Origin of the sequence: Rhodobacter sp. SY28-1, from assembly GCF_005222785.1 — a bacterium.
Taxonomy (GTDB): Bacteria; Pseudomonadota; Alphaproteobacteria; order Rhodobacterales; family Rhodobacteraceae; genus Tabrizicola.
The window spans coordinates 54153-101411 of the sequence record NZ_STGH01000005.1 but is presented as its reverse complement, the minus strand read 5'-3'; the positions used below and the strand labels follow the sequence as shown (position 1 = coordinate 101411).

49 protein-coding genes and 1 pseudogene are annotated in these 47259 nt (G+C 65.0%); 18 read left to right on the top strand and 32 right to left on the bottom strand.

Annotated elements, in window-relative coordinates; translation table 11 throughout:
• Both E8M84_RS20540 and E8M84_RS20535 read right to left on the bottom strand, forming a co-directional pair.
• Positions 1 to 341: pseudogene (locus tag E8M84_RS20540) on the bottom strand (sugar phosphate isomerase/epimerase); the annotation flags it as partial.
• Between the two features lie 31 nt (positions 342 to 372).
• A complete protein-coding gene (locus E8M84_RS20535) occupies positions 373 to 1230 on the bottom strand; it encodes a sugar phosphate isomerase/epimerase (protein ID WP_137113120.1) in 858 nt (285 codons plus the stop codon).
• Between the two features lie 245 nt (positions 1231 to 1475).
• Here E8M84_RS20535 and E8M84_RS20530 point away from each other — a divergent pair, with 245 nt between their 5' ends.
• The 4 genes from E8M84_RS20530 to E8M84_RS20515 are packed head-to-tail and all read left to right on the top strand — an operon-like array spanning position 1476 to position 5259.
• Complete coding sequence (locus tag E8M84_RS20530) at positions 1476 to 2363, top strand: sugar phosphate isomerase/epimerase (protein ID WP_137113119.1); 888 nt, start codon at positions 1476 to 1478, stop codon at positions 2361 to 2363.
• Positions 2364 to 2416: 53 nt separating this feature from the next.
• On the top strand, positions 2417 to 3583 hold the full coding sequence (locus E8M84_RS20525; protein WP_137113118.1) for a mandelate racemase/muconate lactonizing enzyme family protein: 1167 nt from the start codon (positions 2417 to 2419) through the stop codon (positions 3581 to 3583).
• Positions 3584 to 3600: 17 nt separating this feature from the next.
• Positions 3601 to 4290 carry a FadR/GntR family transcriptional regulator gene (locus E8M84_RS20520; protein WP_137113117.1) on the top strand — a complete coding sequence of 230 codons (690 nt, stop codon included), beginning with the start codon at positions 3601 to 3603 and terminating at the stop codon, positions 4288 to 4290.
• Positions 4291 to 4293: 3 nt separating this feature from the next.
• On the top strand, positions 4294 to 5259 hold the full coding sequence (locus E8M84_RS20515; RefSeq protein ID WP_137113116.1) for a hydroxyacid dehydrogenase: 966 nt from the start codon (positions 4294 to 4296) through the stop codon (positions 5257 to 5259).
• Between the two features lie 70 nt (positions 5260 to 5329).
• On the opposite strand, the gene E8M84_RS20510 is transcribed toward E8M84_RS20515, so the two are convergent.
• The 7 genes from E8M84_RS20510 to E8M84_RS20480 all read right to left on the bottom strand — a co-directional run bounded on the left by E8M84_RS20510 (position 5330) and on the right by E8M84_RS20480 (position 11873).
• A complete protein-coding gene (locus E8M84_RS20510; protein WP_137113115.1) occupies positions 5330 to 6391 on the bottom strand; it encodes an ABC transporter ATP-binding protein in 1062 nt (353 codons plus the stop codon).
• Positions 6391 to 7482, bottom strand: coding sequence for an ABC transporter ATP-binding protein (locus E8M84_RS20505; protein WP_137113114.1), 1092 nt, complete (start codon positions 7480 to 7482; stop codon positions 6391 to 6393). The genes E8M84_RS20510 and E8M84_RS20505 overlap by 1 nt, the downstream gene beginning before the upstream one ends.
• Positions 7482 to 7694 (bottom strand): hypothetical protein, encoded by a 213-nt coding sequence (locus E8M84_RS20500; RefSeq protein WP_137113113.1) that lies wholly within the window; start codon positions 7692 to 7694, stop codon positions 7482 to 7484. The genes E8M84_RS20505 and E8M84_RS20500 overlap by 1 nt, the downstream gene beginning before the upstream one ends.
• Positions 7691 to 8653, bottom strand: coding sequence for a carbohydrate ABC transporter permease (locus tag E8M84_RS20495; protein WP_137113112.1), 963 nt, complete (start codon positions 8651 to 8653; stop codon positions 7691 to 7693). The genes E8M84_RS20500 and E8M84_RS20495 overlap by 4 nt, the downstream gene beginning before the upstream one ends.
• A 1-nt stretch (position 8654) precedes the next feature.
• Positions 8655 to 9557 carry a carbohydrate ABC transporter permease gene (locus tag E8M84_RS20490; protein ID WP_205914647.1) on the bottom strand — a complete coding sequence of 301 codons (903 nt, stop codon included), beginning with the start codon at positions 9555 to 9557 and terminating at the stop codon, positions 8655 to 8657.
• Positions 9558 to 9631: 74 nt separating this feature from the next.
• Entirely contained in the window at positions 9632 to 10942 is a 1311-nt protein-coding gene (locus tag E8M84_RS20485) for an ABC transporter substrate-binding protein (protein WP_137113111.1), read from the bottom strand.
• Positions 10943 to 11243: 301 nt separating this feature from the next.
• Positions 11244 to 11873 (bottom strand): TetR/AcrR family transcriptional regulator, encoded by a 630-nt coding sequence (locus E8M84_RS20480; RefSeq protein ID WP_137113110.1) that lies wholly within the window; start codon positions 11871 to 11873, stop codon positions 11244 to 11246.
• 85 nt (positions 11874 to 11958) lie between these two features.
• On the opposite strand from E8M84_RS20480, the gene E8M84_RS20475 reads away from it, so the two are divergent.
• From E8M84_RS20475 to E8M84_RS20460, 4 genes are read left to right on the top strand one after another with little or no spacing between them, the layout of a single operon-like run.
• Entirely contained in the window at positions 11959 to 13155 is a 1197-nt protein-coding gene (locus E8M84_RS20475) for a Tm-1-like ATP-binding domain-containing protein (RefSeq protein WP_137113109.1), read from the top strand.
• Positions 13155 to 13991: a phosphoenolpyruvate hydrolase family protein gene (locus tag E8M84_RS20470; protein ID WP_137113108.1), complete on the top strand. Its 837-nt coding sequence runs from the start codon at positions 13155 to 13157 to the stop codon at positions 13989 to 13991. The genes E8M84_RS20475 and E8M84_RS20470 overlap by 1 nt, the downstream gene beginning before the upstream one ends.
• A gap of 4 nt (positions 13992 to 13995) precedes the next feature.
• Positions 13996 to 14412 (top strand): cupin domain-containing protein, encoded by a 417-nt coding sequence (locus E8M84_RS20465; protein WP_137113107.1) that lies wholly within the window; start codon positions 13996 to 13998, stop codon positions 14410 to 14412.
• Between the two features lie 3 nt (positions 14413 to 14415).
• Positions 14416 to 15594: a Xaa-Pro peptidase family protein gene (locus E8M84_RS20460; RefSeq protein WP_137113106.1), complete on the top strand. Its 1179-nt coding sequence runs from the start codon at positions 14416 to 14418 to the stop codon at positions 15592 to 15594.
• Between the two features lie 9 nt (positions 15595 to 15603).
• On the opposite strand, the gene E8M84_RS20455 is transcribed toward E8M84_RS20460, so the two are convergent.
• The 12 genes from E8M84_RS20455 to E8M84_RS20400 form a co-directional block, all read right to left on the bottom strand.
• The gene (locus E8M84_RS20455; protein WP_137113105.1) at positions 15604 to 16446 is read right to left on the bottom strand and encodes a carbohydrate ABC transporter permease; all 843 of its coding nucleotides are present in this window, start codon (positions 16444 to 16446) and stop codon (positions 15604 to 15606) included.
• The gene (locus tag E8M84_RS20450; protein WP_137113104.1) at positions 16443 to 17324 is read right to left on the bottom strand and encodes a carbohydrate ABC transporter permease; all 882 of its coding nucleotides are present in this window, start codon (positions 17322 to 17324) and stop codon (positions 16443 to 16445) included. Before E8M84_RS20450 ends, E8M84_RS20455 begins: the two co-directional genes overlap by 4 nt.
• Positions 17325 to 17386: 62 nt before the next feature.
• Positions 17387 to 18658 (bottom strand): extracellular solute-binding protein, encoded by a 1272-nt coding sequence (locus E8M84_RS20445; RefSeq protein WP_137113103.1) that lies wholly within the window; start codon positions 18656 to 18658, stop codon positions 17387 to 17389.
• A 109-nt stretch (positions 18659 to 18767) separates the two neighbouring features.
• Positions 18768 to 20273: an alpha-N-arabinofuranosidase gene (locus E8M84_RS20440; protein WP_137113102.1), complete on the bottom strand. Its 1506-nt coding sequence runs from the start codon at positions 20271 to 20273 to the stop codon at positions 18768 to 18770.
• 96 nt (positions 20274 to 20369) lie between these two features.
• Positions 20370 to 21296, bottom strand: coding sequence for a transcriptional regulator (locus tag E8M84_RS20435; RefSeq protein WP_137113101.1), 927 nt, complete (start codon positions 21294 to 21296; stop codon positions 20370 to 20372).
• A gap of 95 nt (positions 21297 to 21391) precedes the next feature.
• Complete coding sequence (locus E8M84_RS20430; RefSeq protein ID WP_137113100.1) at positions 21392 to 22459, bottom strand: ABC transporter ATP-binding protein; 1068 nt, start codon at positions 22457 to 22459, stop codon at positions 21392 to 21394.
• 201 nt (positions 22460 to 22660) lie between these two features.
• Positions 22661 to 24103: a serine/threonine-protein kinase gene (locus E8M84_RS20425; RefSeq protein ID WP_137113099.1), complete on the bottom strand. Its 1443-nt coding sequence runs from the start codon at positions 24101 to 24103 to the stop codon at positions 22661 to 22663.
• A gap of 208 nt (positions 24104 to 24311) precedes the next feature.
• A complete protein-coding gene (locus tag E8M84_RS20420; protein ID WP_137113098.1) occupies positions 24312 to 27329 on the bottom strand; it encodes a DNA translocase FtsK in 3018 nt (1005 codons plus the stop codon).
• 11 nt (positions 27330 to 27340) lie between these two features.
• Complete coding sequence (locus E8M84_RS20415) at positions 27341 to 28519, bottom strand: aminotransferase class I/II-fold pyridoxal phosphate-dependent enzyme (protein WP_137113097.1); 1179 nt, start codon at positions 28517 to 28519, stop codon at positions 27341 to 27343.
• Between the two features lie 161 nt (positions 28520 to 28680).
• Positions 28681 to 29106, bottom strand: a complete 426-nt coding sequence (locus tag E8M84_RS20410) for a bifunctional 2-polyprenyl-6-hydroxyphenol methylase/3-demethylubiquinol 3-O-methyltransferase UbiG (protein ID WP_137113096.1) — start codon at positions 29104 to 29106, stop codon at positions 28681 to 28683.
• A gap of 1 nt (position 29107) precedes the next feature.
• Complete coding sequence (locus tag E8M84_RS20405; RefSeq protein ID WP_137113095.1) at positions 29108 to 29431, bottom strand: DUF1244 domain-containing protein; 324 nt, start codon at positions 29429 to 29431, stop codon at positions 29108 to 29110.
• On the bottom strand, positions 29431 to 30159 hold the full coding sequence (locus E8M84_RS20400; RefSeq protein WP_137113094.1) for an N-formylglutamate amidohydrolase: 729 nt from the start codon (positions 30157 to 30159) through the stop codon (positions 29431 to 29433). The genes E8M84_RS20405 and E8M84_RS20400 overlap by 1 nt, the downstream gene beginning before the upstream one ends.
• 201 nt (positions 30160 to 30360) lie before the next feature.
• On the opposite strand from E8M84_RS20400, the gene pyk reads away from it, so the two are divergent.
• The 6 genes from pyk to E8M84_RS20370 all read left to right on the top strand — a co-directional run bounded on the left by pyk (position 30361) and on the right by E8M84_RS20370 (position 34402).
• On the top strand, positions 30361 to 31806 hold the full coding sequence (pyk, locus tag E8M84_RS20395; RefSeq protein ID WP_137113093.1) for a pyruvate kinase: 1446 nt from the start codon (positions 30361 to 30363) through the stop codon (positions 31804 to 31806).
• Between the two features lie 34 nt (positions 31807 to 31840).
• Positions 31841 to 32071 carry a hypothetical protein gene (locus E8M84_RS20390; RefSeq protein WP_137113092.1) on the top strand — a complete coding sequence of 77 codons (231 nt, stop codon included), beginning with the start codon at positions 31841 to 31843 and terminating at the stop codon, positions 32069 to 32071.
• Positions 32072 to 32190: 119 nt separating this feature from the next.
• A complete protein-coding gene (gene rpmI, locus E8M84_RS20385; RefSeq protein ID WP_137113091.1) occupies positions 32191 to 32391 on the top strand; it encodes a 50S ribosomal protein L35 in 201 nt (66 codons plus the stop codon).
• A 12-nt stretch (positions 32392 to 32403) separates the two neighbouring features.
• A complete protein-coding gene (rplT, locus tag E8M84_RS20380; RefSeq protein ID WP_137113090.1) occupies positions 32404 to 32766 on the top strand; it encodes a 50S ribosomal protein L20 in 363 nt (120 codons plus the stop codon).
• Between the two features lie 205 nt (positions 32767 to 32971).
• Entirely contained in the window at positions 32972 to 33694 is a 723-nt protein-coding gene (locus tag E8M84_RS20375) for a DUF1194 domain-containing protein (RefSeq protein ID WP_137113089.1), read from the top strand.
• A 282-nt stretch (positions 33695 to 33976) separates the two neighbouring features.
• Entirely contained in the window at positions 33977 to 34402 is a 426-nt protein-coding gene (locus tag E8M84_RS20370; protein ID WP_137113088.1) for a VOC family protein, read from the top strand.
• An 83-nt stretch (positions 34403 to 34485) separates the two neighbouring features.
• Here the strand turns inward: E8M84_RS20370 and truB are convergent, their stop codons facing one another.
• The 3 genes from truB to rbfA are packed head-to-tail and all read right to left on the bottom strand — an operon-like array spanning position 34486 to position 36520.
• Positions 34486 to 35388: a tRNA pseudouridine(55) synthase TruB gene (gene truB, locus E8M84_RS20365; protein ID WP_137113087.1), complete on the bottom strand. Its 903-nt coding sequence runs from the start codon at positions 35386 to 35388 to the stop codon at positions 34486 to 34488.
• Positions 35388 to 36110 carry a phosphodiester glycosidase family protein gene (locus E8M84_RS20360; protein ID WP_137113086.1) on the bottom strand — a complete coding sequence of 241 codons (723 nt, stop codon included), beginning with the start codon at positions 36108 to 36110 and terminating at the stop codon, positions 35388 to 35390. The genes truB and E8M84_RS20360 overlap by 1 nt, the downstream gene beginning before the upstream one ends.
• Positions 36107 to 36520, bottom strand: a complete 414-nt coding sequence (gene rbfA / locus E8M84_RS20355) for a 30S ribosome-binding factor RbfA (protein ID WP_137113085.1) — start codon at positions 36518 to 36520, stop codon at positions 36107 to 36109. Before rbfA ends, E8M84_RS20360 begins: the two co-directional genes overlap by 4 nt.
• A 95-nt stretch (positions 36521 to 36615) precedes the next feature.
• Between rbfA and dapB the strand changes: the two genes are divergently transcribed.
• From dapB to E8M84_RS20340, 3 genes are all read left to right on the top strand, one after another.
• Positions 36616 to 37422: a 4-hydroxy-tetrahydrodipicolinate reductase gene (gene dapB / locus E8M84_RS20350; protein WP_137113084.1), complete on the top strand. Its 807-nt coding sequence runs from the start codon at positions 36616 to 36618 to the stop codon at positions 37420 to 37422.
• 60 nt (positions 37423 to 37482) lie between these two features.
• On the top strand, positions 37483 to 37851 hold the full coding sequence (locus E8M84_RS20345; protein ID WP_137113083.1) for a dihydrodipicolinate reductase: 369 nt from the start codon (positions 37483 to 37485) through the stop codon (positions 37849 to 37851).
• 232 nt (positions 37852 to 38083) lie between these two features.
• Positions 38084 to 38491: a cupin domain-containing protein gene (locus tag E8M84_RS20340; protein WP_137113082.1), complete on the top strand. Its 408-nt coding sequence runs from the start codon at positions 38084 to 38086 to the stop codon at positions 38489 to 38491.
• Positions 38492 to 38762: 271 nt separating this feature from the next.
• On the opposite strand, the gene E8M84_RS20335 is transcribed toward E8M84_RS20340, so the two are convergent.
• Positions 38763 to 38933 carry a DUF1674 domain-containing protein gene (locus E8M84_RS20335; protein WP_137113081.1) on the bottom strand — a complete coding sequence of 57 codons (171 nt, stop codon included), beginning with the start codon at positions 38931 to 38933 and terminating at the stop codon, positions 38763 to 38765.
• 71 nt (positions 38934 to 39004) lie between these two features.
• On the opposite strand from E8M84_RS20335, the gene E8M84_RS20330 reads away from it, so the two are divergent.
• Entirely contained in the window at positions 39005 to 40237 is a 1233-nt protein-coding gene (locus E8M84_RS20330; RefSeq protein WP_137113080.1) for an RsmB/NOP family class I SAM-dependent RNA methyltransferase, read from the top strand.
• Between the two features lie 141 nt (positions 40238 to 40378).
• On the opposite strand, the gene E8M84_RS20325 is transcribed toward E8M84_RS20330, so the two are convergent.
• The 7 genes from E8M84_RS20325 to dapD all read right to left on the bottom strand — a co-directional run bounded on the left by E8M84_RS20325 (position 40379) and on the right by dapD (position 47208).
• The gene (locus E8M84_RS20325; protein WP_346763700.1) at positions 40379 to 41587 is read right to left on the bottom strand and encodes a lytic murein transglycosylase; all 1209 of its coding nucleotides are present in this window, start codon (positions 41585 to 41587) and stop codon (positions 40379 to 40381) included.
• A 50-nt stretch (positions 41588 to 41637) separates the two neighbouring features.
• Positions 41638 to 43869, bottom strand: coding sequence for a ribonuclease R (rnr, locus tag E8M84_RS20320; RefSeq protein WP_137113078.1), 2232 nt, complete (start codon positions 43867 to 43869; stop codon positions 41638 to 41640).
• 156 nt (positions 43870 to 44025) lie between these two features.
• On the bottom strand, positions 44026 to 44442 hold the full coding sequence (locus E8M84_RS20315; protein WP_137113127.1) for a GNAT family N-acetyltransferase: 417 nt from the start codon (positions 44440 to 44442) through the stop codon (positions 44026 to 44028).
• Between the two features lie 14 nt (positions 44443 to 44456).
• Positions 44457 to 45611: a succinyl-diaminopimelate desuccinylase gene (gene dapE / locus E8M84_RS20310; protein ID WP_394347441.1), complete on the bottom strand. Its 1155-nt coding sequence runs from the start codon at positions 45609 to 45611 to the stop codon at positions 44457 to 44459.
• A gap of 81 nt (positions 45612 to 45692) precedes the next feature.
• Positions 45693 to 46037 carry a hypothetical protein gene (locus E8M84_RS20305; protein ID WP_137113077.1) on the bottom strand — a complete coding sequence of 115 codons (345 nt, stop codon included), beginning with the start codon at positions 46035 to 46037 and terminating at the stop codon, positions 45693 to 45695.
• Entirely contained in the window at positions 46034 to 46381 is a 348-nt protein-coding gene (locus tag E8M84_RS20300; RefSeq protein WP_137113076.1) for a hypothetical protein, read from the bottom strand. The genes E8M84_RS20305 and E8M84_RS20300 overlap by 4 nt, the downstream gene beginning before the upstream one ends.
• Before the next feature lie 2 nt (positions 46382 to 46383).
• Complete coding sequence (gene dapD, locus E8M84_RS20295) at positions 46384 to 47208, bottom strand: 2,3,4,5-tetrahydropyridine-2,6-dicarboxylate N-succinyltransferase (RefSeq protein WP_137113075.1); 825 nt, start codon at positions 47206 to 47208, stop codon at positions 46384 to 46386.
• Between the last annotated feature and the right edge of the window lie 51 nt (positions 47209 to 47259).

Genomic DNA, 47259 nt, shown 5'->3' with positions numbered 1-47259 from the left:
TCGGCGCGGGCCTTCGGATTGCCGCGCACGGCAGGGGCCGCGAAGCCGTCAAACGCCGTGTCATAGGCCGGATGGACCGCGACCAACTGGCCCTGCAGGTGGGTCGACAGCTCCGTCACTTCCAGCCCCGCGTCCCTGGCGATGCCCTTCACCTCGTCGCAATAGGCCTTGCTGCTGGCCGCCTTGTCCAGGTCAAACAGCCGCCCGTCCCAAGATGGCACCTGCACCCCCACATAGCCGCAATCTGCCGCCCATTTGGTGATCGACCCCCACGAGTTGAACGGCGCCGCATCCCCCGCAAACTGCGCCAGAAAAAGCGCAGGACCCTTCATCGTCTTCATCTCAATCCCTCCCATGGTTCCGCCCGCCGCCTCAGCGCAGGCCAATATCTCTCAGATGCTGGGCAATATGCGCGAAACCGTCGCGATAGACCGCTTCCGGGCTTTCGGCAAAGTCGCGCCAGACCTTTGTCGCCGCCGCCAGATCGAGCAGGCCGCGCCCGAACGCCTCGATTGTCAGCCAGTCATCATAGCCGATGGACTTGATCGCCGCGAAGGTCTCGGCCCAGGGGATGTTGCCGCGCCCCGGCACGCCCCGATCATTCTCGGACAGGTGGATATGAACCACCTCGGCCCGGTTCCGGGTCAGCGCGCCGATCGGATCGGCCTCCTCGATATTCGCGTGGAACGTGTCATACATCGCCTTGATGTTCGGATGCCCGACCCGGCGCACGAAGGCCGCCAGATCGGCCATCGTGTTCAGAAGGTAGCATTCGAACCGGTTCAGCGCCTCCAACCCCACCGTCACACCAACACTCGCCGCATGTTCGCCGATCTGCTGCTGGCTGTCCGTCGCGCGGGCAAGTTCGTCCGCCGTTGGACCCTGTCCCGAAAACTGCCCAAGCACAGAATGCAGCGGTCCCGACACCCTGTCAGCCCCCAGCGCCGCGGTGCAGTCGAGCACCCAGCGCATCCGGTCCACGCCGGCCTGCCGGACCGCCGGATCGGGCGAGATCAGGTCAAGGCCCGGGTCCCCGATTGCCGACACTGCCGTGCGTGCCAGACCGAGCGCATCGAGCTCGCGACCGAGGGCGGCGTAGTCCGCCGGTTGCCCTTCAAAGACCGGAATTTCGACCCCGTCGAACCCGGTCTTTCGGATGTCCGCCAACAGCGCCTCATGCTCGGGACCGACCCTTGTCGTCCACAGGAACATGCACATACCGATCTTCATCGTGGCCCCCGAAACTGGTCTGATCTGGTCTTACCAAAGCCGACGCCCTCTTGCCAGCCTGTTCTTGCACTTCGCGAAAGGGATCGCCAATACGCTTCAGAATGGCTGCCGCATCGGCATCGCGCGCCGAAACCGCACTGCGACTCGCTTGACCGCCAGCGCAAAGCGGCGCAATCTGGTCGAACCAGAATAGGATAAGGGCGCCCTGGAACCCCTCTCCAGGCAACGACCTTCAGGGAGGAAAGATGCATCTTTCGACACACAACTGGATGCGGGCCGAACCGCTGGAAACCACGGTTCGCCGGATCAAGCAATACGGCTATTCGTCCATCGAAATCTCGGGCGAGCCGACGCAGTACAACACCAAGGATACCCTGAAGCTGCTCAAGGACAACGGCATGCGCTGCTGGGGTGCGGTGACGCTGACCTTAGGCGAACGCAACCTTGCCGCCAAGGATGAAGGCCAGCGCGCGCGCTCGGTCGACTATGTGAAATCGGTGCTGACCATGGTTTCGGAGCTGGAGGGCGAGATCCTGACGCTGGTCCCGGCGACCGTGGGCAAGGTCACACCCGACGCCACCCCGGAAGAGGAATGGAAATGGGTGGTCGATGCCACCCGCGAATGCTTTGCCCATGCGCAGAAAGTCGGCGTCCGCATCGCCGTGGAACCCCTGAACCGGTTCGAGACCTATCTTTTCAACCGCTGCGCCCAGGCCCTGGCGCTGGCCGATGCGGTCAGCCCGGACTGCGGCGTTTGCCTGGACGCCTATCACCTCAACATGGAGGAATCGAACATCTACGACGCCATCCGCCTGGCCGGAAAGCGCCTGTTCGACTTCCACATCGCCGACAACAACCGCTTTGCTGCGGGGCTCGGCCATCTCGACTGGGCCAAGATCGTCGCCACCCTGCGCGAGATCGGCTATGATGGCGCGCTGACCAACGAGTTCGTTGCCCCCGTGGACCGGACGCCCGCCGCGATCTACCCCGACATGGTGGAAAAGAACCCCGTCGACATCTCGCCCGAGCAGCTGAAGTTCATCCAGGACCACGGGTCGAGCCTTCTGACCGAGAAGTTCTACGCTGATCAGATGCGGATCACCGCCGAAACCATTCTGCCGCTGATCAAGTGAACCGGCGCGGGCGGTGCTGAACGCGCCGCCCCCAATGGAAGGAACCTCTCTGGATGCGGATCAAAACGGTTCAGGCCTGGTGGGTGCAGATTCCGATCGAGGAAGCCCGCCAGCACGTCAGCGACTTTGGCCGGTTGCGGACCTTTGACGCGGCCATCCTGCGGATCGAGACCGAGGATGGCATCATCGGCTGGGGCGAAGGCAAGAATGCCGCGGGCAGTGCCGGGGACTATGCCGCGCTGGTCCATCTTCTGAACCACGAGTTCGGCCCGCGCCTGATCGGGCGCGATGCCAGTCAGATCACCGCGATCTGGGAGGACCTGTACAACGGCAGTCGCGCCAAGGCTTCGGCCACGCGCGGCCATCCCCTGCCCGAACTGGCGCGGCGCGGTCTGACCATCGCCGCGATCAGCGCCATCGACATCGCGCTGTGGGACATTCGCGGTAAGGCGCTGGATCAGCCGATCTCGGCGTTACTGGGCGGGAGAACGGCTGACCGATTGCCCGCTTACGCCTCGGGTGGCTGGGCTGATGCCGAGGGGATCGGCGCTCAACTTCAATCCTACATCGACGCCGGCGGCTTCCGCGCGGTCAAAATGCGCGTGGGTTCGATGGATGACCGGCCGCATGTCTCCGCCGCCCGGGTCCGCGCCGCGCGCAAGGCGCTGGGGCCGGATGTGGAACTGATGGTGGATGCACACGGCACCTACACCGTGGCCGAGGCCAAGCGCTTTGCTGCCCTCGTCGAAGACTGCGATCTCGCCTGGTTCGAAGAGCCGGTCACTGCCGACGACCACAGGGGCCTGGCCGAGTTTCGCGCCGCGACCATGATCCCGGTCGCCGTCGGAGAATCCGAATGCACCCGGTTCGACTTCGCGTCCCTTGTTGCCCACCGCGCCGCCGACATCCTGCAACCCGACCCCGCCTTCTGCGGCGGCATCACCGAGGCGATGCGGATCGCCGCGCTCGCCTCGTCCTTCAACCTGCGGCTCGCCCCGCATCTCTGGGCCGGGGCACCCTGCTTCTTTGCCGGTCTCCACGTCCTCGCCGCCGCCCCGGCGGGCTATATCGTCGAATTCTCACTGGGCGCGAACCCGATGATCCACAACCTGTCGCGTGCGCCTGTTGTCGTTACTGATGGCATGATCGCCGTCCCCGAAGGCCCAGGCCTCGGGCTTGAGATGGACACGGAAATGATCGCACGCTACGCCAGAAACTGATGCTTCGAGGACCAGGAATGCAACAGGAAGAGTTTCTTCCGACACTGACCGCCTTCCTGATGGAGGCCGCGCGGAAGAACGATGGCAAGGCGCCGTCCGAACGCGATCTTGCCGAGCACTTCTCGGTCAGCCGCGGTCAGGTCCGCGAGGCGCTCGCCATTCTCGAAGCGATGCAGGTCATCGAACGCCGCGCCAAGTCGGGCATCTACGTCAACGGCGGCTCCGGTGGGATCGAAGCGATGTCCTTCTTTGCCCGCTTCGGCCTGCCTCTGGAGAACCGCCAGATCTTCGAGGCCGTCGAGGTCCGCAAGATCCACGAGATCAAGGCCGCCGAACTCGCCGCCTCGCGCGCGACGGATGAAAACTTCGCCCGCCTGCGCGACATCCTCGACCGGTCCGAGGCGCGGCTGCAGGCAGGCGAGGGGCTGGACCAACTGGACCAGGAGTTTCACCTGGAAATCGTGCGCGCCACGCAGAACACGATCTTCCTGAACATCTGCACTTCGTTCTACGCACTCAGCCACAACCGCCTGAAGCTCTACTTCCGCAGCCCCGAACGGAACCGCCGCTCGCATGAGGAACACGTCCAGATCTTCGAGGCCCTGCAGCGCCGCGATTCCGCGCTGTCCTCCGCGCTGATGGTCTCGCACCTGCGCGGCGCGATGAGCTACTGGACCGAGCTTCTGGAACCGGCAACGGAAGCCTGACCGGTGATCTTCTCGACTCATCCGCTGCACCCCGAGGTTACCGCAGACCTCCAGGCGCTTGGCGACTATCGGGTGGCGTCGTCCCCCACTGCGCAAGCGATCACGGAGGAATGTGCCGGGGCCGAGATCATCGTGGTCCGCGCGCCGATCCCCCTTGGCATCGCCACGCGTGAGGCCAACTTGCGCGCGCTGATCCGGCACGGCGCGGGTCTCGACATGATCCAGGTGGATGAGGCGACTGCCGCCGGGGTGCTGGTCGCCAATGTTCCCGGCGCCAACGCCGTGACGGTTGCTGAACACGCGATCTGGTCGGCGATGGCCCTGTTGCGCCGAAACCCGCAAGTCACGCGCGACCTGCATGCCAATGGCTGGGCCGCTGCACGCGCCCATTCCGACCATGGCCGCGAACTCTCCGGACGGACGCTGGGCATTGTCGGTTTTGGCAACATCGGCCGCACCCTGGCCCGCATCGCGCAGCACGGGTTCGCCATGCCGGTCCTCGTCCACACCCGCAGCCCGGTGACTGAGGCCGGGGTCGAAGCCGTGTCCTTGCCCGATCTCCTTACCCGCGCCGACATCGTCGTCCTTTGCGCCCCGCTGACCGACCAGACCCGCGGCCTGATCGACGCAGCCGCCCTGGCCCGGATGAAACCCGGCGCTATCCTGGTCAACGTGGCCCGTGGCCCGCTGGTCCTCGAAGATGCGCTGATCCGGGCGCTGGCGTCTGGCCACCTCGGCGGTGCGGCGCTGGATGTCTTCGACACCCAGCCTTTGCCGCCAGACCATCCTCTTATGCACCTGCCCAATGTCATCCTCACCCCGCACATGGCCGGGATCACCGAGGAAAGCATGTTGCGGATGGGGCAGGGCGTCGTGGCAGAGGCCCGACTGGTTCTGAAGGGCGACCCGCCGGTGAACCTCTGCAACCCCGACGTCCTTCCGCTGTATCGCAAGCGGTTTCCGGGCTGAACCTCCCTTTGGCACTGGAAACGCGCGGGGCCGGACAACGTTGCCCGGCCCCGTTTTCCCTGTGTCCGGGTCAACCCAGCGCCAGGTTCGCGCCACTCTCCTTGTCGAAGGTCACCACCCGGTCGGCCTTCCAGCCGAACCGCACCACCTCGTCGCGCTGCACATGGGTCCCGGCTGGAACCGTCACATGCAGACGGGCATCGCCCATGTCCATCACCAGGATCTTCACAACGCCCTGATCCTCGATGTCGAAGATCCGCGCCTCGCCGGGCGCACCCGGGGCCAGCACCACGTTCTCTGGCCGGATGCCGAAGGTCACCGCGCCCTCGCCCCTGGCATTGGCCGCGACCGGCAACTGGAACTTGCCGAGGTCGGCCATCCCCCCGCTCAATCGCCCGTCGATCAGGTTCATCGGCGGCGACCCGACCGACCGGGCGACGAAGGTGTTCAGCGGACGCTCGTAGATGTCTGCCGGAGTGCCGACCTGCACCAGCCGCCCCTGCCGCAGCACGCCAATCTTGTCGCCCATCGACATCGCCTCGACCTGGTCATGCGTCACGAACAGGAACGTCGCGCCAAGGTCGCTGTGCAGCTTCTTCAGCTCCACCCGCAAGCTTTCGCGCAGCTTGGCATCCAGCGCCGACAAAGGCTCGTCCATCAGGAAGACCGAGGGCTGCCGCACGATGGCCCGTCCGATCGACACCCGCTGCATCTCGCCGCCCGACAGGCGCTCAACCTTGCGGTCCAGTAGATGGGTGATCTGCAGCGTCGTGGCAGCCTTCTCGACCCGCGCCTTGATCTCGGCGTCGGAAAACTTCCGCCCTGGCGCGCGCAACGGAAACTCCAGGTTCCCCCGCACGGTCAGGCGCGGATACAGCGAGTATTGCTGCAGCACCAGCGCCACGTCGCGTTCAGCCGCCGTCCAGCCGCTGACATCGTGGTCGCCGATGCTGACCGATCCGGTGTCCGGCTTCTCCAACCCGGCGATCATCCGCAGCGTCGTGGTCTTGCCCGCGCCGGTCCGGCCCAGCAGCACGAAGAACTCCCCATCCTCGACCACAAGGTTCAGATCACGCAGCGCCCGCGACGCGCCGTAACTCTTGTTGATTCCACTCAGTTCAATCCGTGCCATCAGGCCGTCCTCCGCAGCGCCATGCCGGATTCCCCGTCGAAGAAATGGGCCCGCTCCGGGTCGATCCCGACCCAGACTTTCTGCCCGTCACCGACGAAACCGGGTTCGACCCGTGCCCGCAGCGTGGCATCCCCCAGCCGGACATCGACGATCTCGTGCGAGCCGAGCGGTTCGATGTTCGTGGTCTCCGTCTCGACGAACCCCGGCTCTGGCGCATGCCGCAACAGCACCGCTTCGGGCCGGATTCCCAGCTTCACCGGCCGCTGACCGGGCAGATGGCCGACATGGCCCCCGGCCACCGGCAACCTGGTGCCCTTGCCAAAGGACAGCACCGCCGCCCCCGCACCACCTTCGACCGCGATATCCGAGACGTTCATCACCGGAGACCCGACGAACTGCGCCACAAACAGGTTCGCCGGGCGGTTGTACACCTCTTCCGGCGCACCGACCTGCTGCAACAGGCCCGCGTGCATCACGACGATCCGGTCGGCGAGGCTCATCGCCTCGATCTGGTCATGCGTCACATAGACCGAGGTCGACCCGCGCGAGATGTGCAGCCGCTTGATCTCGGCCCGCATCTGTTCGCGCAGCTTGGCGTCCAGTGCGCCAATGGGTTCGTCCATCAACAGCGCCTTAGGCCGCCGCACCAGCGCCCGACCGATGGCGACCCGCTGCATGTCGCCGCCCGACAGGGCCGAGGGCTTACGGTTCAGGAACCGCTCGATGCCCAGCACCCCGGCCACCTCGTTGACGGCTGCGTCCAGCTCGGACTGGCTCATCCGCACGGCGCGCAGCGGGAAGGCGATGTTCTCGCGCACCGTCATGTGCGGGTACAGCGAGAACGACTGGAACACGAATGCGATGTCCCGGTCTGCCGCCCGCAGGTCCTGCACTTCCTTGCCGTCGATGCTGATCGTGCCCGACGACACCGTCTCCAGCCCGGCAATCGCGCGCAGAGTGGTGGTCTTGCCGCAGCCCGATTGGCCCAGCATGACCACGAATTCCCCGTCCTCGATGGTCAGGTTCACATCCTTCAGCACCTGAACGGCACCGAAGAACTTCTGGATATTCCTAAGCTCGATCCGTGCCATCAGACCAGTTCTTCCTCTTCTTCTTCTTCGGCCTCAGGCTCGGGCGGGACATGCGACGTGATCAGGAACGCGACCAACCCGATGATGATGATCGTCAGCCCATAGCGGTGCAGCACCTCGACCCAGGGCTGGCACAGGAAGATGACCCCGAAGATCATCGTCCACTGCGCGGCGGGTTCGTAGTACTTGGAGTTCATTTCCCGAAAGGTCATTTGCGGATTGCTCCGAAGCTCATGCCGCGCAGCAGGTGGTTGCGCAGAAGGAAGGTGAAGATCGCCACCGGCAACAGGAACAGGAAGGCGCCGGATGCGATGACTGTCCAGTCCGACAGGCCCGAACCGACCTGACTTGGGATATAGGGCGGTGCCGTCTGCGCATTGCGCGAGGTCATCATCAACGCGAAAGCATATTCGTTCCAGGCGGTGATGAAGCAGAACACGGCAGTCGCGGCGATGCCAGTTAGCGCCTCGGGCAGGACGATCTTCCGGAAGGCCTGCAGGCGGGTATAGCCATCAACAAGCGCCGCCTCTTCATACTCGCGCGGGATCTCGTCGATGAAGCCCTTCATGATCCAGACCGCGAAGGACAGGTTGAAGGCGGTGTAAAGGATGATCAGGCCGACATGCGTGTCGTACAGCCCGACCGCCCGGTACATCAGGAACATCGGTATCGCGACCACGATGGGCGGCAACATCCGTGTGGACAGGATGAAGAACAGCCAGTCCTGCTCTCCCGGAACCCTGAACCTTGAAAACCCGTAGGCCGTGATCGTCCCCATCGACACCGCAAGGAAGGTCGAGATGATCGAGACGATCAGCGAATTCATGTAGCGGTTGCCATAGCCCGAGGACGTGGCCTCGCCGGTCTTCTTGTTGCGCACCACGCTTTCGCCGCCGTCGTAGATCAGCTGCTCCCACCAGGGCGCTGCGGCATAGGTCGCTTCGTCCACCGGCTCGCGCAGCTGGCTGCGCTTGGTGAACAGCTTGGCGAAGGGCGACAGCGTCGGCTCGAAGAACACCGTCGGCGGCGCCGTCGTCGCAAGGTTGCGAGGCTTGAAGGCCGTCGCCCCGATCCAGAAGATCGGCGTAAGCATGATGACCAGCGCGATCAGCACGGCAACGATAGCGGCGCGGTTGAAGATCACCTCGCCTTTTGTCTTGACCTCGGCCATCTCAGCGCGCCTTCGCCTTGTTCAGATACTTGACGTAGATGTTGGTGATCGCGACCACGACGATCAGCACGATGTAGGCGAATGCCGAAGACATGCCGGTCTGCCATTCCAGGAAGGCCATCTTGTACAGCCGGATCGCGATCAGTTCCGTGGTGGGCTGGGTCGACAGGATGTAGGCGTGGTCAAAGGTCTTGAACGCCTCCATCGTGCGGAAAATGATCGCGATCATCAGGATCGGCGCCACCAGTGGCAGGGTGATGCGGAAGAAGGTGTAGAACGGCCCTGCGCGGTCGATCTCGGCCGCCTCGTACAGGTGCTTCGGTACTGCCGACAAACCGGCCAGCGACAGAAGCATCACGAAGGGCGACCACATCCAGATGTCGACGATGGCCACGGCCCACAGCGCCATCTGCGGATCGGCCAGCCATTCGAATTTTCCAAGGCCCAGGAAGAAGTTGATGATCCCGAAGGACGGGTCGTACAGCAGCTTCCAGAACAGCCCCACAACCGCTGGCGAAAGCATCATCGGCAGCAGCAGAAGCGTGGTAATCAGCCCCTTCAGCGGGATCGGCCGGTTCAGCAGCATCGCCAGGCCAAAGCCCACGAAGACCTGCCCGGTGACCGAGATCACCACATACTTCGCCGTGATCGTGAAGTTCCGCCAGATGTTCGGGTCGTTCAGCAATTCGCGGAAATTGCCCAGGCCAATCCAGTTCGCCGGGGCCGACGTCGAGGCCCGATAATCGGTGAACGCGGTGTACAGCGAATAGATCAGCGGAAAGACGTTGAAGATGATCAGGAACGCGATCGTGGGAATGATGAACAAGTTACGGATCGAAAGGTCGGACAGCCCGCGCGCTGCCGCGCGCGTATCAGGCTCCAGCCGGGTCATCACGTCTGCCACGGTACGTCATCCTGCATCTTGAGAAAACGATGGGCGCCGGATCGCGGCGCCCATCGCCGAATGGGTCGGACGGATTACTGGATCCGGCCGTACTTGCGGAAGGTTTCCTCCCAGTCGGCGGTCAGCGCGTCCAGCACCTCTTTCGCCGTGCCTTCGCCACCGACGATGTAGGGATAGATCCGCGCGTTGGCCGCCGTCAGAAGCTCGGCATATTCCGGCACCGCCCAGAAGTCCTTCACCATGAACATCGTCTGGTAGAAGGCCTCGTTGTAGGGCGTGGCGTTCCGGAACTCCTCGCTTTCCAGCGTGGCCGCGTGGGCGGTATAGCCGCCAAGCTCAGCCCAGCGCTTCTGGGTCTCTTCCTTGATGAACCATTCAAGGAACTTGAACGCCTCTTCCTGGTTTTCCGAATAGGAGACGATCGAGATCCCCTGCCCGCCCAGCGCCGCGAACTGCTCGCCGTTCGGGCCCTTCGGGTTGGCGAAGAAGCCGGTCACTTCCGCATTCGGGTTGGTCGCCGGGTTCACCAGTGCCGGGAAGAAGGCAAAGTAGTTCATCGACATGGCCGCAAGGCCTTCGGTGATCGCCTGGTTGTTCTCGACGAAGAAGGTCTTCGACCAGCCGGGCGGGGTAAAGCCGTACAGCTTGCGATAGGCTTCCAGACCGGCAATCGACTCTGGCGAGTTCAGGATGCCATCGACCTGATAGGTCTCGTAGTCGCCCAGGTTTCCGCCGTACGAGAACAATGCGTTCTCGACACCCATGATCAGCCCGTCATACGAGTTGTCGGTGTAGATCGCGATGCCATAACGGTTCTGGTCGGGCCGGTGGAAGAACTCGGCGATGTCGATCAGCTGGTTCCAGTCCTGCGGCACTGCAAGGTCATAGCCGTACTTCTCCTTGAACGCCGCCATCTCGGCCGGGTCCTCGAACCAGTCCTTGCGGTAGGACCAGCCCACCGCGTCGCCCTCGGCCGGGACCGCCCAGTACTTGCCCGAGTTGCCGGGATACTCGGCATAGTACTTGACCGTGGCCGGGGCCATGATCTCGCCGAGCTTGTTGTCATTGAAGAACTGCGTCAGGTCCACATAGTGTCCTGCCTCGGACGCCGCACCCAGCCACTGGCTGTCGCCGACGATCATGTCGTATGCGCTGCCCTTGGCGTTGAACTCGGTGAAGGCCTTGGTCTGGAAATCCTGCCAGGGCGTGGTTTCCACGGTGACCACGACGCCGGTTTCGGCCTCGTATTCGTTCACCAGTTCCTGCAGGTAGTTTGCCGGGTCCCATTCGGCCCAGAAGATGGTAAGCTCTTGCGACGATGCCGCGGATGCGGACAGCGCAATTGCCGCAGCCCCCGTCAGCAGCCGGTAGTAAGATCTGTGCATGTGACTTCCTCCCGCTATCGTTGTTATGCAGCTCGACCCCGGGGTTCACTTGTCGCCCAAGACCACAGAAGCTGCTGGTCGCCTCCTCCAAGACTACAAAATTGGTAATACCAGATACGCATCCGTGTCAATGATCCTTTCCCAGGCCGCTTGCCTTGTCGGTAGGTCCCATTTCCCGGCGTTCGCGGAAATTTGCATCGAAAAAGGCAAGAAACCCGCAAGTTTCATCGTCTGGTCGCATCCGCGACCGCTTCAACCTGACCACCCACGAAGCAAACTCTGGCCAGACCAGAATGGAATGCTAGCCAGATTGCTCCTCTGCTTCACGCACGGCGGCCTGCAGCAGTGCCCGGGCCGCCCATAGGGCCACTTCCTCGGCCTGCTGGTCGTCCAGTCCGCAAATGTCCTTCAGGACGATCATCGCCTCGATTCCAAAGGTCAGCGACAGCGCCTGCACCAGCCGGGCCGATTGATCCGGCGACAGACCGCTATCGATGACGGCGCGCGAAAGCAGCGATCTGCGATGCCCGCGCCCCAGGGTCTTGTCGCCCGGAGTGTCTGCGCTGGGCTCCAACGATTGCCGAATCGCCGCGCGGAACGTCGCCTCATGTTCAGCAAGGCGCGGAAAGGTCTTGCCGTAAAGTGAGGCCAGCCGCGCTTCGCCGGTCGCGGCCGGATCGTCCCAACTCAGGATCGGGCCAAGAGCCTCGGCAACGACGGCACGAAGCATGTCTGCCAAGGTGGGAAAGTAGCGGTAAGCCGTTGACCGGGAAACCCCCGCGGCCTCGGCCACTTCGCTGACCGACGGCGACAGCCCGCGCCGCATCATGTCCGACGCCGTCGCCACCATCAGCGCCCGCGTCCGTGCCGCCGCACCCTTGGGCGGATCAAAGTCGGCATCAGGTGCAGTGGCTTGAAATGGAACTGGCATCCCAATATGATACTATAGTCCCATTTGCGATCAAGCCGGATCGTTGACCGCCGCGGACATCCGATCCCATCAAGGAGTGGCCTCCGTGCGAACGATCCATGTGGCGGGAACCTGCGACACGAAGGGCGAAGAGATCGCCTATCTGCGCGACCTGATTCTCGCCCGTGGTCAGGCGGTCACGGTCGTCGACCTCGGGACCCGTGCCCCGACGATCCGCCCCGACATCAGCGCCCGCGACGTCGCCGCCTGCCATCCGGACGGGGCCGACGCGGTCCTTGGCGGTACAGACCGCGGCAAGGCCGTCACTGCGATGGGCCAGGCCTTCGCTGCCTGGTGCAGCGCCAATGCCGACCGCATTTCCGGCATCATCGCCGTGGGCGGCGGCGGCGGCACCTCCATCGCCTGCTCCGGCATGCGCGAGCTGCCCTATGGCATCCCCAAACTGATGGTCTCCACCCTCGCCTCGGGTGACACCGCGCCCTATGTCGGCACTTCGGACATCACCATGGTCCCCTCGGTCACCGACATCGCCGGGCTGAACCGCCTGTCCCGCGTGATCCTGTCCAACGCCGCCCATGCCCTGATCGGGGCCGCCACCGCACCCCGACCCGCCGCCGACACCGACCGGCCCGCCATTGGCCTGACCATGTTCGGCGTCACCACCCCTTGCGTCACCGCGATCAGCGACCAGTTGCGCGACCGTTTCGACTGTCTGGTCTTCCACGCCACCGGAACCGGCGGCCGCGCGATGGAGCGGCTTCTGGACCAAGGCGTCCTTTCTGGACTCATCGACATCACCACGACCGAAATCGCTGACCTTCTCTTCGGCGGCGTCCTGCCTGCCCGGCCCGACCGGCTAGACGTCGTCGCTCGCACCGGCGCGCCTTGGGTCGGATCGGTCGGCGCGCTGGACATGGTGAACTTCTGGGCCCCGCCCACCGTCCCCGACCGCTACCTTGACCGGCTCTTCTACCACCACAACCCGAACGTCACCCTGATGCGTACCACGCCCGAGGAAAACACGCAGATCGGCCGCTGGATCGGTGACAAGCTGAACGCCTGCCCCGGTCCGGTCCGTTTGCTGATCCCCGAATTGGGTGTCTCCGCGCTGGACATCGCGGGCGGCGCCTTCTGGCACCCCGAAGCCGACGCCGCCCTGTTCAATGCGCTCAAGGACACCATCCGCGACCCGACGCGGCTGGTCTTCCTGCCGCATCACATCAACGACCCGGCCTTCGCCAAGGTCGCTGCCGACACCTTCCTGACCCTCATGAGGCCCTGATGCCCGCCATTCCGCGCAAGACCATCCTCGACCGCTTCCACCAGATGATCGCCGCAGGTCAGCCCATCATCGGCGGCGGGGCGGGCACCGGCCTGTCCGCCAAAGCCGAAGAAACGGGCGGCATCGACCTCATCATCATCTACAACTCCGGCCGCTACCGCATGGCTGGCCGGGGGTCCGCAGCGGGGCTGCTCGCCTACGGCAACGCCAATGAGATCGTCAAGGAAATGGCGGTCGAGGTGCTGCCCGTCGTCAAACACACCCCGGTCCTTGCAGGCGTAAACGGGACCGACCCATTCATCCTGATGCCCCAGTTCCTGGCCGAGCTCAAAGCCATGGGCTTCTCCGGCGTGCAGAATTTCCCGACCATCGGCCTGTTTGACGGCCAGATGCGGCAAAGCTTCGAGGAAACCGGCATGGGGTTCGGGCTGGAGGTCGACATGATCGCCGAGGCGCATCGGCAGGACCTTTTGACCACGCCTTACGTCTTCAACCCCGACGAGGCCGTCGCCATGGCGAAAGCCGGGGCCGACATCATCGTCGCCCACATGGGCGTCACCACCGGCGGCACCATTGGCGCGACCTCGGCCAAGACGCTGGACCAGTGCGTCACCGAAATCGACGCCATCTCCGCCGCCGCCCGGTCCATCCGCCCCGACATCATCCTTCTCTGCCACGGCGGCCCGATCTCGATGCCGGAAGACGCCGCCTATGTCCTCGCCCGCGCCGACCGGATGCACGGCTTTTACGGAGCCTCCAGCGCCGAACGCCTGCCTGCCGAACGCGCCATCGCCGACCAGATCCGCGCCTTCAAATCCATCCCCGCGAAAGGCTGATCCCATGACCGACGTGAAAGACCTGTTCCGCACCCCCACCGACGTTGACGCCTTCGGCTTCGACTGGGGCCACCTGTCCGTCGTCCTTGGACCCAAAGTGAACGGCGCGCAGAAATTCTCCGCCGCCGTCGTCACCGTCCCGCCCGGCAAAGGCCACACCCGCCACAACCACCCCGGCGCCGAGGAGATCATCTACATCCTCGAAGGCACGGGCGAGCAGATGGTCGAGGACGAACAGGGCACCCCCCACATCGAACAGGTCGCCCCAGGCACCTGCGTCTTCATCCCTGAAAGCCGTTTTCATTCCACACTCAACACTGGCGCCGCTGACATGAAGATCTTCGTGGTCTACGCTCCAACCGGCCCGGAAGAATTCCTCCGCACGCTCCCCGATTTCCGCCTGATCCCCAGAAAGGCCTGACCGATGGACGCCGCCCTGACCACCGCACTGCCCTACAGCTTTGCCAAACTGGACGACCTGATGGAGAAGGCCGGGATCGACGTCCTTCTCGTCACCTCAAAGCACAACACCCAGTACCTTCTGGGCGGCTACCGCTTCATCTTCTTCTCGGCGATGGATGCCATCGGCCATAGCCGCTATCTGCCGGTCATCGCCTACACCAAAGGCGCGCCGGACAAGACCGCCTATGTCGCGAACAAGATGGAAGGTGGCGAACACGCCAACCACCCGTTTTGGACGCCGCATTTCCTGCCGATGTCTTGGGGCTCAGTCGACAGCATTACCGAGGCGATCCGCCACGTCAAAGACCACGGCCCCGCCTCGCCCCGCATCGGGGTCGAGCCGTCCTTCCTGCCGATGAACAGCGCGAAGGTGCTGGAATCCGCCTTCCCGAACTCCCCCTTGGTGGATGCCACCGGCCTTCTGGAACGCCTGCGCGCGGTGAAGACCCCGGCAGAGCGCGCGCTTCTGAAGCAGGCCTCGGAAGCGATCAGCGACTCGATGCAGGCCACCATCGCCGCCGCAAAGGAAGGCGACAGTAAGTTCCAGATCATCGACCGCCTGCGGCAAGAAGAAACCGCCCGGGGCCTACAATTCGAGTACTGCCTTCTGACGCTGGGGTCGTCGCACAACCGCGCCGCGTCGTCCCAGACCTGGGGCAAAGGCGAGGTCCTGTCCATCGATTCAGGCGGCAATCTGAAGGGCTACATCGGCGATATCTGCCGGATGGGGGTCCTTGGTGAACCCGACGCCGAACTCATCGACCTTCTGGGCGAAATCGAAACCGTCCAGCAGGCCGCATTCTCCAAGATCCATGCCGGCGCCAAAGGGGGCGACCTCATCGCCGCCGGGCAGGCCGAACTTGCCCGCCAGCCGAACCACGCCTGCACCGATTTCTTCGCGCATGGCATGGGCGTCATCACCCACGAGGCACCCTTCCTGATGACCAACCACCCGGTTGCCTATGAGGGCACCGACGCCAGCAGCCCGCTGGAAGAGGGCATGATCCTGTCGGTCGAAACCACCATGCTCCACCCCCGTCGCGGCTTCATCAAGCTTGAGGATACGCTGGCCGTGACCGCCACCGGGTACGAACTTTACGGCGCCGAAGGGCGCGGCTGGAACCGGGGCGGGACGCGCTAACCCGCGTCCCTAGCCCTTGATCCCGGCAGACAGGGTGATCGCCTCGGTCACCTTGCGCTGGAACAACAGGTAGGCCAGCGCGACCGGCAGACCGGCCAGCACGGCGGCGGCAAGCTGGCGGGCGTAATAGACCCCGAAGGCGTCGTTGACCTGGGTGATCCCGACCGGAACCGTCATCATCTCGGTCTTGGTCACCGACAGGAACGGCCACAGGAAGGCATTCCAGGTCCAGATGAAAGTCACGATGGACAAGGCGGTCGTCACCCCCCAGTTCATCGGCAGGTAGATCTTGAACAGGATGCGGAACTCACCCGCGTTGTCCATCACCGCCGCTTCGCGAAAGTCCTTCGGCAACTGATCGAAGAACTGCTTGTAGACGATGATGATCACCGGGTGGATCAGCTGCGGCAGCATGATCCCGGCCCAGGTGTTGATCAACCCCAACTGCGAGGTCAGCACGAAGTGGTTGATGATCAACGCCTGGGTGGGGACCATGAAGCTGGCCAGGATCAGCCACCACAGCGCCTTGCGGCCCGGGAACTTCAGCTGCGACAGCGCATAGCCGCACAGCATCGAGGTCGCGATGGTGATCACCGTCACCCCCACCGCCACAGCGATGGAGTTGATGTACCACGTCACGATCTGCGTGTCGTAGATGGCCGTGTAATAATGGCTGAAGGTCAGGTTCTCGGGCCAAAGCTCAATATAGGGGCGCACCACCTCGTCCTCGGGCTTCAGCGAGGAGATCACGCCCCAATACAATGGAAAGGCCCAGATCAGGGCGAAGAGAATGGTCAGGACGGTAATCACCCCGCCCCAGAAGTTCGCGCGCTGCATGCCTGCTGTGGTCATCTGCGGCCTCCCGCCAGGCGAAGAAGCTGGAATTGCAGGACCGACACGACCACGACCAGGACAAACAGCGTCACCGCCACCGCCGCCGCCCGCCCGCCCTGATCCTGCTGGAAGGCGCGCTGGAAGACGTAGTAGACGAGGACCATGTTGTCATTCGGCCGCCCGCCGACCGAGAACAGGTACACCTGATCAAAGATCTTCAGCTGCGCGATCAGCTGGATGGTGAAGACCAGCGTTGTCACCGGCCAGAGAAGCGGCCATGTGATCCGCCGGAAAGTCGTCCAGCGGCTGGAATTATCCAGCGCGGCGGCCTCGTAGATCTCGGCCGGGATCGACCGGAGGCCTGCAAGGAACAGCAGGATCGAGAAGCCCGCCGTCCACCAGATCGTCACGATCCCGACCGCAGGCATGAACCAGGTACGCGACTTGGTGATCGGAACCCGCTCGATCCCCAGAAGGTCGAAGACGTGCATCAGAATACCGAACTGGAAGTTCAGGACCCAGTCCCACAAGAGATACACCACAGATACCGGCAGGATGTAGGGCAGGAAGAACAGGGCCAGGATCGCCGACTGCAACCGCCCCTTCAGCCGCGACACGCCCAGGGCGATCAGCAGCGCGACGATCGTGCCCGGCAGGACGGTCAGCAGCACGAAATAGGCCGTATTCCACGCCGCAGTCCGAAAGCGCGGGTCGCTTGGCAGGCGTTCGTAGTTCGCGGTCCCGACCCACTCTCCAGTGCCGATCAGCGGGGCATCGGTGAACGAGATGCCGAACATCTGGATCGTCGGCCAGACAAAGACCAGAAGATAGATCGCCAGGAATGGAGCCACCAGCACGGCGGCGATCCAGGCATCCTTGCGGCGGTTGGTCAGCATTGCGGTCCCCCGAAAGATCCGGGCCGCCCGGGGAGCACGGGCGGCCCGGAAGGTGGCAAGCCTTAAAGAGCGTTCAGCTCTTCCTTGATGGATTCCACGGCTTCCGCCGGGTCCATTTCGCCGTTCAGCGTCGGGACGAAGTAGGTCGACATCACGTCGAAGATCGGCCCGGCCACACCCGCCAGCGGGGTTTTCGGGTCAAAGATCATGTTCGCCGTCAGCGACGAATAGGTCGCGTTCGGCTCCATTGCCGCGTACTCAGGCGAAGCGGTAACGGTGCCATTCGCGGGGATGTGCCCAGCCGTGGCCCAGAACAGCGAGTTCTTCGACATCCAGCCCATGACTTCCAGAACCGCGGCGCGCTTCTCCGGCGTCATCTCCTTGCCCTGGTTCAAGGGCAGCGCAAAAGCGTGGCTGTCGGCATAGGTCGCCGGCTTGTCGAAGATTACCGGCAGCTCGACCGCGCCCCAGTTGAACAGCTTCCCTTGCGCGTTCAGGTCGGTCATCGTGGGCACTTCCCACACGCCGTTGATCATCATTGCGGCCTCACCGCTGGTGAACAGCGCGACCGTCGCCGGGTAGTCGGTGTAGGTCGACTGCAGGCCCGCCGTCGTCCATTCCGACAGGACGCCCAGCGCGTTGGCAAGCTTCTCGCCGTTGTCGCCGGCCAGGAACTCACCGTCCGTCATCAGCTCGCCGCTCTGCTGGCCGACCAGAGAATAGATGGTGCGGAACATGAAGTTGCCGTCGGCGGTCACAGACCCCAGCGGAAACTTCACCCCATTGTCCTTCAGGGCCTGCAGCGTGGCGGTAAAGCCCTCGCGGCTGTCCATCCCCTTGGGCTTGCCGTTTTCATCCAGCATGCCGGCGGCTTCCAGAAGGTCCTTGTTGTAGTAAAGGACGATCGGGTGGGTATCCAGCGGCACCGCGTATTGCTTGCCGTCGATGCTGACCGCATCCCAGGTGGCTGCGGCAAAGTCGCCTTGGCCAAGGCCCATCGCCGTCCAGTCGTCGGCGGTGATTTCCTGCAGCACGCCCTGCTGGACCGCCAGCGGAATGCGGCTCGCGTGATAGGTCATGATGTCCGGCGCCTCGCCCACTGCGGCCGAGGTCTGGACCTTGGCATAGAACGGGGTGCCCCATTCCAGCGTGGTCGCGTCGATCTTGATCTGTCCGGCATGCGCGGCGTTGAAGTCCTCGATCAGCTTCTTCATCCGCACGCCGTCGCCGCCGCCCAGGAAATCCCACCAGACGACGGTCTCTTCCGCCCGGCCCACCCCGGCAAAGCCGATGGTGGCGACGATGGCAGCCTTCAGCATTCCACTAATGGTCATCAGTTTCCTCCCTTTTGGCGGCGTGGTTCGCCGCATCCTCCACGGAAAAGCGTATCGCCTTTCCCGATTCGATCAACTCAAACCTGATACATATCCGGAAGTCGGATACTTACAGACCCACCCGGATCATCGAGTAGGAATGTGGCGGCAGGGTCAGGTGCAGCCCTTTGCCGCCCAGCTTGGCCCCGTTGCCCTTCTGCGGGGCGACATTGTCCGGGTTGGTCTTGGAATTCCGCGCTTCAAGGTCCGTATGCTTGATCAGCGTGTGCTCCACCGTCTTCGCGGCGAAACCGTCCAGGGCAAGGTCGACTTCCATCGGCTCGGCCCCGTTGCGATTGATCGCGAAGAAGGTCAGCGTGCCCGCGTCGTCGTCCCGCACCCCCGCGATATCCAGCCACGGCACCCCGGCGGCGGCATCGGCGTCATAGGTCGGGACCTCGACCGCCAACTGCATCGCCGTGCCGCGCCCGTGCTTAGAGGCAAACAGGAACGGCCAGTAGATCGTCTGCCGCCAGGCTGCTCCGCCGGGTTCGGTCATGATCGGCGCGATCACGTTCACCAGCTGCGCGATGCAGGCGATCTTCACCACGTCGGCACGGCGGATGAAGGTGTTCAGGATGCAGCCGACCTGCAGTACATCCTCGAAATTGTACTGGTCTTCCAGCAGGACCGGCGCCTCGGGCCAATCCCAGGTCCGCATGCGTTCCGCGTCGGCCTTGCGCTCGTGATACCAGACGTTCCACTCGTCGAACGAGATGGTGACCTGCCGCTTGGACCGCTTCTTCGCCTTCACATAGTCGATGATCCCCGAAACCGTGCCGATGTAGTTGTCCAGCTTCATCGGCAGGGCGAGGTATTCGTTCGGGTTCTTCTCGTAGTTCTCGAAGTACATGTGCAGGCTGATGTGGTCGACCTGGTCATATGTCTCTTCCAGCACGGTGGCTTCCCACTGCGGGTAGGTCGGCATGTTGGAATGGCTTGATCCGCAGACCACCAGCTCCAGCGTCGGATCCAGACCGCGCAGCGCCTTTGCCGTCTCGTTCGCCAGATGCCCGTATTCGGCGGCCGACTTGTGGCCGACCTGCCAGGGACCGTCCATTTCGTTCCCCAGGCACCACAGCCGGCAGTTCCACGGCTCCTTGCGCCCATTCTTCGCCCGCAGGTCCGACCAGTAGGTCCCGCCCTTATGGTTGACGTATTCGACAAAGGCCCGCGCCTCGTCCAACCCGCGCGAGCCGAGGTTGACAGCCAGCATCATCTGCGTGTTGGCCTTCTCGGCCCAGTCGGCGAATTCGTGAATGCCGACCTGGTTCGATTCCGTCGTCCGCCAGGCCAGGTCCAGCCGCTTTGGACGGCTCTCCTTCGGCCCGATCCCGTCTTCCCAGTTGTAGGCTGACACGAAGTTGCCGCCCGGATAGCGGCAGATCGGTGTGTCCAGCGCCCGCACCAGGTCCAGCACGTCGCCGCGCATGCCGCTGGCGTCCGCTGTCGGGTGGCCGGGTTCATAGATCCCGGTATAGACCGCCCGCCCCAGATGTTCGAGGAACGACCCGTACAGCCGCTTGTCTATGTCTGCGACCGTATAAGCGCCATGCGCCGTGACCCTGGCTTTCATCAGCCCCTCCCTGAGCAGTCCGAATCCGCTAATCCGGTTCGTACCAGATTTTCAGGTATAGTTCACCGCTCAGGACCCCAAGGTCAAGCGAAAACCTCAGGCGCGGGTCAGCCGCAAAGTGATTTCCTGGTCGTGATTGCCAAAGCCGCGGCCAAAGATGTTCATGCCCCCGGGATGGCGCGCATCGTCCTTCACCCCGATCCGCACCCGGATCGACCGGTGATCGCCCAGTTCCAGATCGCCCAGCGAACAGTCCGAAATCTTCTCCCCGTCGAGGTATGTCCCGGCCGCCGTCACTTCCCACCGCTTCAGGTCGCCGTACTGCGACCCCGCCAGTTTCCACCAGTCGGGCGTGTACTTGCCCCGCTTGTCGCCATAGTCGCCGGGCGAGGTCCAGGTCCCGATCTCATGCCCGTTGATCGCCACCGTGATGTCTGACGGCCAGTCCTTCGACGTGCCGGGAACCTCGGACGACAACTCGACCGCCAGCCCCAGAGACTGCACGGAGTCGCCCGCAAGCTTGGCATTGTTCGGGAACTGGTATTCGACGAAGCCCCTGGTAAACCACAACAATCCCGCGCGCATCCGGTCGGGGTCCAGGAATGTGTCGGGCACGTCCAGAAGCCCGATCACCCCGTCGGGCGAACACAACCCGCAGGGCGCGCTGACCTCGCACCGGGTATAAAGGCCGATCGGCATTGCCACTTCGATCACGTTGCTGTTCTGCGCGGGCGTCGGGTCCTTGAACGCGATCAGAAGCTCGGTGAAGGTCGACAGGCAGATCTTCTGGCTGCCCTTGCGGCCTTTCTCGGACCGGGTTTGCACCAGCCCGGCGTCGATCAGCGTCTGGATATTCGACGACACCGTGGATTGCGGAAGGTCCAACTCGTCGGCCACCTGGTTCACGTTGCGCGGACCCAGCCGCGTCAGGTGATCCAGGATCCGGACCCGGACTTCGCTGGCCAAAGCCCGCAGGATGTCTTGCCGCTCAAGCGGGTCAACGACGATAATCTGGTTGGTCATGATCGCACGATTGTCTTGCTCATGTGATCTGTATCAGGATGTCTGATGCAAATAAACCAGGATCACGTTCCCCCGGGCCCTGGGTGAAACGCCCGCTACAGAAGGACCGCCCGCCCCGCCGCGTCGAACAGATGCAGCGCGCTGGTGTCGAAGGTCAGACCGATGCCGTCACCCGCCCGGACCTGCGACTTGCCCGCGTCCTGCGAAATCACCTGCGTGCCGTCGCCCAGCCTCGCATAGACCAGCGTCCGGTCGCCCAGCCGCTCCACCACTGTTGCCGTCGCCTTGGTCATTCCCTCCGCCGCGACCTGCAGTGCCTCGGGCCGGATGCCAAGCTCCCACGGCCCCTCGCCTTGCGGCGCACCCGGCAAGGGGACCACGGACCCATCCCCCAGACGCGCCGCTGCCCGGTCGCCCTGGCCGGTCAGCGTGACCGGGATGAAGTTCATCGCGGGCGACCCGATGAACCCCGCCACAAAGCGCGAGGCCGGGTTCGCATAGACTTCCATCGGCGTGCCCACCTGCTCGATCCGGCAGTTGTTCAGGATCACGATCCGGTCAGCCAGCGTCATCGCCTCGGTCTGGTCATGCGTGACGTAGATCATCGTTGACCCCAACCGCTGGTGCAGTTCCGCCAGTTCCACCCGCGTCCTGACTCGCAACCCGGCATCCAGGTTGGACAGGGGCTCGTCGAACAGGAACGCCTTCGGCTCCTTGACGATCGCCCGCCCGATCGCCACCCGCTGACGCTGCCCGCCCGACAGTTCCGCCGGCCGCCGCGCCAGAAGCTTCTCCATCTCCAGCATCCGCGCCGCTTCGGCCACGCGGCTCGTGATCGTGTTGGACGGCAGGCCAAGGTTCCTCAGCCCGAAAGCCATGTTCTCTGCCACCGTCATGTGCGGGTACAAGGCATAGTTCTGGAACACCATCGCTAGGTTGCGCTGGCCGGGGGCCAGCCCCTCGGACCGCACCCCATCAATCGTCAGCGCGCCGGAATCGATGGTCTCCAGCCCGGCGATCATCCGCAACAACGTCGTCTTGCCCGAGCCGGACGGCCCAAGGAACACCACGAATTCGCCCGCGCCGATGTCAAGGCTCAGGTCCTTGATCACATCGACCGAGCCGAACCGCTTGGACACCCGCTCAAGCGCGATTCCGGTCATTCTGGCCTCCCTGTTTCTTTGCATCATAATTTCGGGTACGTACCGGAAGTCAAGACACAGATCACAGAGGGTGTGTCGGAGGCAGGTCTGGCCAAGGCAGAACCCGACCGGCCCGTGATCGGGGGATCACGGGTTTCGGCGGCTAGACAAAGGAAATCGCAGGCCCGCGTTGCGCCCCGCAGGACCCGCCGCCGGACCGGGTTACAACCGAACCGACTGGGCGACCCGGCGCAACTGGATGCGCGCCAGCCCAAGATTGGCAGCCTCACGGTCCAGCGTCACGCAGACCAGATAGCGCGACGATCCGTCCATCGGGCGCAGCAGATGAAACTCCTGCCCCAGCGCGACCTGGATGTCCTCCAGCGGCTGGTCCGCCCCCAGTTCTGCCGCGGCCTGAAGGTTCGCCCGCGCAATCGCCAGGGTCGTCCTGATGGTGGTCTCCACGTCCCCCATCCCCGCTTCCCGGGCCATCACCTGACCAGATAGGCTGTCCATCAGGCAACCGCCCCGGAAGCCGCTGATCCGGCGCAGGCCCGACAGGTCCACCTCTGCCACCCGTGTCGTCGGGCGCCGGGGGCGCAACGCAGTCGGGGCCGGCGGGGCAGGGGGCAGCGCGACCGGGCGCGCCACCGCGACCGGCTGCACCGCAGCCGGTGCCGCCACCTCGGCAGAGGTCGGCACGACCCGCCGCACCAGCACGACCTTGCGATCCGCCCGGCTGTCCGTTTGCGGGAGCGCCTTCAGCCAGTCCGCCGCCGTCTGGAACCGTGCCGCAGGCATGACCGCCATCGCCCGGTCGATCGCCTCAAGAAATCCCGCAGGATAACCCACGACCGACCCCGCCAGTGGCTTGCACAGGTCCGGCCGCTTTTCCGCCATCGCCGCCAACCGGCTCTGGCAGTTCGGCGGGGCCACTCGCGCAATCGCATGGTACAGCGACGCCGCCAGCGCATAGAGATCGCTCCATCGCCCGCTGTTTCCGCCCGCGGTGTACAACTCATGCGGCGAATAGCCGTCCTTTACCACGCTCAGCCCGGAATACTTCTCGACCGCTCCCGCCGCCGTCCGCCGCGCCGCGCCGAAATCGATCAGGATCGGCTCTCCGTCAGGGGTGACGAAGATGTTGTCGGGCGATATGTCGCAATGCAGCAGCTGGTTGTCGTGGATATAGCCCACCGCCGAGATCAGCTTGCCCGTCATCCGCACGATCATCTCGGGCGACAGTTCGGCGCGGTTCTCCTCGATGATCTCCAGCAGGTCATGGCCGCGGATATAGTCCATCGCCATATAGGCGGTGTCATTGTCCTCGAAGACCTGATGCACGCCGACGATGTTCGGATGCTTCAGCTTCGCCAGGCTTTGCGCTTCGTTCAGGAAGCTTTTCACGATCTTCGACATGTGATCGCGCGTGCCCGAGGACCGCGCCCGCACCCGGGTTTGCGACCGGCGGCAGAAGGTCGACGAAAAGCATTCCTTGATCACGACATCCCGGTCAAGGCTGTCGGTGGCCAGATAGGTGATGCCGAATCCGCCCGAATTGATGAACCTGGTGATCTTGTAGGTGCCATGGAAAAGCGTCGTACCCGGCAGGAGTTCGTCACCAAACTCGGTCTGGGCCAGCGTTTCAGACGTGTCGAAAGCCATGATTTTGCAAAAAGCCCCCTTCCCCAAAAGAAGCTCAGGATCATGCCAGACCGGTGCAGCGATTCTCTGGCGAGGGACGATCCCTGTATACAACCTTAAGTTGTGAATCGATTCGGGCGGGATTGAGGCGGATTCGTGTCGAAACTGCCATAAACCAGTCAAACCCCGGCAGGTTTTGCCGGGGCTTACCCTTGGTCAGGTCAATTTTTCACCGTTCTTCGACCAAAATCTCGCGCTTGCCGACATGGTTGGCGCGGGTGACCACGCCTTCCTCTTCCATCTGCTCGACCAGACGCGCGGCCTTGTTGTAGCCGATCCCGAGTTTCCGCTGGATGTAGGAGGTGGAGCACTTCCGGTCCCGCGCCACGATTGCCACCGCCTGGTCGTACAGCGCATCGTCCGATGCCTCGCCCGAGCCCAGGCCCAGCACCATGTCGATGTCGCTGGCAACCTCGTCCTCCGGCCCCTCCACGACGCCCGACATGTAGACCGGGGGTCCGAAGCTTTTCAGGTGGTTGACGATCTCTTCCACTTCCTCGTCGCTGACAAACGGCCCGTGGATACGGGTGATCTTCGCCCCGTTGCCCATGTACAGCATGTCGCCCGCGCCAAGCAGCTGTTCCGCGCCTTGTTCCCCAAGGATGGTCCGCGAGTCGATCTTCGACGTGACCTGGAAGGAAATCCGCGTCGGGAAGTTCGCCTTGATCGTGCCGGTGATCACGTCGACCGATGGCCGCTGCGTCGCCATGATCAGATGAATGCCCGACGCCCGCGCCATCTGCGCCAGACGCTGGATGCAGGCCTCGATCTCCTTGCCCGCCACCATCATCAGGTCGGCCATCTCGTCGACGATGACGACGATATAGGGGAAGGGCTGCGGCGCGAATTCTTCGGTCTCGAACACCGGATCGCCGGTTTCTTCATCGAACCCGGTCTGGATCGTGCGCTTGAACATCTCGTTCTTCGACAGGGCTTCACGCACCCGGCCGTTGTAGCCCTCGATGTTCCGCACCCCCATCTTGGACATCTTGCGATACCGTTCCTCCATCTCGCCCACGACCCATTTCAGGGCGACGACCGCCTTCTTCGGGTCGGTGACGACGGGCGACAGAAGATGCGGGATGCCGTCATAGACCGACAGTTCCAGCATCTTCGGGTCGATCATGATGAGGCGGCACTCTTCCGGCGTCAGCTTGTAGAGCAGGCTCAGGATCATCGTGTTGATCGCCACCGATTTCCCCGAGCCCGTGGTCCCCGCGATCAGCAGGTGAGGCATCTTGGCCAGGTTCGCCACGACAGGCTCGCCCCCGATATCCTTGCCGAGCGCCAAAGGCAGCCGCATCTGGCTGTCGCCGAAATCGCGCGCCGACAGGATTTCCCGCAGCACCACCTTCTCGCGGTGGGCGTTCGGCAGTTCGATCCCGATGACCGAACGGCCCGGCACCGTCGACACGCGCGCCGACAAAGCCGACATGCTGCGGGCGATATCATCCGCCAGACCGATCACCCGGCTGGCCTTCAGGCCCGGCGCCGGTTCCAGCTCATACATCGTGACAACCGGACCCGGACGAACGGCGGTGATCTCGCCCTTCACGCCATAATCGTCCAGCACCGACTCCAGCATCCGCGCGTTTTCTTCCAGCGACTCGTCGGACAGCTGCATCCCCTGCACCTTCACGGGCGCGGACAGAAGGTTCAGCGGCGGCAGTTCATAGGTTTGCGACGCGTCGTCGAACCGCAGCGCGGGCTGGCTTTCTGCCATCGCCTGACGAGACGGGGCGGGCTTCTTCACCGCATGCTGCACCACAGCCTTGCGGTCGGGGGTGAAGGCCGTCGGTCGGGCCGGGGGCAGTTCGTCCTCCAACTCGTCCAGTTCGTCCAGCGGGTCCATCTCTTCGCGGGCATAGTCCTCGGGCAGCCGATCCCAGGCTGCGTCCTCGGCAAAGACATTGCCCGGCAGATTCTCGTCCGCGGCCCAGTCCTGCGACCCGGCCACCCGCTGCGCAGGCATCGACACCGGCGGAACCGACGTGCGGGGAAGGGGGCGCGTGTCGGCCATCAGCACGACAGGACCCTTCGGCCGCATCACCGGAGGTTCCACTCGCGCGGCGGGAGGCAGCGGCGGCGGGGCCACCGGGAAATCGGGGCTGCGCTGGACGCGGGTGCGGATCACGTCGGAAATCCGCGCCTTGATCCGCTCGTCCTGCGGCATCGCCGGATTCCACGACGGCTCCAGTTCGATCAGTTCCGGCTCTGGCTCGGGCTGGGCCTTGCGGCGCAGGCGCTCCAGCAGACCCAGTTTTTCCTTCACCGGGGCCGGGGCAGGCTCCGGCTCGGCATAGCGCGGCTCGGAATAGCGCGCATCGGGCCGCAACGTGGCAGGCATCGCCCGCGATGTGCTGGCGCGCAGCGGCTCGGGCGCCATGTCACCGGTCACCGGCGGCACGCCCCGGCGCGTCACCGCCACGTCACCGCGCAAGGCCACCGGCGGCTCGTACCGCTGCCCAGCTACGCGCGCCTCGGCCCGGCTCCGCGCCCGGTCCTGCAGCGCAGCTGCCCCGGTCAATGCACCCCGCGCGCCCGCACCCAAGCCCTGCCGCAGCGTGGCATAGCCCATGACCGACCCCAGAAGCAGGAAGCGCTGGATCGTCTTCAACTCGTCAAGGTCAAAGCCGCAGACGAACAGCATCATCGCGATCAGACCTGCGAAGGTCAGCAGGGACAGGAATTTCAGCCCGAACCCAGCACTGCCAGGGATCACCCCAAGCAGCGACCCGGTGACCGTATCGCCGAACAGACCACCCAGCCCGAAGGTATGCGTCCAGGCATCCCCCGGCACCAGCGTCGCGCAATGGACCGCCGCAAAGGCCACCGCGATGACCGCAAAGACCACCCGGCCAATCGCCCGCTCACCGCCGCGATGCACCAGGAACCGCACGCCCCAGGCCGCGAAGATCATCGGGATCGTCCAGGCGCCCTTGCCGATCAGGATGATCAGCGTCGAGGCCAGCGCTGCCCCGAACCGGCCAAAGATGTTCTGCGCCGGTTCTTCCGTCGCCACCATCCAGCCCGGGTCTTCGGGCGAATAGCTCCACAGCATCAGCGTAAAGCCAAAGCCCACCAACAGCAGAACCAGCCCCAGAAGCTCACGCCCCCGGCGTTCCAGCATTGCCTGCGTGCCCTGGTCCAGAAGCGGATCGCGCTGCCGTGCCTGATACGAAGCCATTCGTCCCTCACTCACCCATAGATGCAGTCGCGCAGCAAAGTCAGCCCGCGCTGCGTTTCTTCTTGGGGGGCGACCAGCGCCACCCGGATATATCCTTTGCCGGGGTTCTGACCCCCGACGTCACGCGACAGGTAGCCGCCGGGCAGAACCCGCACCCCCGTCCCGCGCCACAGTTTCAAAGCCGCCGCCTCGCCATCCTCGACCGGCAGCCACAGGAAGAACCCGCCGCCCGGCGCCTGATAACCTTGCAGGCCCGCAAAGATCGCATCCGCATCGCGGAACTTCTGCTGGTACAGCGCCCGCGACGCCGTCACGTGCGCCTCGTCCTGCCAGCACGCCTCGGCCACGCGCTGCAGGGGCAGGGGCAGAGGAGCCCCCGCAAAGGACCGCAACTGCCGGATGCGCGCCATGCACTCCGGCCCGGCGGCCACGAAGCCCGACCGCAAACCCGGCAGGTTCGACCGCTTGGACAGCGAATGGAACACCACTGCCCGCTCCGGGTCCGCAGCCTGTGCCTCGGCCACTTGCAATAGGCCCGGAGGAGGCGTCTCGCGCCAGATCTCGGAGTAGCACTCGTCCGCCAGCACCCGGAAATCGTGCTTCTCGGCCAGCGCCAGCAGGTCGGCCAGATACTCCTTTGACGCCACCGCTCCCTGAGGATTGGCGGGCGAGCAGATATAGGCCAGCGTCACCCGGTCCAGCACCTCGACAGGCAGGCTGCCATAGTCCGGCAGGAAACCCGTCGCAGCGGTGGCGGGCACATAGACGGGTTCCGCCCCCACGGTCAGCGCCGCCACGGCATAGACCTGATAGAACGGGTTCGGCATCAGGACGACGGGCTTCTGGCCGTTCTTCTGTTCCGGGCATAGCGCGATGCAGGCGTTGAATAACCCCTCGCGGGTGCCGTTCAGCACCATCAGCCGGTCCTGCGCGACGTCCACGCCATAACGCCGAGCAATCCAGACCGAGATCGCCGCCAGCAACTCCGGCGTGCCATCATTCGGCGGGTAGACGCCAAAGCCCGACAGGTTCGCGGCCAGGATAGGCCCCACGAAATCCGGCATCGCGTGGCGCGGCTCACCAATGGTCATGGCGATGGGCGCACCACCCGGAGGATGCGCGTCCAGAAGCTTCCGCAGACGCGGAAACGCATAGTCCGGCAGGTTCGAAAACCGCTCAGGAAACGCCATTACTGCCTCAATCGCAGGGTCTGTTCGCCCCGTTTGACCGGACGATAGCCGGGCGGGCGCGTCAGGTCCACAAAAAACCCTGCTTGGTGAGGCGCTTGAGGCACGCCCTGTGGCTTTTCCGCCCGGTCGGCAAGGTGGGCCTAAGGCCCACCTTACGGGGGTCAGCGCGACAGCGAAATCTCGCGCAGCGGATCGCCACCGTCGATGAAAAGTCGACCCTTTTGCGCCAACGCTGTCGCAATTCGCGCCAAGGCTCGCGCTTCCAACTCCGGATGCCGCCCGTCCAGAACCCCCACCCGCATCGCGAAGGCCAGATCAAACCGCGCCTCGCCCGGCTCCAGCGCGAAATCCTCCACCGCAGTTTGCCGGATCTGCAACACCCCCGCCGCGATCTCTGCCGCCGAGCCTGCCCGCGCCTGCGCGACCGCCGTGGCCGAACGGTCGATGGCCAGGACCAGCCCCGGTGCGACCCTTGCGGCCACCAGCCGCGCGGCCACCCCCGGACCGCAGCCGATCTCCAGCACCCTCAGGCCTGGGCGTAGCGGCAAGGCCTCGACAAACTCCCGGATCCTGTCCGAGGCGCGCATGTCAGACGCCGGATTTCGACCCGGTCACGTTCTCGCGGAACGCGACTTCGAACGCAGCCTTCTTGCCCGCATCCGCCTCGGTCTGGTTCTGCGCGACCCAATCCGCATAAGGCATCCCGTAGACCACCTCGCGCGCCTCATCCTTCGTCATCTCGATCCCGCGCTCGGCGGCGGCTTCCTGATACCAGCGCGACAGGCAGTTCCGGCAGAAGCCGCCCAGGTTCATCAGGTCGATGTTCTGCACCTCGGGCCGCTTGACCATCAGGTGATGCACCAGCGCGCGGAAGGCCGCCGCTTCCAACTCGATCCGCGTTTGGTCGTCCATCATATCCCCTCCAGCACTTCGCCCAGGATCACCGCCAGCCGCCCCGCCCAATGGGACTGCTCGGCGGGCGTCCCGATCAGATCATTCCGCACTTCTATAAGTGTGTTGTGCCGCCCCAGCCGCAAGGCATGCCGGTCGATGGCATCCCCCGGAAGGTGGCCCGAATAGGGTTCGTTGTCCCCGATGCAGAGATCGGTCTCGGCCTGCAGACGCTCGATCAGCGGTTTCGAGAACCTCTCGTCCAGACGGGAATACAGCACCCCCACATGCCATGGCCGGGGCGCACGTCCCCGAAGACACGGCGTGAACGAATGTACTGCCACGATAACCCGGTCAGGTCGCAAAGCCGCCAGCCGCGCGTAGACTGCGTGATAGGGGCGATACAGCCGGTCTAGCCGCTCCTCCACGCCCGCCGCCGTGATATGCCGGTTCGCCGGGATGATCGTCCCGTCATACAGCTTCATCACCAAGGTCGGATCGTCCTCGCCCCGGTTCGGGTCGATCACCAGACGGCTGAAGTCCGACAGGATCACCGGGCTGTCCAGCAGCCGTCCCAGTTCGGACGCCACGCCCGCCGCACCCACATCCCAGGCGATGTGTCGGCCCATGTCCTCGGGCGGTATCCCGAGGTCGCCCCCGTTCACCCACTCCGGCACCCGGTTCGACGCGTGGTCGCAGGTCACCAGCCAGCGGCCCTTGCGATCCTCACCCTCGATCCTGAACGCCATGCCTGCCCCCGCTTCTTCCCTGCTTCTAGCCGCGCTTGCCGCCCGATGCCAGCAACCCCCGCCTACCCGGCATCTGCCACAAATTCTTGCGCCGGAAAATTTTGGACCCCCCGCACGGGAACCGGGCGTTGCGGGATGGCCCGACTTGGTCCATAAGGCACGCGGCCCACATGACCGGAACTTATCAGCAGGAGGATGGCGATGCGCCGCCACCGCAACGTGAAGATTGTGGCCACGCTTGGCCCGGCATCTTCGACCTACGAGATGATCCGCGCCCTGTTCGAGGCGGGAGCCGACGTGTTCCGCCTGAACATGAGCCACGGTGTCCATGAGGACATCGCCAAGCGGCACGAGATCATCCGCCAGGTCGAAAAGGACCTTGGCCGCCCGATCGGCATCCTCGCCGACCTGCAGGGCCCGAAACTCCGTGTCGGTGTCTTCGCCAACGGCTCCGAGGAACTGGTCGAAGGCGCGGCCTTCCGCATGGACCTCTCCACCGCCCCCGGCGACGCCAAGCGCGTGAACCTGCCGCACCCGGAAATCTTCGCGGCGCTGGAACCCGGCACCTCGCTTCTGGTCAACGACGGCAAGATCCGCCTGCATGTGAACGCCTGCGGCAAGGACTTCGCCGATTGTACCGTGACCGTCGGCGGCACCATTTCCAACCGCAAGGGCGTGAACGTCCCTGACGTGGTCCTGCCCGTTGCGGCGCTGTCGGAAAAGGATCGCGGCGACCTTGAATTCGCCTGCGAACTGGGCGTCGACTGGCTCGCACTCTCCTTCGTGCAGCGCCCCGAAGACGTGATCGAGGCCCGCACCCTGGCCAAGGGCCGCGCCGCGATCCTGTCCAAGATCGAGAAGCCCGCCGCCGTGAAGGCCTATGACGCCATCCTGCAAGTCTCGGACGGGATCATGGTGGCCCGCGGCGACCTGGGCGTAGAGCTGCCCGTGACCTCGGTTCCCCCGATCCAGAAGCGTCTGGTCCGTGGGGCCCGCGCCGCCGCAAAGCCGGTGATCGTCGCTACCCAGATGCTGGAATCGATGATCGAATCGCCCGTTCCGACGCGCGCCGAAGTCTCCGATGTCGCCACCGCGATCTACGAAGGCGCCGACGCCATCATGCTCTCGGCTGAATCCGCCGCCGGAAAATACCCGATCGAGGCCGTGACCACGATGAACAACGTGGCGATGAGCGTCGAGAAGGACCCGACCTACCGCTCGGTCATCGAAGCGAGCCGCCAGGTCCGCCGCGAATCGGTTGCCGACGGCATCGTCGCCGCCGCACGCGAAATCGCCGAAGCCACCAACATCAAGGCGATCTGCTGCTTCAGCCAGACCGGCACCACCGCCAGCCTCGTCGCCCGCGAACGCCCGCATGTGGCGATCCTTGCGCTGACGCCGCTCTTGTCCACTGCCCGCCGCCTGGCCCTGACCTGGGGCACGCATTGCGTGATTACCCCGCCGCAGGACCGCTTCAAAGGCGCCGTTCTGGCCGCAGTCGGTGCTGCCCGGGCCGATGGCTTCGCGACCGAGGAAGACCAGATCGTCGTCACCGCTGGCGTGCCGTTCAACGTCAAGGGCACGACGAACATCCTGCGTGTGGCCCCCTGCGACGAACGGTTGATCTCGCGCGTCGACCCAGAGTAGACTGAAACTCAGGCAAACTCGCGCGCGAGGGGTCATGGACGCCGATGTTGATCTGCTCCTGACGGTCGGGATCATCCTTCTGGTCCTCTCCATCCCCTCGCTCCTCTCTGCCTGGGTTGAAAGCCGCGTGCCTCGCCTTGGGGCGATCATGACGATTGCGGCTTTGGGGATGATCGTCTCGGCCCTGATGACCAAGCCCGGGGGCTACGCCTTCAACGAGGTGCCGGGCGTGATGGTCAAGGTCATCGTCAGCTTCTTCCAGTAAGCCCCAACCCACTTGGCCCCTTGCACCTTTTCTTGGCTGCCCCTATAGGGGCGGCTTCTTACCTGCACGGCCGGCCAGACGTGGCATGCCGAGTCGTGCCTGAAACCACGGAGATGGAAATGCCCAAGATGAAGACCAAGTCGGCGGCGAAGAAGCGCTTCAGCTTCACGGCCTCCGGTCGGGTGAAGGCCGGTCCCGCCGGCAAGCGCCACGGCATGATCAAACGCACGGCGAAATTCGTCCGCAACTCGGCCGGGACCATGATCCTGGACGACAGCGACGCGAAGATCGTCAAAAAATACATGCCCTACGACCGGTAAGGAGAACATCAGATGTCCCGCGTCAAATCCGGCAAGGTCACGCATGCCCGTCACCGCAAGGTGATCAAGGCTGCTTCGGGCTATTACGCCGCCCGCTCTACGAACTTCCGCACCGCCACCCAGGCTGTCGACAAGGCCAACCAGTACGCGACCCGCGACCGCAAGGTCCGCAAGCGTCAGTTCCGCGCCCTGTGGATCCAGCGCATCAACGCTGCCGTCCGTCTGTTCGACGCCGAGATGACCTACTCGCGCCTGATCAACGGTCTGACCAAGGCAGGGATCGAAGTTGACCGCAAGGTCCTCGCCGATCTGGCAGTCCACGAGCCCGAGGCGTTCAACGCCATCGCCGGCCAGGCGAAGGCCGCGCTGGCCTGATCGGATCGGTCCACGATTGACGAAAGGCCCTGCGGCAACGCAGGGCCTTTTGCTTTGTTATCTTGCCCGATCAGGTCAACCCGCCAAAGCGACGACAGTATTCATGTCGTCGGGGACGGCGAACTCATGATAGGGTGCGGACACAAGCCGAACCTAAGTGTCGTCATCTGTCCTGAAGACTTGCCAGTCTTGATGGGGCCGCTTCATGGGAATCTGGTCAGCACGTTCCACGGTCTTCGGGTTTGCCGTCGCGCTCAGCTCAGGCGGGACAGAAGCCTCCGCCGAGCATTGCAGTCTGGCACTCGTGCTGGCGATGGACGCGTCGAAAAGCATGAGCACCGCCGATTTCGACCTTGCGTTCCAAGGAACCGCAGCGGCCTTGAGAAGTGAAGAGATTCAGGCAACCATTCTTGCCCAAGCCCCCCCCGTTGCCTTGATCGCTTTCGAATGGGGCGATCGGAAGCACCAGAAGATCGTCCATGACTGGTCCGTGCTCCGGTCTCGCGAGGACATCGAAGGATTTGCCGAATCTCTGGAACGCCACCAGCGCGGGGGTACTGGACAGAAGACCGGACTAGGGTCGGCTCTGGCCTTCTCCTTTGATCTTCTTGAAAGCGGTCCCGACTGCGCTCGAAAGGTCATTGACCTGTCCAGTGACGGATACAGCAGCGACGGGATGACCCCAGCCGAGTTCTACGCCGGGAATCCTTCCGCTGACGTTACTGTCAATGCGCTGGTCATCGGCGGGGAAACCAACTCGTACATCTGGCGCTATTTCAACTCGGAGGTCTTGCGTGGCCCAGGTGCCTTCGGCTTGGCGATCATCAATTTTCAGGACTACCCACGGGCGATAAAGGAAAAATTGCTCCGCGAATTTTCCCCACCTCGCTTCTCTGGCGAGCCAATCCTGCCAGTCTCGGTCAACTGAACCGTCACCTGGAATGTGAAGACCACGTCGTCATCAGGCCCAAAGTGAAATTGGCAGTCCCGGCCCGTTCCAGCGATTGAACCCCCGGCTCAGGTGCAGCTCTCCTTACCGGCGTCACCGTTGACCCCTTACGCCGCCCGGCCTATCAAAGGCGGGTCTGAAACAGGTTAGGCACGGGACGGTTGGCCCGGCCCCCGTATCCCGGGTCCTTCCGTTGCGACCCAACGGCCCAAGACTATCAAGGCGTCTGCGCGGTGCAGGTGCCGATAGAAAGGCCGTATGATGAAACCCAGAATTAGCGTTCTGACCCTTGGCGTTGCCGATCTCCAACGATCGGTTGCCTTTTACCGCGATGGTCTCGGACTTCCGACGAACGGCATCGTCGGACAGGAGTTCGAGCACGGCTCCGTCGCCTTCTTCGACCTGTCAGGCGGTCTGAAACTTGCCCTCTGGGCACAGGTCGATCTTTCCCATGATACCGGATTGCCAATCACACCGGTCAGTTCGACCGCCATCTCCATCGGGCACAACGTGGCACGACGGGAAGAAGTCGATGCCTGCATGACCGCTGCGGCGCGCGCGGGTGCCGAGATCATAAAATCGGCGCAGGACACGTTCTACGGCGGCTACGCGAGCTATTTCCGTGACCCCGATGGTCACCTGTGGGAAATCGTCTGGAACCCCGACCTGCTTCCGCCGGTCGAGTGAGAGCCTTGTCAGGTCACTGACCTTCCCGCGTGGAAGGTGGTGGAGAACCGAACCTTGAACTGGTTCGACCTTCGCCGCCGCGCCTACCGATTGAATACCCGGCTCGGATGCAACTCGCCCCCCCGGTAATGCCCCACGGCCACGGCCAACCCATCCAGAGAAGCCCAGCCCTCGGTGCCCCAGTCGGCATGCCCGATCACCTGCCCCGGATTGCCGTTTCGCAGCCGCGCTGCACCCTCCGGAGTTGCCCGGAACTCTGGCAGGTCGGTGAGCCCCAGCTCCAGCGGCAGCAGCCGCGCGTCCAGCGCGTCGGACTTCGCCTCGGCTTCCACCGTCTCCAGCGTCACGCCCTGATCCGCCCGGAACGGCCCCGACCATTCGCGTCGCAGCCATTCAACATGCCCCAGACAGCCCAAAGCCGCCCCAAGGTCCCGCGCGATGGATCGCACATAGCCTCCCTTGCCGCAGACCATCTCCAGATCGACGTGATCCGCATCCGGACGGCCCAGAACCAGCAGGCTTTCCACCCACAAGGGCCGCGCGGCAAGGTCCATCACCTCGCCCTCGCGCGCCAGGTCATAGGCCCGCTCGCCATCCACCTTCACCGCCGAATACTGCGGCGGGACTTGGCTAATCTGCCCCCGGAACGCGCCCAAGGCCGCCTCGATCTCATCATCCGAGGGCCGCTCCGGCGACGTCGCGATCACCGAACCCGAGGCATCATCGGTATCCGTCGCCGCCCCCAGCACCACCCGGAACCTGTAGCACTTCAGCGCATCCGTGATGTAGGGAATGGTCTTCGTGGCCTCCCCCAAAGCCACCGCCAGCACCCCCGTCGCATCCGGGTCCAGCGTCCCCGCATGCCCCGCCTTCTGCGCCGACAGCGCCCATTTCACCTTGTTCACGACGGCAGTCGAGGTCACCCCGGCGGGCTTGTCCACGATCAGCCACCCGCTGACCGCCCGGCCTTTCTTCACGCGTCCCATCAGCCCCTCGGAACCACGGTGCCGACGATCGGCCCCATCGGGAACCCCCCGTCATGGCGGTTCAGCTGCGGCGCATAAAGCCGCGAGATGTTGCCGTCGAAATACAGCGCATCCGGCAGCCCAAGCTCATCGCGGAAGAACCGCGCGAAGGCATGAAAGTTCACCGCGTCGTTGGAAATCACGAACACGGCCCGCTGTCCGTCCTCGCTGACCCCCACGCCGTTCCGGACAAAGGTCGAGTCACTCCCGGGCAAGATCTTCGGATGCAGCTTCCCCTTGATGACCAGCATCGGCCCCGACTGCGTGGCATAGCGACACTCTGGCCGTGTCTTCTTGAAGCTGCGACTCTCCACCACCCGGAAGCCCTCGCCGATGCAGAACACCCCGTTCGGCAACAGCCCGAAATTCCCCGGCCCGTCCCGCGTCACCAGCTTGGACACCTCGACCCCGTCCTCGACATACAGCCCGACGGGGGCCAGGTCGCGGTGATACATCCCCGCATTCATCGCAAAGCCCAAGGCGCCGCCCTCGGCCCCCAGCGCCTCGTCGACGTTGCGGAAACTGCCATAGGCCCCATCCGGCCCGGAATGGAACAGCCGCAGGTCCTCACCCGCCTGCACTTCGCAGACCGTGTAGGACGCACCCTCAAACGTGGTATCCCGGCACTCCGCCGCCACTGCCGCCACCGGCGCCAGCATAAGAACCGCAGCAAGCAGCCTCATTCCTCGTCGTCCGCCGCATCAAGGTCGCGCTGCACCGCGGGGTCGGCAAACAGCCGCCGCGTCTCGTCCAGCCGGTCGAACGTCTCGTCCGGGCGGAACCGCAGGTCGGGCGCGTATTTCAGCGTCAGCTCCGACGCCACCCGATGCCGCAGCTCGGCCTTGTTCCGCGCCAGCGCCGCGATCGCATTCTCGACCGGCACCGACCCCATCAGCGGCATCACATAGACCGTCGCCACTTTCAGGTCGGGCGAGCAGGACACCTCGCCCACCGTGATCGACATCGCGTTCAGTTCCGGATCATGGATCTCGGCCCGGTTCAGCACGTCAGACAGCGTGCGGCGGATCAGTTCGCCCACCCTCAACTGGCGTTGCGACGGGCCGGACCCGGTATTGAAGCGCTTGTTCCCCATGCCGCCCCTTTATGCCCTTTCGCACCCGCCCGCAACGCCGGGCTTCTCACGCCCGCGCGAACCGGCTAGACGGGGCTGAAACGGGGGACAAGGCAATGGATCAGCCGGGACTGGTGGTGACAGGGGCCTCGGGCCGCATGGGGCAGACCTTGATCCGCCTCTCGCAAGGGTCCGACAAGCTCCGCCTCGCGGCCTGCGTCGAACGGGCGGGCCATCCCTGGATCGGCCGCGACGTGGGCGAGGCGATGGGCGGCAACCCCATCGGCGTGAAGGTCACCGACGACGCACTGGAGGCCTTCTCCAAGGCGCAAGCCGTCATCGACTTCACCGCCCCCGCCGCCACCGTGGAATTCGCAGCCCTCGCCGCCCAGGCCCGCGCCGTCCACGTCATCGGCACCACCGGGCTGGAACCCGAACATCTCGCCCGGATCGAGGCAGCCGCCCGCCACGCCACCATCATCCGCGCCGGGAACATGTCGCTTGGTGTCAACCTCCTTGTCAGGCTGACCGAAAAGGTCGCCGCCGCGCTCGATGCTGACTGGGACGTCGAAATCGTCGAAGCCCACCACCGCATGAAGGTCGACGCCCCCTCGGGCACCGCGCTCATGCTTGGCCAGGCTGCCGCCGCGGGGCGTGGCGTCTCGCTTGACAACAGCAAGGTCTCGGGCCGCGACGGCATCACCGGGGCCCGCCACAAGGGCACCATCGGCTTTTCCGCCATCCGCGGCGGCGACATCGTCGGCGAACATGACGTGATCTTCGCCGGCGAAGGTGAGCGCATCATCCTGCGCCACGTCGCCACCGACCGCTCCATCTTCGCCCGGGGCGCGCTCCGCGCCGCGCTCTGGGGGCAGGGGAAGAAGCCCGGCCAATACGACATGATGGATGTCCTCGGCATCTGACCGGTGATCCGGCAGCGAGCCGCCTGCGTATCAGTCGTCAGACTGACGTCGGGGGACCTCATGCTGCGCCAGATTGCCTTGCTTTCCATCCTCACGCTCGCCGCGCCGCCACTGGCCGCGGCCGAGGACTTCGAACCTGTGAAAGACAAAGACCGCTTCCTTGATCTCATCAAGGACCGCGAGCTGCGGATCGGTCTCTACAACCTCTCGCTCAACGTCCTGCCCGACGGCCGCATCGACGGCTCGGCGATGGGCTGGGGCATCACCGGTCAGTGGACCTGGAAAGACGGCTACTTCTGCCGCGAGATGGATTGGAGCGGCATGGAAATCGACTACAACTGCCAGCTGGTCGAGGCGCAGGGGGCCGAGAAACTCCGCTTCACCGTCGACCAGGGCAGGGGCGACAGCGCGACCTTCCGGCTGCGTTAAGGGCTCTCGCCTGCGTTAAGGCCGGCTCGACGAAAACTTCGTCACTCCTCGCGGCCTTCTACACGTGACTGCACCAGTCACCTTTGCGCGCCTTGTCACCCCCGCGCAAGCGGGGGCCCATCTTCTCAATCCGCACTCACCTCCCAGCGACGGGAAGCCGAAGGCGCACGAGAAGCCCCCCAATCCCCCCAATTCCCTGCTACGCTCCCGCCAAACCCCAAGGGAGCCACCCATGAAGATCTACCCCGCAGGCCACGCCCCCTCCCGCTTCGGCCCCGCCGACTGGTTCACCGGTCGCGTCCGCCTCGACCCGCTGTTTGATCCCGGGGCGCCAGACCGCGTGCAGGGCGTCCTCGTCACCTTCGACCCCGGCGCCCGCACCGCCTGGCACACCCACCCCCTCGGCCAGACCCTGATCGTCACCGCCGGTGTCGGCCTCTGCCAGACCGAGGGCGGCCAAATCCAAACTATCCGCCCCGGAGATGTCGTCACCTTCGCCCCCGGCGAACGTCACTGGCACGGCGCTGCCCCTGATCGTGGCATGTCCCACATCGCCATCCACGAGGTGAAGGACGGTCGCAGCGTCGACTGGATGGAGCCGGTCAGTGACGCCGACTATGGCGCCGCGCCGCAGGGCTGAACGGACTAGCCTGAGAACACCGCCCCACCGGGCCCCTTGCGCCAAGCGTCCATCCTGTACCTCCCCTCTGGAGGGGATGGTGGAGGGGGGTCCCATCGGCAGGCCGCCACCCCGGCCCGAGGTCTGGCTGACTTCAGTCCCCCCAAAACACCTTTCCAAATCCCTAACGCCCACAGGCAAGAGACTGAATTCAAACAGCAATCCGCAAATACCCACCGTGGACAAAGCGACGAGGAGACGAAGTCGAACGAGGAGCGGCCCCAGGCCGCCCTCAGAAATCGACCGCCAGCCCCTTCTTCTCCCAGTCCCCGTACCTGACCGGCTCCGGCCCGTCCCGACCCCCCAGCTCTTTCGGCAGGGGTTCCTTCAAGGCCGCCGCCTTTCGCCGCTCCTCGGCCTCGGCCAGCGCCCGCTTCGCCGCGGGGGGCAGATCGTCGTCCATGACAGACCCTTTCCTTGTGTGGCCCTCCCACCTGATATAACCCCGCCCCCGGAACCAGCAAGAGGACGGACATGGCCGAAGGGGTCACCGCACGCGCCACCGCAGTCGCAATCCTGGACGGCGTCCTCGGCGAAGGCCGGATGCTGTCCGATTTCTCCGGAGACCACCTCGCCCCCGCCGACCGCGCCCGCGCCCTGCGGCTCGCCGAGACCGTGCTCCGCCACCTGGAACCGGCGGACAAACTGCTGGAGAAACACCTCCGCAAATCCCCGCCCCTGACCGTCCGCAACACCCTCCGCCTAGCCGTAGTGGAACGTGAGCAAGGCGCCCCGGCCCACGGCACCGTCAACGCGGCGGTGGAGATCACCCGCCAGGGCGGCAAGCGCACCGCCCACCTGACCGGCCTCGTCAATGCCGTCCTCCGCGCGCTGCCCGACCCCGTCACCCTGCCGGTCCAGAAACTCCCCCGCTGGATCCGCCAAGCCCTCGTCCACAGCTACGGCCGCGACGCCGTCACCGCCATTGAGGCCGTCCAGTCCCAGGAGCCCCCGCTCGACCTCACCCTCCGTGACGGCTTCCCCCACCCCGAGGGCGAGATCCTCCCCACCGGCAGCCTCCGCCTCCGCTCCCCCGGACAGCTTTCCACCCTGCCGGGCTACGCCGAAGGCGGCTGGTGGGTCCAGGACACCGCCGCCGCCCTCCCTGCGAAACTCCTCGCCCCGCAGCCCGGCGAACGCATCCTCGACCTCTGCGCCGCCCCCGGCGGGAAGACCCTGCAACTCGCCGCCAACGGGGCCCAGGTCACCGCCCTCGACATCTCCGCCCCCCGCATGGCCCGGGTCGAAGCCAACCTCACCCGCACCGGCCTGACAGCCACCCTCGTCACCGCCGACGCCCTCCATTGGCAGCCCGAGGCCCCCTTCGACGCGATTCTCCTCGACGCCCCCTGCTCCGCCACTGGCACCATCCGCCGCCACCCCGACCTCCCCTTCGTCAAGGACGGCTCCGAGCTTCCCTCCCTCACCGCCCTCCAATCCCGACTCCTCGACCGCGCCCTCACCTGGCTGAAACCCGGCGGCCGCCTGGTCTTCTCCACCTGCTCGCTCTTTCCCGAGGAAGGCGAGGCGCAACTCACCGCAGCCCTGAGCCGCAACCCCACCTTGACTGTCGAACGCCCGACCCTCGACGGTATCGACCCAGGCTGGTGGACCCAGGAAGGTGCCCTCCGCCTCCGCCCGGACTATTGGGCCGATCGCGGCGGCATGGACGGCTTCTTCATGGCCCGCCTGCACAAGCCGAGCTAACCCCAAGGCTTTCTCTTCTGGAAACATCTTGGGGGTTTGGGGGTGAAACCCCTTTCCACCGAGGAGGAGGGGTGCCAGGCCCCGACGACGAGACAAAAGGTCGTCGCGCGTCAGCGCTCAATTCCGTTCCCGCACGAAGAATCAGCGCAAGAGGTCCAGCACCTCAAGGCTTGGATACCCGTCCGGCACCATGCCCTTCGCCTTCTGGAAGGCCTTCACGGCGGCAACCGTCTTCGGTCCCATCCGCCCGTCGACCCCGCCCGCATCGAACCCGGCCTTGGTCAGCAGGTCCTGCAACTCCCGCCGCTCCTCCAGCGTCAGCGCGCGCAACTCCCGCGGCCAGCCTGACTGGATCGCCTGCCCCCCGGCCAGCCGGTCTGACAGCGAGCCGATCGCCACCACATAGGCATCCGCCGTGTTGTATTTCTCGATCACCTGGAAGTTCGGCCAGATCAGGAACGCCGCCCCCCGGTGCCCCCCCGGCAGCAGGATCGACCCCGGCCCATGGTCCGGCAGGTCGCCGCCAAGGATCGTCCGCACCCCCATCGCCTGCCATTCGGCCACAGGCTTCACCACCCGCTCGGTCGTCTGGTCATAGTCGAACCCCGCAGGGAGCCGCACCTCCACCCCCCAGGGTTGCCCCTTCGTCCAACCCCAGTGCCGCAGGTAATTCGCGGTGGAGGCCAGCGCATCCGCCGGATCATCGCCCCAGAGGTTCTTCTTGCCGTCCCCGTCGAAATCGACCGCGAACTTCTCCCAGGACGACGGCATGAACTGCGTGTGCCCGCTTGCCCCTGCCCAGGACCCTGCGAACCGCTCCACATGCCCGCCCTGAACAATCCGCAAGGCCGCGATCAGCTCTGCCTCGAAGAACGCCCCCCGCCGCCCCTCATAGGCCAGCGTCGCCAAGGACCCCAGAACTGACAGATCGCCCCGATAGGTTCCGTAGGCGCTCTCCAGGCCCCAGACCGCCGCAACGACCTCCTTTTCGACGCCATACTCCGCCTCGATCCGCTCCAGCAGGTCGCGGTTCTTCTCGATGGCCTTCAGTCCCAAAGCCACCCGGTCCTCCGACACGGCGGTATCCAGGTAATCCCAGATCGTCTTGGTGAACTCGTTCTGGTTCCGGTCGCGCTCCACGACCTTCGGGTTGAACTCCACCCCTTGCATTGCTGCGTCGAAGGTCGCCGCCGGAATGCCAGCCTCCAGCGCCCGGGTGCGGAAGCCCTCGATCCACGCGTCCAGCCCGGCCTGAGAGCCCATCTTCTCCTCCACCCCCGCCACCGGATCGGGCAGGATCGTCTGCGCCGCTGCCAGGCCGGGCACTCCACCGACCGAAAGTGCGACCAAAATCCTTCGAAGGATTCTGCAAAACTTTTCGAAAAGTTTTGCCCCGCCCCTCATCGCCGCTTCCGCACCAGCCGCCGCTTCGCCGCCGCCTGCGCGGGCTTCCGGGGGTGATACTTCCCCCCCTTCCGTCGCGGGGGCCGCACCACCGCGCCTTCGACCGACAACAGGTCCAGGATCAACCCGCCCGTCACTGGCACCGCCTCGGCCAGCCGCACCATGACCTTCTGCCCGATCCCCAAGACCAGCCCCGTCTCTGATCCCATCAGCGTCTGGCTGCCTTCGTCATAGTTGAAGTATTCCCGGCCCAAAGCCCGCACAGGGATCAGTCCGTCCGCCCCGGTCTCGTCCAGCCGCACGAAGACCCCGAACCGCTGCACGCCCGAGATCCGCCCGGCGAACTCCGCCCCGACCCGATCCGCAAGATAGGCCGCCAGGTAGCGATCCGTCGTGTCCCGCTCCGCCGCCATGCTCCGCCGTTCGGCCTCGGAAATAAGCTTCCCCGTCTCCTCCAGGTTCTCCTCGTCCCATTGGCTCAGTCCGTCCTTCCCCCAGCCATGCGCCGAAATCAGCGCTCGGTGGACGATCAGGTCGGAATAGCGCCGGATTGGACTGGTGAAGTGGGCATAGTTCCGCAGCGCCAGCCCGAAATGCCCGAAATTCTCCGGGTGGTAATAGGCCTGCGTCATCGACCTCAATGTGGACAGGTTGATCAGCTCATCAAACTCCGTCCCCTGCGCCTGGGACAAAAGCCGGTTCAGGTGCTTCGTCTGCAACACCTGCCCCTTGGCCAGCGTCATCCCCGCGCCTTCCGCCACCTCGCGTAAGCCCTCCAGCTTCAGCGGCGAGGGTTCCTCATGCACCCGGAACAGCAAGGGCCGCTTCAGCCGGATCAACTCCTCCGCCGCCGCGACATTGGCGAGGATCATGAACTCCTCGATCAGCTTGTGCGCCTCCAGCCGCTCCTTGAAGGCGACCGAGACGACCTTGCCCTCGGCGTCCAGCTCGATCTTCCGCTCCGGCAGCTCCAGGTCCAAAGGCTGCCGCCCCTCCCGCGCGCGTTTCAACGCGGCATAGGCGGCGTACAGGGGCTTCAGCACCGGCTCGACCAGCGGCGCGGTCTTCTCATCCGGCGCCCCATCCACCGCCGCCTGCACCTGCGCGTAATGCAGGGATCCCACCGACCGCATCATGCCGCGGACAAAGCGATGTCCCCGCTTGTGCCCGCCCGCGTCGATCACCATCCGCACCGCCAGACAGGCCCGGTCCACGCCTTCATGCAGGGAACACAGATCGCCCGACAGGATGTCCGGCAGCATCGGCACCACCCGGTCGGGGAAATAGGTCGAATTCCCCCGCTTGCGCGCCTCGCGGTCCAGGGCTGACCCCGGCGTCACATAATGCGCCACATCGGCAATCGCGACCCAGATCACGAAGCCGCCCACATTGCCAAGGTCCGTATCCGCTTCCGCATAGACCGCATCGTCCCGGTCCCGCGCATCGACCGGGTCGATGGTCAGCAGCGGCACCTCGCGCAGATCCTCACGTCCCGTCATCCCGACAGGTTCCGCCCGATCCGCCTCGGCGATCACCGCATCAGGGAAGACATCCGGGATGCCATGCTGATGGATCGCGATCAGAGACGCCGCCCGCGGCCCCGCGGGGTCGCCCAGCCGGACCGTGACCCGCGCTGCCGGCAGCCCCAGACGCCGCGCGCCCACCGCTTCGGCCTCGACCAGCTCGCCATCCCGCGCGCCGCCGGTCATGTCGGCGGCCACGCGCCATTCCTTGTCCGAGCCCTTCTCGGTCGGCACGACCCGCCCGCCCTCGGCGCCCAGCCGGAAGATTCCCAGCACCTTCCTGGGGTTCGACCCCAGCGCCCGGATCAGCCGCGCTTCATAGGCGTAATCGTCCAGATCGACCTTCGCCAGCCGCGCGAGGATCCGGTCGCCCGCGCCAAGCGCCGGATCGCCCTTCTTCGGGATGATGAGGATGCGGGGGCTGTCGTCCACCCCCTCCTCCAGCGGCTTGGCATAAAGATCGCCCTGCGCATCCGGCGGCAGCACCTGCAGCACCGCCACAGGCGGCAACACCCCTGGCTCGCGAAAGCGACGGCCGGATTTCTCGACCACGCCTTCGCTCTCCAGCTCGCGCAACAGGGCTTTCAACTCGATCCGCGCATCGCCCTTGATGCCGAAGGCCTTGGCAATGTCACGCTTGGCCGAAAGGCCGGGGTTCTCGGAAATCCACTGACGGATTTCATCCTTGGAGGGCAAAGGTTTCATGCCCGCAGACCTAGCACGCCAACCGGCGCAAGACTACCCGACCCGTATTTGCCCATGTCCCAAATACTCACCTTCGGCCCGAGCGGATTTGCGTCCTTCACGCAAAGCCGAGAGACAAAGGACTTGCGCGTCAGCGCTCCGCTTGAAAACCGCCGTTCAAAGGGCGAGACGCATGTGCCGGTGGGGAATCCCTGCGTCCAGGAACTCCTCGCCCTCGACCTGAAAGCCCAACTTTTCGTAGAACCCGGTCGCATGCGACTGCGAGCCCAGATAGGCCTCGGACACTCCCGGGATCCGCCCCAGCTCCTCCAGCGCCGACCGGATCAGCGCCGCACCCAGGCCCAGCCCCCGTGCCTCGGGCAGCACGCAGACCCGGCCGATCTTGCCGACAGCACCCTTGACCAGCAGTCGCGCCGTGCCCACCGGACACTCCCCGTCCCAGGCCAGAAGATGGATCGCCCGGCCATCCAGCCCGTCGACCTCATCCGCCTCGCTGACGCCCTGTTCGTCGATGAACACCACCCGGCGCAGGGCCTGGCAGGTCGGGATGTCCTGCGTCACCTCGATCTTCAGGGTATCGGAAAGGCTCATGCGAAATACTCCCGCAGGATGCGGCCATAGATCGACTTCAGCTGCTGGATATGCGCGATTTCCACCCGCTCATCGACCTGGTGCATGGTTTTGCCGACCAGGCCGAACTCGATCACCGGGCAATGGTCCTTGACGAACCGCGCATCCGATGTCCCGCCGCTGGTCGAGGCGACCGGCTTCTTCCCCGTCTCGGCCTGCACAGCGCGCGCCACCAGCGCCGACAACTCACCCGGCGGGGTCAGGAACGCCTCGCCCGACACGGAAATCTTCAGCCCGATCTCGCAGCCCGAAGCCTCGGCCACCGCTTCGGCCTCATGCCGCAGCCAGGCCGACAGCGTGTCGCCGGAATGGGTATCGTTGAACCGGATGTTCACCGTGGCCGTCGCCTGCGCCGGAATCACGTTCGAGGCCGGGTTGCCGCAGTCGATCGTGGTGATCGCAAGCGTCGAGGGGTCGAAATGCTGCGTCCCCCGGTCCAGCGGCTCGGCGTCAAGCTTGGCCAGCAACTTCACCAGCGCTGACAGGGGGTTCTTCGCCCGGTGCGGATAGGCCGAATGCCCCTGCACCCCCGTCACCGTGATCCGCGCCGTCATGCTGCCGCGACGGCCGATCTTCATCATCTCGCCCATCTCGTTCGGGCAGGTCGGCTCGCCCACCAGGCAATGCGTCATCCGCTCGCCGTTGAACGCCATCCAGTCCAGGATCGCCACCGTGCCGTCCTTGCCCTCGCCTTCCTCGTCGCCGGTGATCGCCAGGATCACCGCGCCGTCGGGGGGCGTCTCGCGCACGAAATCCACAGCCGCCGCGACAAAGGCCGCCACCCCCGACTTCATGTCGCAGGCGCCCCGGCCATACATCACCCCGTCCTTCACCTCGGCCCCGAACGGATCATGCCGCCAGGCCGCCACGTCTCCTACCGGCACCACGTCGGTATGCCCGTTGAACCCGAACGCCTTGTTCGCCCCCTGCTTGCCCCAGCGCGCATAAAGGTTGGCAATCCCGCCCCGGTCGACCCGCGTGCAGGCAAAGCCCGCCTCGCCCAGCACCTCGGCCAACAGCGCAATCGCCCCGCCCTCGGCCGGAGTCACCGACGGGCACCGGATCAGCCGCGCAGTCAGGTCGACAGGGTCTAAAGGATCGAAAGGCATCATCTGGTCCACAGTTCGGGCAAGGAAGGCATCCCTAGCGGCTAGCGGTCAAGCCTGCAACCGCAAGGCGACCGTGGCGTGGGGTCAGTCGAAGAACGGCGTGATCTCGGCCACGATGACCGAGTTCTCCTTCAAGGCCCGCTCCATCAGGAAGCGTTCCTCGTCGTCAATTTCCTCGCCCGACTTCAGCCGTTCTTCCAGATTGCCCAGACCCTGCACCTCCAGTGGCGACAGGTCGGCCTCTTTCAGGATCGCCACCGTCTCGCGCACCGCCTCGGCCTCGTCGACGCCCGAGGCATAGCACAAGAGCGCCGCGCCCGTAGCCTTGGGCGGCAACCCGTCGCCCTCCTTGCGGCCGACCTCGACGATCAGGGAGTAGACCTGCTGCGGGCGCTTGGGTTTGCCGCCGTCCTCCGGAGCGTCACTCATTGGCAGGACCTCAACAGGTTCACATAACCATCCTGGATCACCGCAAGCCCCTCCGGCACCCGCATCATCATGATGCGTTTGGAATAAGACTCACCCTCGCCGTTGCATTCGCCGTCATACAGCACCGCCGACATACCGTTCACCGCCACGGGATTGGTCAGCTGGCAGGCGCTTTCGACGCCGTAATACACGTCGTCCTGCACCGCCAGCGCGCCGCCATCCTGGCCGACGGACGTGCAGTCCCAGCCCTCCAGCCCATCCGGCCGGTAAAGTCCGTCGAACGGCCCGGCGGCAAGCGATGTCGCCGAAACTGCCAGAAACAGGAAAGCCCCGAAGCTGCGCATCCTCAGGCCCTCAAGAGTTCGTTGATGCTGGTCTTCGACCGGGTCTGCGCATCGACCTTCTTCACGATCACCGCGCAGTAAAGGTTGATCCCGCCCTTCGACGGCATGGACCCCGCCACGACCACCGACCCCGCCGGGACCTCGCCATACATGACTTCCCCGGTTTCCCGGTCGACGATCTTGGTGGACTTGCCGATGAAGACCCCCATCCCCAGGACCGAGCCTTCGCGGACGATGCATCCCTCGACCACCTCGGACCGCGCGCCGATGAAGCAGTTGTCCTCGATGATCGTCGGCCCCGCCTGCATCGGCTCCAGCACCCCGCCGATTCCGACGCCCCCCGACAGGTGCACGTTCTTCCCGATCTGCGCGCAGGACCCCACGGTGGCCCAGCCGTCCACCATCGAGCCTTCATCGACATAGGCCCCGATGTTGACGAAGGACGGCATCAGCACCACGCCCTTGGCGATATAGGCCGACCGCCGCACGATCGACCCGGGAACGGCACGGAACCCGGCGTCACGCCACTGGTTCGCGCCCCACCCCTGCCATTTCGATGGGACCTTGTCCCACCAGTTCGACCCGCCATTCGACCCGGAAATCTCGTACATGTCGGTCAGACGGAACGACAGAAGGACTGCCTTTTTGGCCCACTGGTTGACATGCCAGTCGTTCCCGCGCTTTTCCGCCACCCGCAGCGACCCCGAATCCAGCGCCGTCAGCGTCGCCTCGATGGCGTCCCGCACCTCGCCCTTCGTGGCCGGAGAAATCCCGTCCCGCGCCTCCCAGGCGGCTTCGATGGCGGCTTCAAGCGCGGCATGGCTCATGGGATTTCCCTTTTCGGTTGGTCATGGGGCAGGCGACCCTATAAGGCTTGC

Bases quoted from the DNA above. Each gene is read 5' to 3' on its own strand.
- E8M84_RS20400 (WP_137113094.1), bottom strand. From the start codon at position 30,159: ATGGCGTTCAGGATCGAGGGTGAGGATCGCAAGGGCCGCTGGCTGGTG.
- E8M84_RS20505 (WP_137113114.1), bottom strand. From the start codon at position 7,482: ATGGCACGGATCGAGCTTAGGAATATCCAGAAGTTCTTCGGTGCCGTT.
- E8M84_RS20415 (WP_137113097.1), bottom strand. From the start codon at position 28,519: ATGGCGTTTCCTGAGCGGTTTTCGAACCTGCCGGACTATGCGTTTCCG.
- E8M84_RS20520 (WP_137113117.1), top strand. From the start codon at position 3,601: ATGCAACAGGAAGAGTTTCTTCCGACACTGACCGCCTTCCTGATGGAG.
- E8M84_RS20480 (WP_137113110.1), bottom strand. From the start codon at position 11,873: ATGCCAGTTCCATTTCAAGCCACTGCACCTGATGCCGACTTTGATCCG.
- E8M84_RS20440 (WP_137113102.1), bottom strand. From the start codon at position 20,273: ATGAAAGCCAGGGTCACGGCGCATGGCGCTTATACGGTCGCAGACATA.
- E8M84_RS20360 (WP_137113086.1), bottom strand. From the start codon at position 36,110: ATGAGGCTGCTTGCTGCGGTTCTTATGCTGGCGCCGGTGGCGGCAGTG.
- dapE (WP_394347441.1), bottom strand. From the start codon at position 45,611: ATGATGCCTTTCGATCCTTTAGACCCTGTCGACCTGACTGCGCGGCTG.
- E8M84_RS20510 (WP_137113115.1), bottom strand. From the start codon at position 6,391: ATGGCACGGATTGAACTGAGTGGAATCAACAAGAGTTACGGCGCGTCG.
- rbfA (WP_137113085.1), bottom strand. From the start codon at position 36,520: ATGGGGAACAAGCGCTTCAATACCGGGTCCGGCCCGTCGCAACGCCAG.
- E8M84_RS20390 (WP_137113092.1), top strand. From the start codon at position 31,841: ATGGACGCCGATGTTGATCTGCTCCTGACGGTCGGGATCATCCTTCTG.
- E8M84_RS20470 (WP_137113108.1), top strand. From the start codon at position 13,155: ATGCCCGCCATTCCGCGCAAGACCATCCTCGACCGCTTCCACCAGATG.
- E8M84_RS20420 (WP_137113098.1), bottom strand. From the start codon at position 27,329: ATGGCTTCGTATCAGGCACGGCAGCGCGATCCGCTTCTGGACCAGGGC.
- E8M84_RS20340 (WP_137113082.1), top strand. From the start codon at position 38,084: ATGAAGATCTACCCCGCAGGCCACGCCCCCTCCCGCTTCGGCCCCGCC.
- E8M84_RS20305 (WP_137113077.1), bottom strand. From the start codon at position 46,037: ATGAGTGACGCTCCGGAGGACGGCGGCAAACCCAAGCGCCCGCAGCAG.
- E8M84_RS20485 (WP_137113111.1), bottom strand. From the start codon at position 10,942: ATGCACAGATCTTACTACCGGCTGCTGACGGGGGCTGCGGCAATTGCG.
- E8M84_RS20300 (WP_137113076.1), bottom strand. From the start codon at position 46,381: ATGCGCAGCTTCGGGGCTTTCCTGTTTCTGGCAGTTTCGGCGACATCG.
- dapD (WP_137113075.1), bottom strand. From the start codon at position 47,208: ATGAGCCATGCCGCGCTTGAAGCCGCCATCGAAGCCGCCTGGGAGGCG.
- rpmI (WP_137113091.1), top strand. From the start codon at position 32,191: ATGCCCAAGATGAAGACCAAGTCGGCGGCGAAGAAGCGCTTCAGCTTC.
- E8M84_RS20455 (WP_137113105.1), bottom strand. From the start codon at position 16,446: ATGACCACAGCAGGCATGCAGCGCGCGAACTTCTGGGGCGGGGTGATT.
- E8M84_RS20465 (WP_137113107.1), top strand. From the start codon at position 13,996: ATGACCGACGTGAAAGACCTGTTCCGCACCCCCACCGACGTTGACGCC.
- E8M84_RS20525 (WP_137113118.1), top strand. From the start codon at position 2,417: ATGCGGATCAAAACGGTTCAGGCCTGGTGGGTGCAGATTCCGATCGAG.
- E8M84_RS20405 (WP_137113095.1), bottom strand. From the start codon at position 29,431: ATGGACGACCAAACGCGGATCGAGTTGGAAGCGGCGGCCTTCCGCGCG.
- dapB (WP_137113084.1), top strand. From the start codon at position 36,616: ATGGATCAGCCGGGACTGGTGGTGACAGGGGCCTCGGGCCGCATGGGG.
- E8M84_RS20495 (WP_137113112.1), bottom strand. From the start codon at position 8,653: ATGGCCGAGGTCAAGACAAAAGGCGAGGTGATCTTCAACCGCGCCGCT.
- pyk (WP_137113093.1), top strand. From the start codon at position 30,361: ATGCGCCGCCACCGCAACGTGAAGATTGTGGCCACGCTTGGCCCGGCA.
- E8M84_RS20425 (WP_137113099.1), bottom strand. From the start codon at position 24,103: ATGGCTTTCGACACGTCTGAAACGCTGGCCCAGACCGAGTTTGGTGAC.
- E8M84_RS20370 (WP_137113088.1), top strand. From the start codon at position 33,977: ATGAAACCCAGAATTAGCGTTCTGACCCTTGGCGTTGCCGATCTCCAA.
- E8M84_RS20435 (WP_137113101.1), bottom strand. From the start codon at position 21,296: ATGACCAACCAGATTATCGTCGTTGACCCGCTTGAGCGGCAAGACATC.
- E8M84_RS20430 (WP_137113100.1), bottom strand. From the start codon at position 22,459: ATGACCGGAATCGCGCTTGAGCGGGTGTCCAAGCGGTTCGGCTCGGTC.
- E8M84_RS20530 (WP_137113119.1), top strand. From the start codon at position 1,476: ATGCATCTTTCGACACACAACTGGATGCGGGCCGAACCGCTGGAAACC.
- E8M84_RS20335 (WP_137113081.1), bottom strand. From the start codon at position 38,933: ATGGACGACGATCTGCCCCCCGCGGCGAAGCGGGCGCTGGCCGAGGCC.
- E8M84_RS20410 (WP_137113096.1), bottom strand. From the start codon at position 29,106: ATGCGCGCCTCGGACAGGATCCGGGAGTTTGTCGAGGCCTTGCCGCTA.
- rnr (WP_137113078.1), bottom strand. From the start codon at position 43,869: ATGAAACCTTTGCCCTCCAAGGATGAAATCCGTCAGTGGATTTCCGAG.
- E8M84_RS20345 (WP_137113083.1), top strand. From the start codon at position 37,483: ATGCTGCGCCAGATTGCCTTGCTTTCCATCCTCACGCTCGCCGCGCCG.
- E8M84_RS20450 (WP_137113104.1), bottom strand. From the start codon at position 17,324: ATGCTGACCAACCGCCGCAAGGATGCCTGGATCGCCGCCGTGCTGGTG.
- E8M84_RS20460 (WP_137113106.1), top strand. From the start codon at position 14,416: ATGGACGCCGCCCTGACCACCGCACTGCCCTACAGCTTTGCCAAACTG.
- E8M84_RS20535 (WP_137113120.1), bottom strand. From the start codon at position 1,230: ATGAAGATCGGTATGTGCATGTTCCTGTGGACGACAAGGGTCGGTCCC.
- truB (WP_137113087.1), bottom strand. From the start codon at position 35,388: ATGGGACGCGTGAAGAAAGGCCGGGCGGTCAGCGGGTGGCTGATCGTG.
- E8M84_RS20375 (WP_137113089.1), top strand. From the start codon at position 32,972: ATGGGAATCTGGTCAGCACGTTCCACGGTCTTCGGGTTTGCCGTCGCG.
- E8M84_RS20445 (WP_137113103.1), bottom strand. From the start codon at position 18,658: ATGACCATTAGTGGAATGCTGAAGGCTGCCATCGTCGCCACCATCGGC.
- rplT (WP_137113090.1), top strand. From the start codon at position 32,404: ATGTCCCGCGTCAAATCCGGCAAGGTCACGCATGCCCGTCACCGCAAG.
- E8M84_RS20330 (WP_137113080.1), top strand. From the start codon at position 39,005: ATGGCCGAAGGGGTCACCGCACGCGCCACCGCAGTCGCAATCCTGGAC.
- E8M84_RS20500 (WP_137113113.1), bottom strand. From the start codon at position 7,694: ATGACCTTTCGGGAAATGAACTCCAAGTACTACGAACCCGCCGCGCAG.